The sequence below is a fragment of the Rhizobium sp. BK316 genome (assembly GCF_014193695.1).
In the GTDB taxonomy this organism is placed as follows: Bacteria; Pseudomonadota; Alphaproteobacteria; order Rhizobiales; family Rhizobiaceae; genus Rhizobium.
The window spans coordinates 1,240,450-1,296,433 of the sequence record NZ_JACHZR010000001.1; the positions used below are offsets into that span (position 1 = coordinate 1,240,450).

General features: G+C 61.5%; 53 protein-coding genes and 3 pseudogenes (2 of these 56 running past the window's edge). 43 read left to right on the top strand and 13 right to left on the bottom strand.

Annotated elements, in window-relative coordinates; translation table 11 throughout:
• The 4 genes in view from FHT87_RS05545 to FHT87_RS05560 are tightly spaced (at most 37 nt apart) and all read left to right on the top strand, a layout consistent with a single transcriptional unit that may run on beyond the window.
• Positions 1–250, top strand: the final stretch of a protein-coding gene (locus FHT87_RS05545) for an ABC transporter ATP-binding protein (protein WP_183800103.1). Its footprint begins 1,280 nt before the window's first position; the window shows 250 of its 1,530 coding nt (coding positions 1,281–1,530); its start codon lies off the left edge, out of view; it ends in the stop codon at positions 248–250.
• Positions 240–1,289, top strand: a complete 1,050-nt coding sequence (locus FHT87_RS05550) for an ABC transporter permease (protein WP_183800105.1) — start codon at positions 240–242, stop codon at positions 1,287–1,289. Before FHT87_RS05545 ends, FHT87_RS05550 begins: the two co-directional genes overlap by 11 nt.
• A complete protein-coding gene (locus FHT87_RS05555) occupies positions 1,286–2,230 on the top strand; it encodes an ABC transporter permease (RefSeq protein ID WP_183800107.1) in 945 nt (314 codons plus the stop codon). The genes FHT87_RS05550 and FHT87_RS05555 overlap by 4 nt, the downstream gene beginning before the upstream one ends.
• A 37-nt stretch (positions 2,231–2,267) precedes the next feature.
• Positions 2,268–3,563 (top strand): amidohydrolase family protein, encoded by a 1,296-nt coding sequence (locus tag FHT87_RS05560; RefSeq protein WP_183800109.1) that lies wholly within the window; start codon positions 2,268–2,270, stop codon positions 3,561–3,563.
• A gap of 22 nt (positions 3,564–3,585) precedes the next feature.
• Here FHT87_RS05560 and FHT87_RS05565 read toward each other — a convergent pair whose 3' ends face one another.
• Positions 3,586–4,602: a GntR family transcriptional regulator gene (locus FHT87_RS05565; protein WP_183800112.1), complete on the bottom strand. Its 1,017-nt coding sequence runs from the start codon at positions 4,600–4,602 to the stop codon at positions 3,586–3,588.
• Positions 4,574–5,563: an alpha/beta hydrolase gene (locus tag FHT87_RS05570; RefSeq protein WP_183800115.1), complete on the bottom strand. Its 990-nt coding sequence runs from the start codon at positions 5,561–5,563 to the stop codon at positions 4,574–4,576. Before FHT87_RS05570 ends, FHT87_RS05565 begins: the two co-directional genes overlap by 29 nt.
• A gap of 151 nt (positions 5,564–5,714) precedes the next feature.
• Between FHT87_RS05570 and FHT87_RS05575 the strand changes: the two genes are divergently transcribed.
• The 7 genes from FHT87_RS05575 (at position 5,715) to FHT87_RS05605 (ending at position 13,719) form a co-directional block, all read left to right on the top strand.
• On the top strand, positions 5,715–6,740 hold the full coding sequence (locus tag FHT87_RS05575) for a sugar ABC transporter substrate-binding protein (RefSeq protein WP_183726159.1): 1,026 nt from the start codon (positions 5,715–5,717) through the stop codon (positions 6,738–6,740).
• Between the two features lie 85 nt (positions 6,741–6,825).
• Positions 6,826–7,845 (top strand): ABC transporter permease, encoded by a 1,020-nt coding sequence (locus FHT87_RS05580; RefSeq protein WP_183800118.1) that lies wholly within the window; start codon positions 6,826–6,828, stop codon positions 7,843–7,845.
• Entirely contained in the window at positions 7,842–8,798 is a 957-nt protein-coding gene (locus tag FHT87_RS05585; RefSeq protein WP_183800121.1) for an ABC transporter permease, read from the top strand. The genes FHT87_RS05580 and FHT87_RS05585 overlap by 4 nt, the downstream gene beginning before the upstream one ends.
• 1 nt (position 8,799) lies before the next feature.
• Entirely contained in the window at positions 8,800–10,323 is a 1,524-nt protein-coding gene (locus FHT87_RS05590; RefSeq protein WP_183800124.1) for a sugar ABC transporter ATP-binding protein, read from the top strand.
• 8 nt (positions 10,324–10,331) lie between these two features.
• Positions 10,332–11,450, top strand: a complete 1,119-nt coding sequence (locus FHT87_RS05595) for a mandelate racemase/muconate lactonizing enzyme family protein (protein ID WP_183800127.1) — start codon at positions 10,332–10,334, stop codon at positions 11,448–11,450.
• A gap of 2 nt (positions 11,451–11,452) precedes the next feature.
• Positions 11,453–11,782: an L-rhamnose mutarotase gene (locus FHT87_RS05600; protein ID WP_183800130.1), complete on the top strand. Its 330-nt coding sequence runs from the start codon at positions 11,453–11,455 to the stop codon at positions 11,780–11,782.
• 164 nt (positions 11,783–11,946) lie between these two features.
• Positions 11,947–13,719: an SLC13 family permease gene (locus FHT87_RS05605; RefSeq protein WP_183800132.1), complete on the top strand. Its 1,773-nt coding sequence runs from the start codon at positions 11,947–11,949 to the stop codon at positions 13,717–13,719.
• Positions 13,720–14,015: 296 nt separating this feature from the next.
• On the opposite strand, the gene FHT87_RS05610 is transcribed toward FHT87_RS05605, so the two are convergent.
• Complete coding sequence (locus FHT87_RS05610) at positions 14,016–14,921, bottom strand: LysR family transcriptional regulator (RefSeq protein ID WP_183800134.1); 906 nt, start codon at positions 14,919–14,921, stop codon at positions 14,016–14,018.
• A 120-nt stretch (positions 14,922–15,041) separates the two neighbouring features.
• On the opposite strand from FHT87_RS05610, the gene FHT87_RS05615 reads away from it, so the two are divergent.
• Positions 15,042–15,587, top strand: a complete 546-nt coding sequence (locus tag FHT87_RS05615; RefSeq protein WP_183800135.1) for a peroxidase-related enzyme — start codon at positions 15,042–15,044, stop codon at positions 15,585–15,587.
• Between the two features lie 56 nt (positions 15,588–15,643).
• On the top strand, positions 15,644–16,276 hold the full coding sequence (locus FHT87_RS05620) for a pyridoxamine 5'-phosphate oxidase family protein (RefSeq protein ID WP_183726176.1): 633 nt from the start codon (positions 15,644–15,646) through the stop codon (positions 16,274–16,276).
• Positions 16,277–16,337: 61 nt separating this feature from the next.
• On the opposite strand, the gene FHT87_RS05625 is transcribed toward FHT87_RS05620, so the two are convergent.
• Entirely contained in the window at positions 16,338–16,559 is a 222-nt protein-coding gene (locus FHT87_RS05625; protein ID WP_183800137.1) for a hypothetical protein, read from the bottom strand.
• Between the two features lie 337 nt (positions 16,560–16,896).
• Between FHT87_RS05625 and FHT87_RS05630 the strand changes: the two genes are divergently transcribed.
• Positions 16,897–17,406, top strand: coding sequence for an Hsp20/alpha crystallin family protein (locus FHT87_RS05630; RefSeq protein WP_183800139.1), 510 nt, complete (start codon positions 16,897–16,899; stop codon positions 17,404–17,406).
• A 75-nt stretch (positions 17,407–17,481) separates the two neighbouring features.
• Here the strand turns inward: FHT87_RS05630 and FHT87_RS05635 are convergent.
• A pseudogene (locus tag FHT87_RS05635) lies at positions 17,482–17,891 on the bottom strand (hypothetical protein).
• A gap of 212 nt (positions 17,892–18,103) precedes the next feature.
• On the opposite strand from FHT87_RS05635, the gene FHT87_RS05640 reads away from it, so the two are divergent.
• Both FHT87_RS05640 and FHT87_RS05645 read left to right on the top strand, forming a co-directional pair.
• A complete protein-coding gene (locus FHT87_RS05640; protein ID WP_183800141.1) occupies positions 18,104–18,658 on the top strand; it encodes a hypothetical protein in 555 nt (184 codons plus the stop codon).
• 225 nt (positions 18,659–18,883) lie between these two features.
• The gene (locus tag FHT87_RS05645; protein ID WP_183726185.1) at positions 18,884–19,627 is read left to right on the top strand and encodes an SDR family NAD(P)-dependent oxidoreductase; all 744 of its coding nucleotides are present in this window, start codon (positions 18,884–18,886) and stop codon (positions 19,625–19,627) included.
• Between the two features lie 63 nt (positions 19,628–19,690).
• Here FHT87_RS05645 and FHT87_RS05650 read toward each other — a convergent pair whose 3' ends face one another.
• The gene (locus tag FHT87_RS05650; protein WP_183727249.1) at positions 19,691–20,395 is read right to left on the bottom strand and encodes a transcriptional regulator NanR; all 705 of its coding nucleotides are present in this window, start codon (positions 20,393–20,395) and stop codon (positions 19,691–19,693) included.
• Positions 20,396–20,576: 181 nt separating this feature from the next.
• Here FHT87_RS05650 and oiaX point away from each other — a divergent pair, with 181 nt between their 5' ends.
• The 9 genes from oiaX (at position 20,577) to FHT87_RS05695 (ending at position 31,438) form a co-directional block, all read left to right on the top strand.
• Positions 20,577–21,833, top strand: coding sequence for a 3-oxo-isoapionate-4-phosphate decarboxylase OiaX (gene oiaX, locus FHT87_RS05655; RefSeq protein ID WP_183800144.1), 1,257 nt, complete (start codon positions 20,577–20,579; stop codon positions 21,831–21,833).
• A gap of 5 nt (positions 21,834–21,838) precedes the next feature.
• Entirely contained in the window at positions 21,839–23,173 is a 1,335-nt protein-coding gene (locus FHT87_RS05660) for a four-carbon acid sugar kinase family protein (protein WP_183801043.1), read from the top strand.
• 151 nt (positions 23,174–23,324) lie between these two features.
• Complete coding sequence (locus FHT87_RS05665; RefSeq protein ID WP_183800147.1) at positions 23,325–24,152, top strand: phosphogluconate dehydrogenase C-terminal domain-containing protein; 828 nt, start codon at positions 23,325–23,327, stop codon at positions 24,150–24,152.
• 134 nt (positions 24,153–24,286) lie between these two features.
• Positions 24,287–25,228 carry a D-ribose ABC transporter substrate-binding protein gene (locus tag FHT87_RS05670; protein WP_183800150.1) on the top strand — a complete coding sequence of 314 codons (942 nt, stop codon included), beginning with the start codon at positions 24,287–24,289 and terminating at the stop codon, positions 25,226–25,228.
• Between the two features lie 77 nt (positions 25,229–25,305).
• Positions 25,306–25,950, top strand: a complete 645-nt coding sequence (locus FHT87_RS05675; protein ID WP_183726194.1) for a DUF2291 domain-containing protein — start codon at positions 25,306–25,308, stop codon at positions 25,948–25,950.
• Entirely contained in the window at positions 25,947–27,497 is a 1,551-nt protein-coding gene (locus FHT87_RS05680) for a sugar ABC transporter ATP-binding protein (RefSeq protein WP_183726196.1), read from the top strand. The genes FHT87_RS05675 and FHT87_RS05680 overlap by 4 nt, the downstream gene beginning before the upstream one ends.
• Positions 27,494–28,558, top strand: coding sequence for an ABC transporter permease (locus FHT87_RS05685; protein WP_183800153.1), 1,065 nt, complete (start codon positions 27,494–27,496; stop codon positions 28,556–28,558). Before FHT87_RS05680 ends, FHT87_RS05685 begins: the two co-directional genes overlap by 4 nt.
• A gap of 1 nt (position 28,559) precedes the next feature.
• Positions 28,560–29,594 (top strand): Gfo/Idh/MocA family oxidoreductase, encoded by a 1,035-nt coding sequence (locus tag FHT87_RS05690; RefSeq protein ID WP_183800156.1) that lies wholly within the window; start codon positions 28,560–28,562, stop codon positions 29,592–29,594.
• Positions 29,591–31,438, top strand: coding sequence for a hypothetical protein (locus FHT87_RS05695; protein ID WP_183800159.1), 1,848 nt, complete (start codon positions 29,591–29,593; stop codon positions 31,436–31,438). Before FHT87_RS05690 ends, FHT87_RS05695 begins: the two co-directional genes overlap by 4 nt.
• Positions 31,439–31,562: 124 nt before the next feature.
• On the opposite strand, the pseudogene FHT87_RS31125 reads toward FHT87_RS05695, so the two are convergent.
• Positions 31,563–31,756 (bottom strand): annotated as a pseudogene (locus tag FHT87_RS31125) (IS6 family transposase); the annotation flags it as partial.
• A 417-nt stretch (positions 31,757–32,173) separates the two neighbouring features.
• Between FHT87_RS31125 and FHT87_RS05700 the strand changes: the two are divergent.
• On the top strand, positions 32,174–34,243 hold the full coding sequence (locus FHT87_RS05700; protein ID WP_183800162.1) for a choice-of-anchor Q domain-containing protein: 2,070 nt from the start codon (positions 32,174–32,176) through the stop codon (positions 34,241–34,243).
• Positions 34,244–34,318: 75 nt separating this feature from the next.
• Here FHT87_RS05700 and FHT87_RS05705 read toward each other — a convergent pair.
• Positions 34,319–34,441 (bottom strand): annotated as a pseudogene (locus FHT87_RS05705) (ATP-binding cassette domain-containing protein); the annotation flags it as partial.
• 514 nt (positions 34,442–34,955) lie between these two features.
• Here FHT87_RS05705 and FHT87_RS05710 point away from each other — a divergent pair.
• The 14 genes from FHT87_RS05710 (at position 34,956) to nuoG (ending at position 49,334) form a co-directional block, all read left to right on the top strand.
• A complete protein-coding gene (locus FHT87_RS05710; protein ID WP_183800165.1) occupies positions 34,956–35,456 on the top strand; it encodes an NADH-quinone oxidoreductase subunit J in 501 nt (166 codons plus the stop codon).
• A complete protein-coding gene (nuoK, locus tag FHT87_RS05715) occupies positions 35,456–35,758 on the top strand; it encodes an NADH-quinone oxidoreductase subunit NuoK (protein WP_007819572.1) in 303 nt (100 codons plus the stop codon). The genes FHT87_RS05710 and nuoK overlap by 1 nt, the downstream gene beginning before the upstream one ends.
• A 5-nt stretch (positions 35,759–35,763) precedes the next feature.
• Positions 35,764–37,227: a monovalent cation/H+ antiporter subunit D family protein gene (locus FHT87_RS05720; RefSeq protein WP_183800167.1), complete on the top strand. Its 1,464-nt coding sequence runs from the start codon at positions 35,764–35,766 to the stop codon at positions 37,225–37,227.
• Entirely contained in the window at positions 37,224–37,478 is a 255-nt protein-coding gene (locus tag FHT87_RS05725; RefSeq protein WP_097615607.1) for a hypothetical protein, read from the top strand. The genes FHT87_RS05720 and FHT87_RS05725 overlap by 4 nt, the downstream gene beginning before the upstream one ends.
• Positions 37,471–39,246 carry a Na(+)/H(+) antiporter subunit D gene (locus FHT87_RS05730; RefSeq protein ID WP_183800170.1) on the top strand — a complete coding sequence of 592 codons (1,776 nt, stop codon included), beginning with the start codon at positions 37,471–37,473 and terminating at the stop codon, positions 39,244–39,246. The genes FHT87_RS05725 and FHT87_RS05730 overlap by 8 nt, the downstream gene beginning before the upstream one ends.
• A gap of 8 nt (positions 39,247–39,254) precedes the next feature.
• Entirely contained in the window at positions 39,255–40,730 is a 1,476-nt protein-coding gene (locus FHT87_RS05735) for an NADH-quinone oxidoreductase subunit M (protein WP_183800173.1), read from the top strand.
• Positions 40,727–42,166, top strand: coding sequence for an NADH-quinone oxidoreductase subunit N (locus tag FHT87_RS05740; RefSeq protein ID WP_183800176.1), 1,440 nt, complete (start codon positions 40,727–40,729; stop codon positions 42,164–42,166). Before FHT87_RS05735 ends, FHT87_RS05740 begins: the two co-directional genes overlap by 4 nt.
• Positions 42,167–42,294: 128 nt before the next feature.
• Positions 42,295–42,660, top strand: coding sequence for an NADH-quinone oxidoreductase subunit A (locus tag FHT87_RS05745; RefSeq protein ID WP_183800179.1), 366 nt, complete (start codon positions 42,295–42,297; stop codon positions 42,658–42,660).
• Positions 42,648–43,151, top strand: coding sequence for an NADH-quinone oxidoreductase subunit NuoB (gene nuoB, locus FHT87_RS05750; protein ID WP_183726218.1), 504 nt, complete (start codon positions 42,648–42,650; stop codon positions 43,149–43,151). Before FHT87_RS05745 ends, nuoB begins: the two co-directional genes overlap by 13 nt.
• The gene (locus tag FHT87_RS05755; protein WP_183726220.1) at positions 43,148–43,684 is read left to right on the top strand and encodes an NADH-quinone oxidoreductase subunit C; all 537 of its coding nucleotides are present in this window, start codon (positions 43,148–43,150) and stop codon (positions 43,682–43,684) included. The genes nuoB and FHT87_RS05755 overlap by 4 nt, the downstream gene beginning before the upstream one ends.
• Positions 43,685–43,712: 28 nt before the next feature.
• Positions 43,713–44,927, top strand: coding sequence for an NADH dehydrogenase (quinone) subunit D (gene nuoD, locus FHT87_RS05760; RefSeq protein WP_183800182.1), 1,215 nt, complete (start codon positions 43,713–43,715; stop codon positions 44,925–44,927).
• 16 nt (positions 44,928–44,943) lie between these two features.
• A complete protein-coding gene (gene nuoE, locus FHT87_RS05765; protein WP_183726224.1) occupies positions 44,944–45,453 on the top strand; it encodes an NADH-quinone oxidoreductase subunit NuoE in 510 nt (169 codons plus the stop codon).
• Between the two features lie 4 nt (positions 45,454–45,457).
• On the top strand, positions 45,458–46,762 hold the full coding sequence (nuoF, locus tag FHT87_RS05770) for an NADH-quinone oxidoreductase subunit NuoF (protein WP_183800185.1): 1,305 nt from the start codon (positions 45,458–45,460) through the stop codon (positions 46,760–46,762).
• Positions 46,755–49,334, top strand: coding sequence for an NADH-quinone oxidoreductase subunit NuoG (nuoG, locus tag FHT87_RS05775; RefSeq protein ID WP_183800188.1), 2,580 nt, complete (start codon positions 46,755–46,757; stop codon positions 49,332–49,334). Before nuoF ends, nuoG begins: the two co-directional genes overlap by 8 nt.
• Positions 49,335–49,409: 75 nt before the next feature.
• On the opposite strand, the gene FHT87_RS05780 is transcribed toward nuoG, so the two are convergent.
• The 4 genes from FHT87_RS05780 to FHT87_RS05795 form a co-directional block, all read right to left on the bottom strand.
• Positions 49,410–49,850 carry a CBS domain-containing protein gene (locus FHT87_RS05780; RefSeq protein WP_183726230.1) on the bottom strand — a complete coding sequence of 147 codons (441 nt, stop codon included), beginning with the start codon at positions 49,848–49,850 and terminating at the stop codon, positions 49,410–49,412.
• A 45-nt stretch (positions 49,851–49,895) separates the two neighbouring features.
• The gene (locus FHT87_RS05785) at positions 49,896–50,462 is read right to left on the bottom strand and encodes an NADH-quinone oxidoreductase subunit I (protein WP_183726232.1); all 567 of its coding nucleotides are present in this window, start codon (positions 50,460–50,462) and stop codon (positions 49,896–49,898) included.
• Positions 50,463–50,472: 10 nt separating this feature from the next.
• Positions 50,473–51,474 carry an NADH-quinone oxidoreductase subunit NuoH gene (gene nuoH, locus FHT87_RS05790; RefSeq protein ID WP_183726234.1) on the bottom strand — a complete coding sequence of 334 codons (1,002 nt, stop codon included), beginning with the start codon at positions 51,472–51,474 and terminating at the stop codon, positions 50,473–50,475.
• Positions 51,475–51,669: 195 nt separating this feature from the next.
• Positions 51,670–52,353 carry a helix-turn-helix domain-containing protein gene (locus FHT87_RS05795; RefSeq protein ID WP_348649358.1) on the bottom strand — a complete coding sequence of 228 codons (684 nt, stop codon included), beginning with the start codon at positions 52,351–52,353 and terminating at the stop codon, positions 51,670–51,672.
• Between the two features lie 166 nt (positions 52,354–52,519).
• Between FHT87_RS05795 and FHT87_RS05800 the strand changes: the two genes are divergently transcribed.
• From FHT87_RS05800 to FHT87_RS05810, 3 genes are read left to right on the top strand one after another with little or no spacing between them, the layout of a single operon-like run.
• Positions 52,520–53,494 (top strand): efflux RND transporter periplasmic adaptor subunit, encoded by a 975-nt coding sequence (locus FHT87_RS05800; protein ID WP_246699589.1) that lies wholly within the window; start codon positions 52,520–52,522, stop codon positions 53,492–53,494.
• Positions 53,495–53,500: 6 nt separating this feature from the next.
• Positions 53,501–54,742 (top strand): ABC transporter permease, encoded by a 1,242-nt coding sequence (locus FHT87_RS05805; protein WP_183800196.1) that lies wholly within the window; start codon positions 53,501–53,503, stop codon positions 54,740–54,742.
• Positions 54,739–55,440, top strand: coding sequence for an ABC transporter ATP-binding protein (locus FHT87_RS05810; RefSeq protein ID WP_183800199.1), 702 nt, complete (start codon positions 54,739–54,741; stop codon positions 55,438–55,440). Before FHT87_RS05805 ends, FHT87_RS05810 begins: the two co-directional genes overlap by 4 nt.
• A 181-nt stretch (positions 55,441–55,621) precedes the next feature.
• On the opposite strand, the gene FHT87_RS05815 is transcribed toward FHT87_RS05810, so the two are convergent.
• Positions 55,622–55,984 carry the final stretch of a slipin family protein gene (locus FHT87_RS05815; protein WP_183726244.1) on the bottom strand. Its footprint extends 411 nt past the window's final position, so the window shows 363 of its 774 coding nt (coding positions 412–774); its start codon lies off the right edge, out of view — the gene reads right to left on this strand; its stop codon occupies positions 55,622–55,624.

A 55,984-nucleotide genomic window follows, 5' to 3' on the forward strand; every position in this document is an offset into this window, starting at 1 on the left:
ACCGACACGCGGGCTCGATGAAGGCGCTGTTGCCGCCGTTCACGCCCGCATATTGCAGGCACGTAAGGAGGGCACGGCCGTGCTTCTGATATCGGAGGATCTGGACGAGGTGATCAGCCTTGCCGATCGCATCCAGGCAATCGTCAAGGGGCGCCTGTCGCTGCCGGTTAATGCGGAAACCGCCAATCCCAGAAAACTCGGCCTGATGATGTCAGGCGAATGGACGTCCGAGGCTCAGCATGCGTCTTGAACGCCGCGATCATCGCCCGCTCTATCTGGTCGTGGCAGCCCCTGTCGCTGCCGTCATAGCAGCGCTCGCCATTTCCGGTGTCCTCATCGCACTTGCCGGTGCACCCGTTTTCGAGGCCTATTGGCGTATCCTGACCGGCGCCTTCGGTACGCGGCTTTCGGCCACGGAGACGCTGACAAGGGCGACACCCCTGATGCTGACCGGCCTTGCCGCAGCCGTCGCCTTTCGGGCACGTCTCTGGAATATCGGCGCCGAGGGCCAGTTCTATCTCGGCGCCATCACTGTTGCCGCGCTCGGCTCCAAACTGCTGGCGGGGCTGCCGGCCGTGCTCCTGATTCCATCCCTGCTGATTGCGGGTGCCGTCGCCGGCATGGTGCTGATCCTTGTGCCGCTCTGGCTCCGGCTGCGCTTTTCCGTCGATGAGGTCGTGACCAGCCTGCTCTTGAATTTCGTCGCCCTGCTCTTCGTCTCCATGCTGATCGACGGCGTGCTGAAGGATCCGCTGGCCTTCGGCTGGCCACAATCCATGCCGGTCAGCGATCACGCGCTGCTGCCGAAGCTGGTGGCGCGCTCACGCCTGCATGTCGGCTTCATCATCGCCATCGCCATCGCATTTGCCGTCTATTTCCTCCAGTCACGCACGGTCTTCGGTCTGCGCTCGCGCGCTGCCGGTCTCAATCCTGCCGGCGCCGTGTTTGCCGGCGTGCCGCTCGGCATGACGCTGGTCAAGGTCGCCTGCCTTTCCGGCGGCCTGGCGGGCCTTGCCGGCGCGATCGAGGTAATGGGCGTGAAAGGCTACGTGACGACGGATCTGTCGCCGGGCTTCGGCTATTCCGGCATTATCGTCGCCATGCTCGCCAACCTGCACCCGATCGGCGTGATTGCCGCAGCACTTTTCACCGCCACCATGTTCGTCGGCGCCGACGGCATGAGCCGGGCGCTCGGCATACCCACCTATATCGCCGACGTAACGGTCGCTGTTTCGCTTTTGACCATGCTAATTGCCCTGTTCTTCACTCAATACAGGATCCGCAGATGATGGCTCTGATCGACATTGTCTCATCCGCGGGCCTCTGGGCTGCCGTGCTGCGCATTGCGACACCGCTGATCTTCGGCACGCTCGGCGCGCTTCTCTGCGAAAGGGCGGGCGTGCTCAATCTCAGTATCGAGGGTATCATGACCTTCGGGGCGATGATCGGCTGGCTTGCCGTCTTTCACGGCGCTGATCTCTGGACCGGGATTCTGGTCGCAGCACTCGCCGGCGCGATCTTCGGCCTGCTGCATGCGCTTCTGACCGTGACGCTCGGTCTGTCACAGCATGTCACAGGCCTTGGCATTACCCTTTTTGCCTCCAGCCTCAGCTATTTCATCTTCCGCCTGGTCGTGCCGCTTGCCGGTACACCGCCGACGATCGTACCGTTCCAACCGCTCGACATTCCTGTCCTCTCCGGCGTGCCTTTCCTCGGCCAAGCCCTTTTTGCCCAGACTGCGCCGACCTACCTTGCCATCCTGCTTGCCGTCATTCTGGGCTATCTGATCTTCCGCACGCCGCTTGGCCTGACGATCCGTATGACCGGCGAAAACCCGCATGCGGCGGAAGCACAAGGCATCGATCCGATCAGGATCCGTTATGGCGCCATCATTGCTGGAAGCGCAATCATGGCCGTCGGCGGCGCCTTCCTGACGCTTTCTGCCTTCAACAGCTTCTTTCCGACCATGGTTCAGGGACGCGGCTGGATTTCGATCGCGCTCGTCGTCTTCGCTTCTTGGCGGCCGGGTCGCGCCCTCCTAGGCGCCTTGCTCTTTGCCTTCTTCGATGCCTTCCAGCTCAGGCTGCAGACCGTACTCGGAGGCGTCGTTCCCTATCAGCTTTTCCTGATGACGCCCTATCTCCTGTCGATTGCCGCACTCGCCGTGATGGCGCGACGTGCCCGCGTTCCGCAGGCGCTCATGCAGCCCTATCGCCGCGGCGAGCGCTGATTGCCAATTCCCAGTTCCACAACAGACCGGTGCCGCCATGTTTGACCTGATCATCCGAAACGCAAATCTTCCCGATGGCCGCAGCGGCATCGATATCGCTATTCAGAAGGACAGGATCGCCGAGATCGCAGCCAAGATCGAGGCCGAGGCCGCCGAGGAGATCGATGCGACTGGGCGGCTCGTCAGCCCGCCTTTCGTCGACCCGCATTTTCACATGGATGCGACGCTGTCCCTCGGTCTGCCGCGCATGAACCGCTCCGGCACGCTTCTCGAAGGTATTGCGCTCTGGGGCGAGCTTCGACCGATCCTGACGCGCGAAGCTTTGGTGGAGCGGGCCTTGCGCTATTGCGATCTTGCCGTCTCCCAAGGCCTCCTGCATATCCGCAGCCATGTCGATACCAGCGATCCGCGGCTGGTGACCGCAGAGGCGCTGATCGAGGTGCGCGAGAAAGTCGCTCCCTATATCGACCTGCAGCTCGTCGCCTTTCCGCAGGATGGCTACTATCGTGCGCCAAATGGCGTCGAGGCGCTGAACCGTGCGCTGGACATGGGGCTCGATATCGTCGGCGGCATTCCGCATTTCGAGCGCACCATGGCCGATGGTGCGGCCTCGGTTGCCGCCCTTTGCCGTATCGCTGCCGATCGCGGCCTGCCCGTCGACATGCATTGCGACGAGACCGACGATCCGATGTCGCGCCATATCGAAACGCTTGCCGCCGAAACCGTCCGCTTCGGCCTGCAGGGCCGTGTCGCCGGGTCGCACCTGACATCGATGCATTCGATGGACAACTATTACGTCTCCAAGCTCATTCCGCTGATGGCGGAGGCAAAGATCAACGTCATCCCCAATCCGCTGATCAATATCATGCTGCAGGGCCGGCACGACACCTATCCGAAACGGCGCGGCATGACGCGGGTACGCGAGCTGATGGAGGCGGGCCTCAACGTTTCCTTCGGCCATGACTGCGTTATGGATCCCTGGTACTCGATGGGTTCCGGCGACATGCTGGAGGTCGGCCATATGGCGATCCATGTGGCGCAGATGGCTGGCATCGAGGACAAGAAGAAGATTTTCGATGCGCTGACCGTCAATTCGGCCAAGACCATGGGCCTCGACGGCTACGGACTGGAAAAGGGCAAGAATGCCGATCTCGTCATCCTGCAGGCGCGCGATCCGCTGGAAGCGCTGCGGCTGAAGCCAAACCGGCTTGCGGTCATCCGCCGCGGCAAGATCATCGCGCGGTCGGCGCCGCGTATCAGTGAATTGCATCTCGATGGACGTCCGGCAATGGTCGACGGCGCAGCCTATGCGCCGAGCGTCCCCAACGCATGAGGCTCCTTTTAAGTGGGCACGCTCAGCGCTCGCCCTTCACTTGGATCAGATAGGGTGGCGTCAGGCCCGCGGGCATCGCAGGCAGGTGCTGGAGGATCTTCAGGTTGGGGTCGAGCGCCCGGCGCAAGTGATCGGCGAGTGCGGCACAGGCCTCGTCGATACCGCCGGCCAGAAGCGCGTCATAGACACGCGTATGTTCTGATATCATCATCGAAATTTCCGCTTCAGTGCGAAGCTTGGCGAAGGTCGAGTGGGTGGCGATGAGGACGCGTTGGCTTCGGCGTACGGCTGCAAGAAGCACCGTGTTGGGGCAGGGTGCGAGTGAATCGAGATGCAGGTCGGCTTCAGCCTGCTCCAGCCTCTCCGGCGCCTGCGGATAGGGGCCGAGAGCTTTCAGCCTTTGCCGGCGCTCTTCAAGGCCTTCCATCTGCAGGAAGGGATAGGCCTGGCGCAGGGCCTCCGGCTCCAGCAGACGGCGCATGTCGTAGTGATGGCGGAAAACCTTGGCGCTGAGCGGCCCGGCATACCATCGGTTGTTGCTGTCCTGCTCGATGACACCGCTGCGTTCGAGCTGCGTCAGCACTTCATGGGCGATGGTGCGGCTGACATCGTAATGCTGGGCCAGCGCCGTTTCGTTCAATAGGAAACGGCCATAGGCAAGACAGACGGCAACGGCGTGCTCGACTTCCGGATAGATCTGCTCCCGGCGGTTGACGACCGGCACGGTGAGCGAATGCGGCAGGTCGAGGCCGGCCGCAAAAAGGTCACCGCGCTGCGGATCGCCGCCGGGCACGATGTAGCCGCGCCCTTCGAAGGTTTGAATAAGGTCTTCGGACAGGAGCCGGGCCAGTGCGATTCCTGCCGGAATACGACTGACATTGAAAGCGCGCGCCACGTTGGCCTGGCCGAGAACGAGGCCCGGCGTCAGCGCGCGCCGTTCCAGATGGTCGCGTAGAACCTGGTAGATCGTCAGATAGATCGGCTCCGACCGAACAGCCGCAGCGGCGGCTTCAGTCTCCACCTCGCTCGGCATCGTCATGTCTGTTCCAGAGGCTCTCTGCCCATTCCCCGATGCGCCCGATCAGCTTGCGGGCGGTCTTGCCTGCGCGATCCATGATGAAGAAACCATGGATGGTTCCCTGCCACTCCTCGTAACAGACGTCATTTCCGGCGGCAATCAAACGCTGTGCATAAGCACGGCCCTCATCCCGTAACGGATCGTGATCGGCGGTGATCAGCAAGGCCGGCGCGAGACCCGCGAGGTTGCTCGCCAGCAGCGGCGAGACCCGGGGATCAGCAGGCGGCGTTTCGCCGGAGAGATAATTTTCCGCAAACCAGATCATCGTCGATTGATGGAGCGAAAAACCGCTTGCGAACTCAATGCGGCTTGCGGTCGTGCCCGAAAGATCGGTCGCCGGATAGACCAGGACCTGCCCCGTAAGCCCGACGCCAAGATCGCGCGCGCGGATCGCAAGAGATGCGCAAAGGCTTGCGCCCGCGCTGTCGCCTGCGAGGATCAGCCTGCCTGCCTCGAGCCCCCGCGCCTCACCATTCTCCTGAAGCCAGAGAAGTGCCGCTTCAGCATCCTCGAAAGCGGCCGGAAACGGCGCTTCCGGCGCCTTGCGGTATTCGACCGACAGCACATTGGCGCGGGCGGCATTGGCGAGCGCCCGAACGGGACCGTCATGAGTTTCGATGCTGCCCACCATCCAGCCGCCGCCATGGAAGAACAGAATGGTCCGCTTCCTTCCAGCAATGCGATAGAGCCGCGCCTTCAACCTGGTATCGCCATTTGGAATTTCGAGATCGTCGATGCCGGAGACCTTGTCCTTTTCGCCCCAATGAAGGGCGAGCCGCATCTCGGAATCGGCGCGTGCCTGCTGTGGCGGGAGCGTCTCCATCACAGCTCCGCCAAGCGCGTCCTGCTCCTCCAGCATGATCCGATATTCCGGCAGAAGTCTCGATCGGTCGACATGTGCCTGTTTCTCTTGCGGCTCCATCAACGCCTCCCTGTCGATTGCCCGGTGCGATGGAAACGGAAGATGACAAGAAAGTCAATAATCGAATATTGCATGCGATATTCGATCGTGTTAGCGATTGGATATGGCAATGCTGGAAGAGGACCGGACTTGCCCAAAACGGGAGGATGTCATGACAATTCGCAGTTTCGTTGCTGCAGGCCTTGCATGCTCCGTGGCAGTTGCGCCGCTCAGCGCCTTCGCCTCGGATAACAAGATCGCCCTGGTTCCGGGTGGTCCGCACCCCTATTTCGCGCCCTGGGAACAGGCTGCAGCTGATGCCGTGAAGGATTTCGGCATCGCCGCGGTCGAGTACAAAGTGCCGAGCGAATGGAAGCTTGAGGCGCAGACCGAGCTTCTGGAGAGCCTCGCGGCACAGGGCACCAACGGCTTCGGCGTCTTTCCGGGCGATGCGGTCGGCGTCAATGCCACGGTCTCGGAAATGAAGAGCAACAGCATTCCATCCGTCGCGCTCGGCGGCTGCGCGCAGGATCCGACCGATGTCGGGCTTTGCCTGGCGACCGATGTTTCGCAGTCGGCCTATCTCGGTACCAAGGCGCTGATCGAAGCCATGGGCGGCAAGGGCACGATCGTTCATCTGGCCGGCCTGCTCGTCGATCCGAACACGACGCTGCGCGTCAAAGCCGTCGAAAAGGCAGTCGGTGAAACGAACGGCGCCGTCACGCTGCTGCAGACGGTCGGCGATACCGATAGCCAGGAACAGGGCGACCAGAAGATCAACGCGCTGCTCGCTGCGCAGAAGGACAAGATCAACGGGCTGATTGCCACCGGATACATTTCCTCGGTGGTGGCCGCGACTGCACTCAAGAACCTCGGTGACAAGAAGATCAAGCTCGTCGGCATCGATGACGACAAGATCATCCTGGACGGCATTCGTGACGGCTTCGTCGCCGGCACGATGGCGCAGAACCCCTATGGCCAGGCCTATATCGGCGCCTATGTGCTGGACCAGATGGCAGGAGGCTGCAGCGTGAAGGCCGACGCCCCGTGGATCGCAACGCCGCAGACGGCGCATTTCGTCGATTCCGGCACGCTGCTGATCTCCGCCAAGAACGTCGACAGCTATAAGGACGACCTGAAGGCGCTGACGAAGAAGCTGCAGGCTGGTTTCAAGGACACCTACCTCTCCTGCAAGTGAGGAAAATGGCGCGAGGCCGAACAGGCCTCGCCCCAGATTATCCACGTTACCCACTTCCATTTAACGATACCGGTCATCCCAGCACATGGCACCCATCGACAATGATAGTCCCGTCCCCGATACAGGCAGACACAGCCTGCTCGGATTGTTGACCAGAGGACCGGCGCAGCTTGGGCTTCTGATCGTTCTTCTGATCCTGTGGGCCGTTTTCACCAGCCTTGCGCCGGGCTTCCTGTCGCGCTTCAACCTGAATTCAATGGGGCGTTCGGTCGCGATCGATGTCGTGGTCGGCTTTGCGCAGATGGTGGTGCTGGCAACCGGCGGCATGAACCTCTCGGTCGGTGCCATCGGCGTCTGCTGCGTGATGGCCGCCGGCTATCTGATGCAGATGGCCGGCCTTCCCATTCCGGTTGCGATCCTCCTGACCCTTGCCTTTGGCGGCTTGCTCGGCGCGCTCAACGGGCTGGCCATCGTCAAGACCGGAGTCAACAGCTTCATCGTCACGCTTGCGAGCGCCAGCCTGTTTTCCGGCGGCATGCTGATCTTCACCAAGGGCGTGCCACTGAACGGATTGCCGGCAACATTCGGTGCCTTCGGCCGCAGCAGCATCGGCCCGGTACCGTCTCTGGCGATCGTCGCCCTTGTGATCGGCGCAACGCTCTACATCCTGTTGAAGCATACGGTGCTCGGCCGGCAGGTCCTGGCCGTCGGCGCCAACGCGCGCACGGCGGAAATGTCGGGCATCCCGGTCGGGCGGATCACCATTCTCGTTCATGTGCTCTCGGGTGTGCTCGCTGGTGCTGCCGCTTTGATGCTAACATCGCGGCTTTCGGCGGCCATGCCCGCGGTTGCCGGCGACGACTGGCTGCTTCCCTCCTTCCTCGCGCCCGTCATCGGCGGCACGGCGCTGGCCGGCGGCATGGTCTCCGTCATCGGCACAATCCTTGGCGCGCTGCTGGTCGCGACCATCCGCAGCGGCCTGCTCGTGCTGCAGGTTGGGAATTTCTGGCTGCAGCTCTTCCTCGGCGTCTTCCTGCTCTCGGCGATCCTCTTCGAGCGCTACCGGACGAAGCTCGCCATCCGCGAACAGACGAGGCGTGCATGAAGACGCTCATTTCTCTGGCCGCACGGACGCAGTGGTCCGGCATCCTTGTCGGTGTGATCGCCGGCGGCATCGCGCTCAGCCTCGCCTCTCCCGCCTTCATGACGGAATTCAACTGGTTCGTCATGCTGCGCAGCATCTGCGTGTCGCTGCTCGTTGCCTTCAGCCAAATGGTGATGCTCGGCGTCGGACAGATGAACCTTTCGGTCGGAGCGCTCGGTGGGCTCGTCGCTGTCGTCACCGGCGGCCTGATGGACGTCTGGGGCTTGCCGGCGATCGTCGCCATCATCATTGGCATCGCGTTCGGCGGCTTTGCCGGCTTCGTCAATGGCTGGCTGACGGTGCGCACCGGCATCAACGGTTTCATCGTGACGCTGGCAACCGGTTCGGCCTTTGCCGGCATCAATCTCGGCATCACCAGGGCCATTCCCTTCTACAATCTCTCACCGGCCTTCGTCGCTTTCGGCAATGGGCGGTTCGGGCCTTTCCCGATGCTGCTGATCGTGCCGCTGCTGGTCACCGTGCTGCTCGTCATCTTCTTTGCCCGCACGGTCGAGGGCCGCTATATGCTGGCGGTCGGCGGCAACGCCCACGCGGCCGAACTCTCGGGCATCTCCGTCGCCCGCGCCACCATCATGGCGCATGTACTGTCGGGCCTGCTTGCCGCGACTGCCGGCGTGCTCGCGGTGGCTCAGCTCGGCTCGGCGCAGCCGACAATCGGCGCGGATTGGGTGGTCATTTCCTTCGCAGCCCCGATCATCGGCGGCGCGAGTCTCGCCGGCGGCTCCATATCCATTATCGGCACTTTCATCGCCGTGCTGCTGATCGGGCTGATCCAGAATGCCATGGTGCTGCTGGCAGTCGATCCCTATTGGGTCACCTTCCTGCTCGGCGCGCTGATCCTTGCCGCCGTCTGGATCAACCGCTATCGCGCAATCCGGGTCGGGGAGGATTGAGATGGCGCTCGTTCTCGACAAGATCGGCAAGTCCTTCCCCGGCGTCAGGGCGCTCAACTACGCCTCGCTGACATTGAATGGCGGCGAGATCCACGCGCTGATAGGCGAAAACGGCGCCGGCAAATCGACGCTGATCAAGATCATCACCGGCGTTCACCGGCCCGACAGCGGGACAATGACGCTAGACGATGCGCCGCTGTCGCTTGCCTCGCCGCGGAATGCGATCGCGCTCGGCATTTCTGCCGTGCATCAGGAGCGCAACCTCATTCCACGCTTCTCGGTTGCCGAGAACATCCTTCTGGAGGGCCTGCCGGTTCGAAACGGCCTCGTCGATTTCCGCCGCGCCAACGATGAGGCGCGTGAGCATCTGCTCAAGGTCGGCCTCGATATCGATCCGGCAATGGAAGTCCGGCGTCTCGGCGTCGCGCAGATGCAGATGGTGGAGATCGCCAAGGCTCTCAGCCACAAGGCGAAGGTGCTGCTGCTCGACGAGCCGACCGCATCGATCACCGATGCCGAGACCGAAACCCTCTTCCGCCTCGTGCGCCAGCTGCGCGATCAGGGAACGGCAATCCTCTTCGTCAGCCACAAGCTCGAAGAGGTCTTGAGCCTTTGCGACCGCGTTACGGTGCTGCGCGACGGGGAAACGACACTGCGCGGCGCGCCGATGGCCGGCATGACAAGGCAGACGCTGATCGAGGCGATGATCGGCCGCGCCGAACGGCCGGTGATCGCCCGCGCAGGCAAATCACAGGAAGGCATGCCCAAGCTTGAGCTTTGCGACGTTGCCACCGCTGCCGGCCACAGCGATATTTCCTTCTCGCTGCGCCGTGGCGAAATCCTTGGCCTCTACGGCCTTGTCGGCGCCGGACGGACCGAACTGATCCGCGCCATTATCGGCAAGGACAAGGTAACGTCCGGCACAATTGAGATCGACGGCAAGCCTGTACGTATCCGCTCAGTGGAAGAAGCGATCAAGCGCTTCCGCATGGGCTATGTCAGCGAGGACCGGAAACATGAGGGCGTCATCCTCGCCCATTCGATCCGCTCCAACATTGCCATGACGGTCTGGGACAGGATCGCATCCTCCCTCGGCCTGATCGGCGCCAGCCAGGAGCGCAAGACCGCCGCCCCGCTTGCACGGCAACTGGAAATCCGCACGCCCAATCTGGAGCAGCTCGTCGGCAACCTTTCGGGCGGCAACCAGCAGAAGGTTTCGCTCGCCAAGTGGCTGGCAGCCGATGTCGATATCCTTTTCATCGACGAGCCGACCGTCGGCATCGACATCAAGGCCAAGGCCTATATCCACGAGCTGATCAATGGCCTTGCCGACAAGGGCATGGCGATCCTGCTGATCTCGAGCGACATGCCGGAAATGGTGGCGCTCGCCGACCGTATCCTCGTCATGCACGATTTCAGGATCGTCCACGAATATCAGAACGACCGCAAATATGAGACGGCAAGCCGCGCCATCATGTCGGCAATCCACGCGGCCGAACCCGGCCAGACCTGCACGGCAAGTTAGGAGGAAGCATGGCCCGCATTGAAAAGATCGAACTGCGCATGGTGGACCTGCCGCCCAAGGTGAAGCGCACCGATGCGATCCAGAGCTTCGTCAGCCAGGAAACGCCAATCGTCACCATCACCGATTCCGATGGCGCCTCCGGCACCGGCTATTCCTATACGATCGGCACCGGCGGTTCCTCCGTCATGCGGCTTCTGTCGGACCATCTGGCGCCGCTGCTGATCGGCGAGGATGCCGATTGCATCGAGGCGATCTGGCACAAGCTGGAATTTGCCACCCACGCCACGACGATCGGGGCGATCACGGCGCTGGCGCTCGCCGCCGTCGATACCGCACTGTGGGATCTGAGAGCCAAAAAGCAGAAGCTGCCGCTATGGAAACTCGCAGGCGGCGCCAAGGACAGCTGCCCGCTCTATACGACAGAAGGCGGCTGGCTGCATATCGAGAAGCAAGCGCTCGTCGAAGACGCTCAGCAAGCCAAGGCCAAGGGCTTTTCCGGCTCGAAGGTGAAGATCGGCAGGCCACATGGCGCCGAGGACTATGACCGGCTGTCTGCCATGCGCATAGCACTCGGTGACGGTTTCGAGATCATGACCGACTGCAATCAGGGCTTTACCGTCGATGAAGCCATCCGCCGGGCCGCACGGCTGAAGGAACTCGATCTTGCCTGGATCGAGGAACCGCTGCCGGCCGACGATCTCGACGGGCATATCCGGCTTTCGCGCTCGACGCCGACGCCGATCGCTGTCGGTGAATCCCTCTATTCGATCCGGCATTTCCGCGAATATATGCAGAAGGGCGCCTGCTCGATCGTCCAGGTCGATGTTGCCCGCATCGGCGGCATTACGCCCTGGCTCAAGGTCGCGCATGCGGCCGAAGCCTTCGACATTCCGGTCTGCCCGCATTTTCTGATGGAACTGCATGTCAGCCTGGTTTGCGCCATCCAAAATGGCAAATATGTCGAATATATCCCGCAGCTCGACGACCTGACGACCAAAGGCATGGAGATCCGCGATGGCCGCGCCATCGCCCCCTCCGAACCCGGCATCGGCATCGAATGGGACTGGGATGCCGTGAAGGCCCGCAGCATCGCCGAGTTCACCATGGAAATCACGCAAGGGCGGTAGACATGCAGCGCATGGGCATGGTGATCGGCCTGGAGCCGGACAAAGTCGCGGAATACAAGGCGCTGCATGCGGCTGTCTGGCCAGAGATCCTGGCACTGATCTCCGCCTGCAACATCACCAACTATTCGATCTTCCTGAAGGAGCCGGAAAACCTGCTCTTCGGCTATTGGGAATATGTGGGCGAGGACTTCGAAGCCGATATGGCGAAGATGGCCGCCGATCCGGCAAACCAGGCATGGTGGGCCGCTTGCATTCCCTGCCAGAAGCCGCTCGCGACCCGCAAGGATGGTGAGTGGTGGGCGATGATGCCGGAGGTGTTTCACCTCGATTGAGGCAGGATAGCGACGGACCGCCGCGCACCTATCCTGTATCGTGGATCACCGGTTCCGATTTAGCGGCAAGCCCGTGGAACTCATCAGTCCCGGAAGACGTTTTCCGTGCATCCTCGCCTGTCTCATTTCGAGCTCATCGATAATTCGCAGACCCATGGAGCCGGATGACAACGCAGCAGATCCTCGCATTCTCCGTCATCGCCATGATGATGGGGGTCTTTATCTGGGATCGGTTCAGATATGACGTCGTCGCGTGTTGCGCGCTTGTTCTCTCCGTCGCGGTCGGGATCGTCCCTCCGGACAAGGCATTCTCCGGTTTCTCCGATGATATCGTTGTTACAGTCGGCAGCGCATTGATCGTCTCAGCCGGGGTCGCACGTTCGGGCGTTGTCGACATGGCGATCAAGCGATTCTTTCCGAACCTCCATACGCTGCACAGCCAGCTTGCCCTGCTGATGATTGCCGTGGCATTGCTTTCCGCGTTCATCAAGAATATCGGCGCGCTGGCGATCATGATGCCGGTCGCCTTTCAGTTTGCCCGGAGGTCGGGCGTCTCACCGTCCAAATATCTGATGCCCATGTCATTCGCCGCCTTGCTTGGCGGCCTGATGACGCAGATCGGTACGTCGCCGAATATCGTCGTCTCGCGGCTGAGGGCGGAAATGACGGGCAGCTCCTTCACCATGTTCGATTTCACGCCGGTCGGCAGTGTCCTGACGATCGTCGGCATTACCTTTCTGATCTTCTTTCACTGGCTGGTGCCAAGTCGTACGAAGCAGGGCAGCTCGATCGAGGAAGCGGTCGACATTAAGAACTATACCTCGGAAGTGCTGGTTACGGCTGAATCGGCTGTCTCGGAAAAGCCGATAAGCGTTCTCGTCAAACCTGGCGACGGCGAGGCGATTGCCACTGCCGTCCTGCGCGGTGCGACGCGCATGTCCCCTTTCCCTGATCTGACACTCCGGGAAAACGATATCGTGCTGCTGGAAGGCCCGCCGGCCGCGCTCGACCGCATCGTGTCGGCCGGAAAACTGCAGCTCTCCGGCAAGCCAATCATGGAGAGTAGACAGTTGAAGGCCGAGGTCGTCTCGATCGAGGTGGTGATCGGCCAAGAATCGCCCTTGAAGGGCCGTTCCGTCAAGCAACTTGCGCTCGCCTATACGCGCGGCGTCAATCTGCTGGCCATCAGCCGGCATGGCGAACGGCTGAAGGAGCGCCTTGCCAATCTGACACTTGCAGCCGGCGACGTGCTGGTGCTGCAGGGAAGCCGTGAGAACCTGCCGGCCGTCATGCAGGATCTTACCCTTTTGCCACTTGCCCAGCGCGAAATATTACTCGGCACGCGCCGGCGGGCTTTCATTCCGCTGATCATCCTGGCGCTTGCCATGGCGACGACGGCGGTCGGCGTTGCGCCGGTACCTGTCGCCTTCTTTGCGGCGGCGCTTGGCATGGTCGTCTTCCGGGCGATTCCGCTTGCCGATATCTACAAGTCGGTCGACGGCCCGATTCTCATCATGCTTGCAGCCTTGATCCCCGTCTCCGATACCCTGCGCACCTCAGGCGGCAGCGACCTCATCGCCCATGGGCTTGGCGACATCGCCAAGGGCCTGCCGGCCTGGGGCGCGCTCGGCTTGATTCTTGTCGCAGCAATGGCCGTAACGCCCTTTCTCAACAATGCCGCAACCGTGCTTGTCATGGGGCCGATCGCCGTCGGTTTTGCCACCGATCTCGGCTTCCGGCCGGAGGCCTTCCTGATGGCGGTGGCGATCGGTGCCGGCTGCGATTTCCTGACCCCGGTCGGCCACCAATGCAACACACTGGTCTTCGGTCCGGGAGGATATAAATTCTCCGACTACCCGCGCCTCGGTCTTCCGCTGTCGTTACTGATTATTATCGCGAGCGTACCGGTGCTGTTGTACGTGTGGCCAGTAAACTGATTGCTGGTACGCGCGGGTCAACAGAACGCGCCAGACGCGCAGAGCAGAGCCAGTCTTGCTACGCGTTCTGCCTGTGAACCGCACAACAGTCGTAGCGCTCCACATGGAGCATGATCCCTTACTTTCGAAAATTCTTCCATCGCTTGTGGAATCGGCAATGCCACCCGAACCCGGCAGTCGTATCCAGATAGCGACGGTCCTTAACCGAAACTCTATTGCCGGCTAAACCTTCTTTGACATGCTTTCGATATCCTCACCGTGAGCGTAGAGCGGGTTCCTCGTGCAGGGAAGACGATTTACAGGACAGAGACACTCACCCGTAGCCGAGGTGCGGCAAAATCCAAAAAGTGGCGCATCTTGAGCGGCATCTGGCCACGGGCGAGATGAACCAGGTGGATGGGAGCGGGCTCCGGTTCGAAGTCCTCAAGCACAAGTTTGAGCGCGCCGGCCGCGACCGCTCCTGCGACCTGATAATACAGCAGCCTGGTGACGCCAGCGCCGCGGATGGCGGCCTCGGCGGCCGCCTCGGTAGTGGTGACTGAAAGCCGCGGGCTGATCAGCACGTCAATGGCCTTTGCAGCTCCTGGCTTCTGGAACCGCCAGCCGGCGGATGGCGTCAGGATCTCGACGCTGATGCAGGGCAGGCCCAGGAGATCGGCCGGCTCCTTCGGCACACCGTGGCCGGCAAAGAGGGCCGGACTGCCGCAGACCACCCTGCGCACCGAGCCGATGCGCGTGGCGACCATGGCGCTGTCGGGCAGATTGCCGATACGCACCGCCATATCGACATGTTCCTCGACGAGATCGATATTCCTGTCCGTCAGCATCAGCCGCACGTTGATAGCTGGAAAGGCGGCCAGGAAGTCGGTCACGACAGGCAGCACATGAAGACGGCCGAACTGCATCGGCGCCGTGATCACCAGCTCGCCCTTTGGCATGGCGAATTCGCCCGATGCCTGACGCTCGGCCTCTTCCACTTGCTCGAGGATGCGCCTTGCCGCCTCGACATAGGTGGCGCCAGCATCGGTCAGGGCGATCTTCCGGGTGGTGCGGGTCAACAGCTTCGTTCCCAGCAGCGTTTCCAGCTCGGTGATCCTGCGGCTCAGCGTCGGCAGCGGAATCTTCAGCGACCGGCCGGCCGCAGACAGGTTTCCCTTGTCCACCACCTCCAGCAGCATCGACATGGCTTCGAACCGGTCCAATTATTCTTCCAATTTCTGGTAAAATCACTTTCATTTAGAGCATATTCTCTTTGTGATTGGAAATCGACACATTGAGCTCACCGAGCCAATCGCAGCTCGGCTGTCCCAAAGGAGATTTCCATGTCCCGTATTTCCATCCCCACCCGCGACGACGTACCGGAAGCAGCCAAGCCGACGCTTGATGGCATCCAGAAGGCCCTCGGCTTCGTCCCGAACCTGTTTCGTCTGATTGCCAGCAGCCCGGCGGCTCTGACGGCTTTCACCGGCCTTCAGGGCGGGCTTTCCAAAACGCTCGATGTCAAGACGCGTGAGCGGATCGCGCTTGCCGTCGCAGAGGTGAACGGCTGTGACTATTGCCTGTCCGCCCATACCTATCTCGGCCTCAACCTGGCAAAGATCAGCCCGGAAGAAATTGCCCTCAACCGCAAGGGCGCATCAGCCGATGCCAAGGCGAATGCCGCCGTCGGCTTTGCGGCAAAGATCGCCGAGGCACGCGGCCACGTCTCCGACGCCGATATCGCTGCCGTGCGCGCCGCAGGCTTTTCGGATGCGCAGATCGTCGAAATCGTCGCTCTGGTCGCCGAAAACACCTTCACCAACTATCTGAACGAAGTCGCCAAGACAGATATCGACTTCCCGGCAGTCCCCGCTGCCAATGCGGCCTGACGGACGAGGAACGGGGCTGACGCTCCGCCCCTCCCAACCCTTTGAGGAGATGGATCATGTCCTATGGATTTCTCGACATAGCCTCGACCCCCAGCGTGCGCGCCGCGCAGGCGGAAATGGGTGTCCAGGACTTCTGGACGAACCTGCCGACCGACCGGAGCTTCGACCGCTTCACCGAAAACGAGAGCGCCTTCATTGCTTCCCGCGACAGCTTCTACATGGCCACCGTTTCCGAAACCGGCTGGCCCTATGTGCAGCACAGGGGCGGTCCGCAGGGTTTCCTGAAGGTACTCGACGATCGCACGCTTGCCTTTGCGGACTATCGCGGCAATCGCCAGTACATCAGCACCGGCAATCTCGCCGCCAATGATAAGGTGTGCCTGTTCTTGATGGATTATCCCCGCCGCGCACGGCTGAAGATCTATGCCCATGCCGAAAAGCTGGGGCTTGATACCGATCCCGCACTTACCGAGCTGCTTGCCTCTCCTTCCTATCGGGCAAAGCCGGAACGTCTCTTCCGCCTGCGCCTCGAAGCCTTCGACTGGAATTGCCCGCAGCATATCACGCCGCGCTATACCGAAGCGGAAATTGCCGTCGCCGTAGAGCCGCTTCGTCAGCGCCTGACGGAGCTGGAAGCAGAAAATGCCGCCTTGCGGGCACAGGTCGCGCGCGGTGGAGATGTCGGCTAAAACTCGGCTATTGCGCTGATACCGAGCCACTGTCTGGAAGGGGACGGCATATCTAACATTCCTATTGCGGCTCCTCTTCATCCGAAGTCAGCAGCTCAATGAGCGCAGCAACCCTGCCGCTCGCCAGGCGTCGCCCCTCGCCCATCAAGGCCTCGTCATTATTGACCCACGCAAATGCCTCTGCAAGTTCGGCCTGCGTTGCACCGGTCGCAATGACGTCGGCCACAAGTGTATTATCGACAGGCCCAAGGATGGCGATGACATCGTCTGAAGTCATTGTCATATCCATTCCTCCTCTCTTTACCTCCGCTTGAACCTAGTGACGCTGCTGGAAAGATCAATTTTTCTGTCGGGAAGTTCCTCCCCTTGAATCCGCAAGTCGCTGAATTACATCAATATTGTCGGCTGCCCGATAAGGCCTGACTCCGGTCAGGAGGCGCCGGTTTCTCCTGGCGTTTCTTGTATCGATGCTGCTGGCGAAGAGGATATGGCTGTGAGGGCAACCCTCGATTCATCTTTCCGGTTCCGGTCAAGCATCTTCCACCAGCCCGAAATGTCGGGGCTGCGCCCGGCACCCAGTTGGAGGCTTTACCAATGGAATCAACAGAAAGGAGAAAACCATGAGTGTTCGTGATCTGATCCCGTGGGGCCGTGACACTGGCAACCACGTTCCAAATCTCTTGCGCGATGACGACCGTGATCCCTTCCTGTCGCTGCATCGTGAGGTGAACCGGCTGTTCGACGACGTCTTCCGCGGTTTCGGCTCCGGCGTGCCCTCCTTCGGCAGCCGCGGCGCTTTTAGCGCCGGCTGGCCGAACATCGAGATCTCCGACACCGACAAAGAGATCAAGGTGACCGCCGAGGTGCCCGGCCTCGAAGAGAAAGACATCGAGGTCCTGCTGAATGACGGCGTGCTGACACTGAAGGGCGAGAAGCGATCCGAGACTGAGGACAAGGACCGCCAGTTCTCCGAGCGCTACTATGGACGCTTCGAACGGCGCATCCCGCTCGGCACCGAGGTTATGGAGGCCCAGGTCGAGGCTCGTTTCAAGAACGGAGTGCTGACGGTGACCTTGCCGAAAACCGAGAAGGCGCAGTCGCAGGTCAAGCGCATCGCCATCAAGAGCTGATCGAAACGAAGACGCGGCCGCCGTCTGGCGGCTGCGTCTTCGGCCAGATGGGAGCCCGCGCCTCTCGCCCTTGTCTCAGTCGGAAACCGTCACATCGATCCAGCGTCCGGTCCCCTGGCTGCCATAGATCTCGACATCAACCCATACATTGCCGTGAACGATCATTGCCGAAGCTTCCCGGTCATGGTGCCGTTGCGGAGCATGGCTTCGAGTGATTGACGATTGGCGGGATCGGCAAAGAAGGAGTCCGACTGGTCGTCATTGTCGCGAATACCGTACTGATGGAAATTCGTCCGATCCTGGCGGGTGATCTGCCAGGGCTGTGTGAGCTGCGTCCCCTTCGAATTGAAGAGATCGGCCTCGCCGATATGGGCGCGGTAGTGCTCGATGGGGCGGTTCGTATGCGTGGCGGTCACGTTCGACTGGGCAAAAGCGGGCGCGCCGACAAGCAGGACACTGACAGCGATCGAAATGAGTTTTTTCATGGTGACCCTCTCCGGCATGAATATTGCGCGTTGACGATCTTTGCCAGGGGCAAGGCCCTGGATGGTCAGCTGCGATCGGACCTTCTCGCCGCGGTCGACATGAACCCACGGCAAGCTTTGGGTGCTGCGGCCATGATTTCTCCCTTTTCATTGCAATGCTAAGGTGGATAGTGCCGGCATGAAACATGCCGGGGAGGCATTGAGGCTGACATATGGCAAGCAAGCGCAGGATCACAGACTGCCTCTCGACGGCGATCCTTCTCACCGGCCTTGCGGGCGCAGCGGCGGCCGACCAGCCGGATCCGTTTGGTCAATTCGGTGAACGCTGCCTCGGGCGGGGGCCGGATTTCCAGCGCACCGTCGCCGCTGCGAAGGACCGGAACTGGCCGGCTCTTGCAACGGATATGACCACCAGCCTCACGCCGGTAGAAAATCCGGTCGCGCTGGAGGGCTGGAATCTGACCGCGGAAGCAAACGGCTCATTTGAAGCCCTCGTCGTCGCGCGGGCGTCTGTGGGCGAGAGCAAGGTGGAAAGCTGCACCATGGCCTTCGCGGAAATCGACGCCGCAGCCTTTGAGCGTCGCCTCGTCGATGAGACACGCGCCAAGGCGTCCGGCGCGAAGAATGGTCAGGGGCGCATCAGGAAATTCTTCGAGGCGTCGTCTTCCGAGCGCAGGCAAGCGATCACGCTTGACCTGCCTCTCTATCCGAACGGAAACGACGAAGTCGTCGTCAGCGTCGTCTCGGAGCAGCAGATCGAAAACTGATCAGATGATCGGGTTTGCCCTCGTGTCGCCGGCCGGACTGTTGATTGCGCGACAATTCGGCTATCCGCCCCGGCCGTGGGAATCCCGGCAAGGCAGGGTCGCGAGAGGGCACCCCAGAAATCCCGCCAACCTTGTTACTCCTGCATATCGGCCGCCCAGGCTTAGGCTCCTCGCCGATCATCAGGGAACCCCTCCTGATGGCAAGATCAGTTATAGGAGCATGTCTTGAACATCGAAAACAAAACGGTCCTGATATCAGGCGCCAATCGCGGCATCGGCCGGGCTCTCATGGACGAAGCGCTGCATCGCGGTGCAAAGCGCGTCTATGCAGGATCGCGCAGCGAGCAGCGCCATGAGGATGAGCGCGTCACCTTCGTCAAACTCGATATTACCGACGAGTGGGATGTCCAGAAGGCGGCCGCCACTGTCGAGGGCCTCGATATCCTCATCAACAATGCCGGCATCTTCATGCCCGACGATCTCGCCGATAAAGATATCATCAATCGTCATCTGGCAGTCAATTTCTTCGGGCCGCTGCGGGTGACCCAGGCCTTTCTGCCGGCACTGGTGCGATCGAAAGGCGCCATCGTCAACAACCTCTCTCTATCGGCGCTGGTGCCGGTTGCTTCCACACCGGCCTATTCGATTTCGAAGGCGGCGGCACATAATCTGATGCAGGCCTTCCGAGCGCTGCTGTCAGCGCGCGGTGTCGCGGTGCACAACTGTTTCACCGGCCCTGTTGATACCGACATGACACGCGGCTTCGAGGTACCGAAGTCGCCGCCCGGCCTGGTGGCGTCAGGAATATTCGACGGCTTCGAAAGAGGCGAGGAGGATATCTTTCCCGATCCCTATTCCGACCGCATTGCCGATGGCTGGCGCACCAGCGTCATCAAGGCTCTCGAGCAGGAATTTGCCGCTTACGTTCCGCCGGCGGCTGAAGTGGCTGAGGACTGCTGTCACCACTGACGTTCTGTTTGCGGGCGAACGGCAGCCCCGTTCGCCGCAAGTGGCTGCCTACTTCATTATTGCCTACTTCATATAGAGCGAACGCGAGCGTTCCAGATGCTTGAGTACTGCCGCCTCGGCGCCATCGGCGTCGTTGGCAGCAAGGCGTTCCAGAATCTCTTCATGTTCGGCAAGAGTGTATTTTTCCTTGCCGGTCCAGATCAGCATTTCCGTGTGATATTCCTTCAGCCATGCCAGCATGGCTTCGCTGACGGCCACATAGATCGGGTTGCCGGAAATCTGGGCGATGCGGGTGTGGAACCGCATGTCGGCAGAAATGAATTCTTCGGCATGGCCGAGAGATGCACGCTGATGGTCGATGATCTCGCGAAGCGCCTCGACATCAGCCCGTTTGGCGCGTTGCGCCGCTTCGCGCGCCATGCCGCGCTCGAAGAAGATACGGGCGCTCTTCAGGTGTTCCAGCGAATCGGCCGATTGCGACAGCATGATCTTCGCCGTCAAATCGACCTGCCGGAAGATCGACTGGGCGGTCAGCTTCAGGACCTTCGCGCGCTCGCCGTGCGAGATGCTGACGAGGCCCTTGTTGGCGAGAGACTGCATCGCCTCGCGGATCGCCGGGCGGCCGACGCCGAAGCGTTCCATCAGAACGCGCTCGGAGGGCATCTCGTCGCCCGGTTGCAACTCTCCTGAGGTAATCAGCCGTTCCAGCCGGTCAAAAACCTCGTCAGACAGTTTTCGACGAACAATGGGCTCGATGGCTGAGGTCATGGCGTCTCGCTGGCTCAAATCTTCTCTCCCTTAGCATTTTCACCGACCGACGACAAAGCGCGCCACGCGAAATTCACACCTGTTGAAAATATCCGTTGCAGAAAATGGAATACTCATTATACCAGATTACAAGTTGACGCCATGGCTTCTTGACGTGGCGAGAGGAGCAACCGGCAATTTCATGATGATAACCCTGACCTACCGCATCGAAACGCCTGGCAGCGTCGAAGCGATGGCGAACAAGATAGCTTCCGATCAATCGACCGGCACCTTCGTTCCGGTTCCGGGCGAGACGGAAGAGCTGAAGTCGCGGGTGGCTGCACGCGTGCTCGCCATTCGGCCGCTGGAAGATGGGCGCCATCCCTCCTGGCCGGAAGCGCCCGAGGGCGTAGGGCTGCAGCGCGCCGATGTCGATATCGCCTTCCCCCTCGATGCAATCGGCACGGATCTTTCGGCGCTGATGACGATCGCGATAGGCGGAACCTTCTCGATAAAAGGCATGACGGGCCTACGCGTCGTCGATATGAAACTGCCGGAAGCCTTTAGGGATGCCCATCCCGGCCCGCAATTCGGCATTCCCGGCAGCCGACGCCTGACCGGTGTCGAAGGCCGGCCGATCATCGGCACGATCGTCAAGCCGGCGCTCGGCCTGCGGCCGCATGAAACTGCCGAGCTCGTCGGCGAACTGATCGCATCCGGCGTCGACTTCATCAAGGACGACGAGAAACTGATGAGCCCTGCCTATTCGCCGCTGAAGGAGCGTGTGGCGGCGATTATGCCCCGCATTCTCGATCACGAGCAGAAGACCGGCAAGAAGGTGATGTATGCCTTCGGTATCTCGCATGCCGATCCCGACGAGATGATGCGCAACCACGATCTCGTGCTGGAAGCGGGCGGCAACTGCGCCGTCGTCAACATCAATTCGGTCGGCTTCGGCGGCATGAGTTTCCTGCGCAAGCGCTCAGGCCTCGTGTTGCATGCGCATCGCAACGGCTGGGACGTGCTGACACGCCATCCCGGCATCGGCCTCGATTTCAAGGTCTATCAGCAGCTCTGGCGGCTGCTCGGCGTCGACCAGTTCCAGATCAACGGCATCCGCGTGAAATATTGGGAGCCGGACGAGAGTTTCGTCGCCTCGTTCAAGGCGGTCAGCACGCCGCTCTTTGCCCCCTCCGACTGCCCGTTGCCGGTTGCCGGTTCCGGCCAGTGGGGCGGCCAGGCGCCGGAGACCTATCAGCGCACCGGCCGCACGACCGATCTCCTCTATCTCTGCGGCGGCGGCATCGTCAGCCATCCGCAGGGACCGGCAGCTGGCGTGCGCGCCGTGCAACAGGCCTGGCAGGCGGCGGTCGCCGACATTCCGCTCGACGACTATGCCAGGGATCATCCGGAGCTTGCCGCTTCGATCGCCAAATTCAGCGACGGCAAGGCGGGGTGAGCGATATGCGCGACCTGCTCGTCAGCTATTACGGCGACGATTTTACCGGCTCCACCGATGTGATGGAGGCGCTCGCCATCAACGGCATTCCGACGGTGTTGTTCCTCGGCACTCCCGATCAAGCGATCCTCGACCGATTCCCGGATTGCCGTGCCGTCGGCATTGCGGGAACGAGCCGAAGCGAGACCCCTGCCTGGATGCAGGAGCATCTTGCCCCAGCGCTTGAATGGCTGAAGGCGCTTAAGGCCGGCATCTGCCACTACAAGGTCTGCTCGACCTTCGATTCAGCGCCCGAGGTCGGCAATATCGGCAAGGCAATCGAGATCGGCAGCGCGACGTTCGAACAGAAGCTCGTGCCCGTCATCGTCGGCGCGCCGCAACTGAAGCGATATACAGCCTTCGGCAATCTCTTTGCCGCCTATCAGGGACGCATCTTCCGCATCGACCGGCACCCCGTCATGAGCCGCCACCCGGTCACCCCAATGCATGAGGCGGACCTTGCGCTTCATCTCGGCAAGCAGACCGATCTTCCCGTCTCATTGGCCGATCTGGTGCTGCTTTCTTCGCCCGATGCCGATGCGGGGATCGATCAGCTGATTGCCGATCTATCCGGTATCCTGCTTCTCGATGTCGATTCCGCCGAGAGCCAGGCGGCAGCCGGCCGACAACTCAAGCGGATCACGGCCGCAAAAGGCAGCTTCGTCGCCGGTTCCTCCGGTATCGAGTACGCACTCATCAATGCCTGGCGCGAACAGGGGCTGATTGGTCCCGGCGTCGAGTTCCAGTCTCCGGGCAAGGTCGACCGGCTTGCCGCCGTCTCCGGCAGCGTGTCGCCGACGACCGAGCGGCAGATCCGCACGGCCATCGCCGATGGCTTCGAAGGTATCCCGCTTGATCCGCTGGCGCTCGTCGGCACGAATGCGGAGGCCGCACTGGATGCAGCGGTTGCCGCGGGGCTCGTCGCTCTGAAAACAGGCCACAGCGTCATCCTGCACACTGCGCTTGGCCCTTCGGCCGACCGTGGCGCCGATATCGATCAACTGCCCGGCGCTCGTCATCGGCTGGGTCGGGCGCTTGGCACCATCCTGCGCCGCCTTGTCGAAACCGAGGGGCTTTCGCGTGCGGTCATCGCCGGTGGAGATACGTCGAGCCACGCGCTGAAAGAATTGCGCGTCGATGCGCTGACGACCCTGCTGCCGCTGCCGCAGACCCCCGGTTCACCGCTTTGCACGGCCCATGGCGGTTACGCGCCCACGGATGGGCTGCAGATCGCGCTGAAGGGTGGGCAGGTCGGTGCAGACGGCTATTTTGCGCAGATCCGTGATGGAAGGAAGGCCTGATGACCTATTGGGTGGGCAACAGTGTCAAGACGAACAAGATGCTCGCCGAGACCGTCGGTTTTGCGGAGCGCCACAACCTGTTTACGATGGCATGGTGATTGACTCATCATACCAGTTACGATACCAATCCCGCATACAAAGGTGAGGAAACATGACAGCAATTGCCCTCTTTGGCGCCGGTGGAAAAATGGGATACCGGCTGGCCAAGAATCTCAAAGGTTCCCGTTTTCACGTTCGCCATGTGGAGGTCAGCGATGCCGGCAAGGCGCGCCTGAAGAACGATCTCGGCATCGATTGCACCCCGGCCGATGCCGCGCTCGACGGTGCAGACGTCGTGATCCTGGCCGTGCCGGACACCGCGATCGGCAAGGTTGCCGCCGGCATCGTCGACAAGCTGAAGCCGGGCACCATGGTCGTGGCTCTCGACGCCGCCGCGCCCTTTGCCGGCCACCTGCCAAAGCGTGACGACCTCACCTATTTCGTCACCCATCCCTGCCATCCGCCGATCTTCAACGACGAGACGGATATGCAGGCGAAGAAGGACCATTTCGGCGGTCTTTTCGCCAAGCAGCATATCGTCTCGGCTCTGATGCAGGGTCCGGAAAGCGCCTATGGCCTGGGTGAGGAGATCGCGAAGGTGATCTGGGCGCCGGTCATGCGTTCGCATCGCGTCACCGTCGAGCAGATGGCGATGCTGGAGCCCGGCCTTTCGGAAACCGTCTGCGCCTCGCTGCTCGTCATCATGCGCCAGGCCATGGATGAGTGCATCGCCCGCGGCGTCCCGGCGGAAGCCGCCCGTGACTTCCTGCTCGGCCACATGAACGTGCTCGGCGCCGTCATCTTCAAGGAAGTCGACGGCGTCTTCTCGGATGCCTGCAACAAGGCGATCGAGTTCGGTATCCCGGCCCTCATGCGCGACGATTGGAAGAAGGTCTTCGAACCTCAGGAGATCGCCGACAGCATCCGGCGCATCACCTGACAATATCAGCGGCAAGGCGCGCCTTGCTGCTCTGCCGGCCCGCGGGGACTTTGACGGACCGGTTTTCTTTTTCGCATGGATTTCAACCGAACCGGGGTTGGTTCGGCCATGCGTCAAACCTGGGAGGAGAAACCATGAAACTTACACGCAGACTGACCCTTGCTGCCTTCGCCAGCGCCCTATCGCTTGGCGTTGCCATGCCGGCCTTTTCGGCCGACCTGATCGCCATCATCACGCCGGCTCACGACAACCCGTTCTTCAAGGCGGAAGCTGTCGGCGCCGAAGCCAAGGCCAAGGAACTCGGCTATGAGGCGCTCGTCATGACCCATGACGACGATGCCAACAAGCAGTCGGAAATGATCGATACCGCCATCGGCCGCGGCGCCAAGGCGATCATCCTCGACAATGCCGGCGCCGATGCATCGGTTGCCGCCGTCAAGAAGGCCAAGGATGCCGGCATCCCGTCCTTCCTGATCGACCGCGAAATCAATGCGACCGGCATTGCCGTCGCCCAGATCGTTTCCAACAACTATCAGGGCGCCCAGCTCGGCGCGCAGGAATTCGTCAAGCTCATGGGCGAGAAGGGCAATTACGTCGAGCTCGTCGGCAAGGAGTCGGACACCAATGCCGGCATCCGTTCGCAGGGCTATCATGACGTCATCGACGACTATCCGGACCTGAAGTCGGTCGCCAAGCAGTCGGCCAACTGGAGCCAGACGGAAGCCTACGCCAAGATGGAAACCATCCTGCAGGCCAATCCCGACATCAAGGGCGTGATCTCCGGCAACGACACGATGGCCATGGGCGCGATCGCCGCTCTCCAGGCTGCCGGCCGCAAGGACGTGATCGTCGTCGGCTTCGACGGTTCGAACGATGTTCGCGACTCCATCAAGTCGGGCGGCATCAAGGCAACCGTGCTGCAGCCGGCCTATGCACAGGCCCAGATGGCTGTCGAACAGGCTGACGCCTACATCAAGAACAAGACGGCACCAAAGGAAGAAAAGCAGCTCATGGACTGCGTTCTCATCAATGCCGACAACGCGGGCAAGCTCGAGACCTTTGCTCTGGCAAAGTAAGGCGGACCGACCGCTGCAGGGAGCGCGGGAAACTGCGCTCCCTGCAGCCTATTTCCATTGATTTCGAGGTTTATCGCATGTTGAGGATCAGGGGCGCCCTGATCGCCGCTCTCGTGGCGGCGGCTTTGCCCGGCTGCAAGATCATCAAGACACCGACTGCGGAGGAAAAAGCCGCAGCGGCGGCAAAGAGCGCTTTCGATCCGAATGCCAAGGTCGAAGCGATGTGGCAGCCGCAGGTCGTTCCCTATTATGAAAAGCGCGCCGGCGAGTTGAAGGATGTCGCAGCCCTTGCCGCTTCGAGCCCCGACCAGGCGGGCGAAAAATACGGCAATCCGCACAAGCAGGCGAGTTCGCCCTGGACCTATGCGGTGAAATTCACGGGCAAGGTCGTCGCGGCCGACACGGCTTCGCGCGCCGCAACGCTCGATGTCGATGCCGATGGCGACGGCAAGGCGGATGCCAAGGTGCAGATCGGTCCGGCACTTCGCGGGACAGCACTGCGCGACACGCTAGACTTCGTCAATTTCAACGAATTCAAGAACCAGATCGAATGGGCGCAGTTCGGCAAGTCCTTCAACGAGAAGGCCAATAGTGCCTTTCTCTCGGCAATCCCGCGTGACGGGCTGGTCGGCAAGACAGTGACCGTCACCGGCGCCTTTCCTTTGCCGTCGGGCAGCGATCTGCCGCTCGTCACCCCTTCGGCCTTGACGGTGGCACCATGACCATCACCGAGGCACCCAAGGACGATATCATCCTGCGCCTCGACGACGTGTCGAAGGTCTATTCCGGCATCGTCGCCGTCAAGCGCGCCAATCTCGAGCTGCGCCGCGGCGCCGTCAACGTGCTCGTCGGCGAAAACGGTGCCGGCAAATCGACGCTGATGAAGATCATCGCCGGCGTCGAGCGGCCGACGCTCGGAAGCATCATCCTGGAAGGCGAAACCGTTTCCTTCGCCAACCCGGCCGATGCGCAGGCGCACGGCATCGGCATGATCTTCCAGGAGCTCAACCTTTTCGCCAACATGTCGGTCGCCGAAAACATTTTTGCCACGCGCGAACTGACCCGCGGCATCATCGGCATCGACCATAAGGAACAGGTCCGCAAAGCCAACGAATTCCTCGAGCGACTTGATGCCGGCATCGATGCCGAGGCGATGGTCGAGGACCTGCCGATCGGCCAGCAGCAGCTCGTCGAGATCGCCAAGGCAATGTCGCTGAACGCCCGCATCCTGATCATGGACGAGCCGACATCGGCACTGTCTGCGGCTGAGGTCGAGATCCTCTTCAAGGTGATCGGTGAGCTGAAGGCGCAGGGCGTGGCCATCGTCTATATTTCGCATCGCCTCGAAGAGCTGATGCGGATCGGCGACTACATCACAGTGCTGCGCGATGGGCAGGTCACCGGCCAGGCGATGGTCAAGGATATCGACACGCGGTGGATCGTGCGCTCGATGATCGGTTCGGATGCCAAGGATTTCGCCAAATCCGTGAACCATACGGTCGGCAAGGAAATGTTCCGCGCCGAAAACATCAGCCTGCCTCGCCCGACGGGCGGGCTTGCGGTCGACGATGTCTCGCTTTCCGTCAAGGCGGGCGAGATCCTCGGCATTTACGGGCTGATGGGCGCCGGACGCAGCGAATTCTTCGAATGCGTCATCGGCCGTCATGCGCACTCGACCGGCAAGATCTTCATCGACGGCGAGGAAGTGCGCGCTCGCGATACCACGCGGCGCATCCGCCGGGGCCTCGCGCTTATTCCCGAGGACCGGCAGCGCGAAGGGCTGGTGCAGGTGCTCTCGATCGCATCCAACCTGACGCTTGCAAGCCTCGCCCGCTTTACCCGCCTCTTCCACATCAATGCCAAGGCAGAGAAGAACGCCATCGGAGAGGCGATCCGCGATCTCGCGATCAAGGCGCCGAACCCGGACTTCGAGGTGACCTCGATGTCCGGCGGCAACCAGCAGAAAGTGGTCATCGGCAAGGCACTGATGACCAATCCGAAGGTTCTTTTGATGGACGAGCCGAGCCGCGGCATCGACGTCGGCGCCAAGGCGGATGTTTTCCGTACCATGCGACGGCTTGCCGCCGATGGTCTCGCCATTCTGTTTTCAACCTCCGACCTCGAAGAGGTCATGGCGCTTTCCGATCGTATCGCGGTGCTCAGCAACGGCCATCTCATCGCCGTCTTCGACCGTGACGACGCGACGGAAGATGCCATTATCGCTGCCTCGGCAAAGGGGCACGAACATCAAGGGAAACTCGCGTCATGACGGCGGCTACCGCATCCACCTCCGCGCCGAAGAGCGCGAACGGCTCCTTCCTGCTGACGCTGATGAAGCTTCGAACCTTCATCGCGCTCTTTGCCGTCATCATCTTCTTCTCGATCTTTGCGCCGAACTTCACCTCGACTGCGAACATGATCCTGATGTCGAAGCACGTGGCGCTGAACGCCTTCCTGGCGATGGGCATGACCTTCGTCATCATCACCGGCGGCATCGACCTCTCGGTCGGCTCGATCGTCGGCCTCTGCGGCATGGTTGCCGGTGGCCTGATCCTCTATGGCGTCGAACTGCCGATCGGCTATACGGTCTATTTCAATCTCGTGGAGATCGTGCTGATCACGCTGGCAATCGGCCTCATCATCGGCCTGATCAATGGGCTACTGATCACCAAGCTCAACGTTGCACCCTTCATCGCGACCCTCGGCACGCTCTATGTCGCCCGCGGCCTGGCGCTGCTTTCCTCCGACGGCCAGACCTTTCCGAACCTCGTCGGTAGGCCGGAATATGCGACGACCGGCTTCGATTTCTTCGGCGCCGGCCGCATTCTCGGCCTTCCGGTGTCGATCTGGATCCTGATTTTCCTCGCGTTCGTTGCTGCCTATGTGGCGCGCTCGACACCGATCGGCCGCCATATCTTCGCCGTCGGCGGCAATGAGCGCGCCGCGCGCATGTCGGGCATCCGCGTGGATCTGGTCAAGATCTTCGTCTACATGTTCTCCGGTCTGTGCGCGGCGATCGTCGGCATCGTCATCTCCTCGGAGTTGATGGCGGCGCATCCGGCAACGGGCGAAAGCTTCGAGCTCAATGCGATTGCTGCGGCCGTGCTCGGCGGCACCTCGATGTCGGGCGGGCGCGGCACGATCGGCGGCACGATCATCGGCGCCTTCGTGATCGGCATTCTCTCCGACGGTCTCGTGATGATGGGGGTTTCCTCCTTCTGGCAGATGGTCATCAAGGGTCTGGTCATCATCATCGCCGTCGTCGTCGACCAGGCCCAGCGTCGGCTGCAGCAGCGCGTGACCCTCATGCAGATGGCAAAGGCAGGTTGAAATGGCTGACTTGAAAGGTGCGTTGATCGGTTGCGGCTTCTTTGCGATCAATCAGATGCATGCATGGAAGGATGTCGATGGTGCCGCGATCGTGGCGATCTGCGACCGCGACCCGGAGCGGCTGAAGATTGTCGGTGAGCAGTTCGGCATCGAGCGGCGCTACATGGATGCCGCAGCCATGTTTGCCGATGGCGGCTTCGATTTCGTCGATATCGCCACCACGGTACAAAGCCACCGGGTGCTGGTGGAGATGGCAGCCAGCCACAAGATCCCCGCCATCTGCCAAAAACCCTTCGCCAAGACGCTTGTTGATGCCAAGGCGATGGTCGAAGCCTGCCGGAAGGCGGGAATTCCACTGATGGTGCATGAAAATTTCCGCTGGCAGACGCCGATCCAGGCTGTCCGCCGGCTTCTCGACAACAAGGCGATCGGCACGCCCTTCTGGGGCCGCTTCTCCTTTCGCTCCGGGTATGACGTCTTTTCGGGCCAGCCCTATCTTGCCGAAGGCGAACGTTTCATCATCGAGGATCTCGGCATCCACACGCTCGATATCGCCCGCTTCATCCTCGGCGACGTGAAAACGCTGACGGCCCGCACCAATCGCGTCAATCCAAAGATCAAGGGCGAGGACGTCGCGACGATCCTGCTCGACCACGAGAGCGGCGCGACGTCGGTCGTCGACGTCAGCTACGCGACGAAGCTTGGCACGGAGCCTTTCCCGGAAACGCTGATCGAGCTCGACGGCACCGACGGAACGATCCGCCTTTCTGTCGGCTACCGGCTCGAGGTCACCAACGCGGCCGGCACGGTCGTATCCGATGCATCGCCGCAGCTACTCTCCTGGGCATCGCGTCCCTGGCACAATATTCAGGAAAGCGTCTATGCAATCCAGGAGCACTGGGTCGACCGGCTGAAGAACGGCGGTGAGCCGGCAACCTCAGGCGCCGACAACCTCAAGACCTTCGCCCTCGTTGAAGCGGCCTATGACAGTGCGGCATCAGGCAAGACAATCGACGTGGAGGCGATGCTGAAATGACGATGGACGCCTTCGCTCTCTATGGCACGCATGAGGCCGAAGAGCATCCGGTCCGCCTAACTGCCGGACGCCTCTCAGCCGATCTCGCAAAGGGCAATCTGCGGACAATCCGCTATGGCGGCGTCGAGGTACTGCGTGCCGTTTCCTATCTGGTGCGTGACCGCGACTGGGGCACCTATAGTCCTGATATCGAGAACCTCTGGATCGAGCAGGGCAACGGTGCCTTTTCCGCCCGTTATGTCGCGCATTGCCGGGGACCCGAGGACAGCAGGCTTGCCATTTCGGTGCATATTGCGGCAACGGAGCATGAACTGATCTTCGAAGCCGGAGCGCTCTCGCCGACCGGTTTCGAAACCAATCGCTGCGGTTTCTGCATCCTGCATCCGATCGTCGGCCTTGCCGGACGCTCTGCCAAGGTCGAGCATGTCGATGGCAGCGTGAACGAAACGCGCTTTCCCGACCAGATCGAGCCCTGGCAGCCCTTCAAGGATATGCGGGCGATCACCCATCAGGTGCTGCCGGACGTTTCAGCCGAATGCCGCATGGAAGGCGATACGTTCGAGATGGAAGACCAGCGCAACTGGTCGGACGCTTCCTACAAGACCTATGTGCGGCCACTGGCCCTGCCCTGGCCCTACCAGATTGCCGCAAACGAACCGGTGCGCCAAAGGATCGTCCTTGCCATCCGCGATACGAGAAGCGGAAAGACGACGGCAGCCGACAGCGCTGAGCGCACCATCAAGCTCGAACCGGGCGATCGCAGCGGCACCATGCCTGACATAGGCGTGGTCGTTACGCCTGATGAAGCCAAAGCGGTGCTTGCTGCCCGTGACCTCCTGTCCGACATCGCGCCGCAGGAACTGCTTTTCCACTTCGACCCCAATGCCGGGCACGGCACTGAGGCCTTGAAGGATTTTGCCGCGGTTGCCGCGCTTCACCGCGGACGATCGACGCTGGAGATCGCCCTTCCCTGCAAGCAAACACCAGCCGCCGAAACCGCCGAGATTGCCAGGCAGATGCAGGCTGCGGGCTTCCACCCGGACGCAATCCTGATCTCGCCCTCCGTTGACCGGCAGTCGACGCCACCCGGCAGCAAATGGCCGGAATGCCCGCCGCTGGAAGAGGTCTATGCCGCAGCACACGCGGCCTTTGCCGGCATCCGCATCGGCGGCGGCATGCTCAGCTATTTCACCGAGCTCAATCGCAAGCGCGTACCCGCCGATCGCCTCGGCTTCATCAGCCATTGCACCAATCCGATCGTCCATGCCGCCGATGATCTGAGCGTCATGCAGACCCTGGAAGCGCTGCCCTTCATCACGCGCTCGGTGCGCGCCATCTACGGCGACAAGCCCTACCGGATCGGCCCTTCGACCATTCCCATGCGCCAGAACCCCTATGGCAGCCGCACGATGGACAACCCCGCCGGCTCCCGCATTCCCATGGCAAACCGCGACCCGCGCCACAACGGCCGCTTCGCGGAGGCGTTCGCGCTCGGTTACGCCATCCGTGTGCTCGATGCCAACATCGAATGCCTGACGCTTTCAGCGCTCACCGGCCCCTTCGGCCTTGTTGCCGGTAAGGCAGAGCCAACGGAAGAAGGCGGCAATCGCCCGCTTTTCAACACCGTGAAGCTGCTGTCCGGCCTTGCCGGATCAGCCTGGAATGGCTGCAGGTCTTCGCATCCATCGGAGGTATTGGCCTTCCAGTCAGGCTCGACTGTGCATATCCTCAATCTGACGGCCGAAGAGCAAAGCATCGATATCAGTGCCTTTGGGTCGGCCTCGCAAGGCAGGAGCATGGCACTCGCACCGTTTGGTACGGCCTCGATCAGCCTCGCCGTTTAGGGCTTTCGGTTTCCCCCCGCAGACCCTTGGGCAATAGCACCCGTGGTGCGTCAAGGAGGAGCGTCTTCGGTTTATCGCCCGGCTGCCTGAGGGCGAGGGTAGGAGCGATATGTGCCGGGGCGCGGCCGAATGTGGTCGCCCCTCGGACATGGTCTGGAACGAGACATCGATACCACGCTCGGCAAGCAGATTCTCGACATGACACAGGCGCAGCGGAAACCGAAAATATAGTCGCACCGCATGCCCGATGATCTCGGCGCAAAAGCAGTGGCGCTTGAAATGCCGCGCAATGGATTTGCTCGAATCGGCTACGATCATGCCCTCCCATTGCCCTCTCGATTAGTGCCAATTGGTAAGCCGACGCTGCCAAAAATCGTTAAATTCAGCAAAAAATGTCGATTCCGCCTCTGGCAAGAGGAATCCGGGCACGTCCATCATATTTTTCTAATGTTTTCAGTGCGCGCATATCGCTATAGTTGCGGAAAGAATTATTCGCGGCGTGCGAGACATAAATATTGTCTCAATTTTGGCATCCGAATTTCACCAAGTATTTCAAAACGTAACTTCGGATCGATTCGGATATTGTGGCAGCAATAAGGCTATGCTTCTCAAGCACTTACTGTCGCGTTGCTGTTGCGCCATCCAAAACGTCGCCCTATAACCTGCCGCCGTAACGGCTGATTAACTACAAATAGTAACCGGCAAACACAACGCTAACGGTTGAGGAACAAGACCATGACGACATACTACGTAGCGACGACAGGCAGCAGCGGCGGCAACGGAAGTGCCACCTCTCCTTTTCGCACTATTAGCGATGCGATGTCGTCGAACCTTAAGCCCGGCGACGAGGTTGTCGTGAAGCCGGGGACTTACAACGAGGCCATCAACATCGACAAGGACGGCTCGGCGGCAGGCGACATCACGCTGCGCTCTGAAGTGCCCGGCGCGGCACTGATCCGGCCGCCCGCGGGCTCGTACAACGCCATCAGCGTCAACGCCAACTACGTGACAATCGATGGCTTCGACATCAAGGGCGGCCCCGGCGACGGTATCGAAGCGAACAACGTCCATCACGTCTCGGTTCTCAACAACAAGGTTCACGACGCCGGGGAATCGGGCATTCAGTTCAACGGGGCGGACTTCGTCAGAGTCGAGGGGAACGAGACCTATCATAACGCGTCGTCGGGCTGGTTCTCGGGCATCTCGATCTACCAGAACCGGAACATCACCGGCGATACCTCGACGGACGGCTACCGGAACATCGTGCGCAATAACATCTCCCACGACAACATCACGAAGTCGGGTGAGCACACCGATGGCAACGGCATCATCATCGACGATTTCCAGAGCACGCAGGCGGACGGTCATCCGAACTACACATTCAAGACCCTGGTCGACAACAACCTCGTCTACGGGAACGGCGGCAAAGGCATCCAGGTTACCTGGAGCGACTCCGTCACTGTGTCGAACAACACCGCATACCACAACAATCAGGACCCGCTGAACACCGGCACCTGGCGCGGTGAGCTCAGCAACGCGCAGTCGAGCAACAACACCTGGGTCAACAACATCGCCGTAGCCGACCCATCGGTGAACAAGAACAACACCGCGATCGATAACACGTCGACCAACGGCTACGTCAACAGCAACGTCGTCTGGGCCAACAACACCACCTATAACGGCACCGCCGGCCAGGCCTCGGTCAAGACCGACGGCGGCAACGCGATGCCAAGCACGGCGAACGGCAACCAGCTCGGCGTCGACCCGAAATTCGTAGCCGCAGCGAACGGCGACTTCCACCTCGCCTCCGGCTCGGCGGCGATCGACCACGGAACCAGCAAGTACGGCGTCAGCGCGACCGATCTCGACGGCGACCATCGCGTCGTTGGAACCGTCGATATGGGTGCCTTTGAATCGGGCTCCAGCTCAGCACCGTCGACGCCAACCACGCCGCCGACATCGGGCGAGCCGACCACGCCGCCGACGTCGGGAACGCCAACCACGCCGCCGACTTCGGGTGAGCCAACCACGCCGACGCAACCGTCGACTCCAACCACGGGCACGAAGGTCTATACCGGCACCGCCGGCAACGACACCATGCCACTTAGCGGCCAGTCCAACGGCGGCAACGAAACCTACAAGGGTCTCGGCGGTAATGACGTGTTGAAGGGCGGCGCCGGCGCGGACGTGCTCGACGGCGGTACTGGCAGTGACACGGCCAGCTATGCGGGCTCCGGCGCGGTCAGCGTCAACCTGGCGACTGGGGCCGCATCGGGCGGGCATGCCGCCGGTGACAAGTTCGTCAGCATCGAAAACGTGACGGGCTCCAGCTACAACGACGTGCTGAGAGGCAATAGCGGCAGCAACGTTCTCAATGGCGGGGCTGGCGCGGACAAGCTGGACGGTGGCGCCGGAAAGGACCTCCTCATCGGTGGCGCCGGAAAGGACATGATGACCGGTGGTGCCGACGCGGATACGTTTATCTTCAAGACAGCGGCGGAAGCCGGGTCCGGCTCGACCCGCGACTTCATCACCGACTTCCAGCACGGCGTCGATAAGATCGACATCTCGGCGATCGATGCGAATGGCTCTGCGGCGGGCAATGGAACCTTCCATTTCCAGGCGCAGGAAAATGCCCTTTTCGACAAGAAGGCCGGCGCGCTCGCCTGGCACTATGATGACCGCGCTGGAACCGCGAGCGATACGACCGTTATCCAGGGCGACCTGAACGGCGACGGCGTTCATGACTTCGAGATTCAGCTGCAGGGCCTCGTCCACCTGGGGTCAGGCGATTTTCTCCTGTAACCATACTCGTTGCGGCGGTCGTCCGATCGCCGCAACAATCGTGCTGACAACACGGAAAGATGGCGGCGGCGGAGCGCCGCCGGCAGGCTCGGCCACCCCCGCGAGCAGCCTTGCCAGAGATGATTTTCCCGAACCGCTTGGACCAAGGATCGCGAGCGCCTCGCCCGGCTTCAAGTCGAAGTTTACGTCTTTGATGATCGCGGCCGACGCGTCGGCACGGGCCTGGAGCCACAGAGGCTTGTAACTTCGGGCGGAGCAAGCGGTGCTATTTGGAAGTAACTTCCCACTACGCCGTAACAAAACTCGGCACCGACAGGCCCGGCCATTTGCCTATAGGGCAGTAAAATCGGGTGAGCTATTCGCCACCTAATCAGATTTATGCTCCGTCGTCGCTTGGAAGCCCTTTCAGTCGGCGGACGCAAGAAGCTGCTGCCTCCCGCAAGGAAGTCCGACCGATACCCCTCCAGTCGGCCGGAACGTCTGACCCTAACAGCCACGCCAGATCCCCGCTTGCTATGGCGCTATCGAGCGCGTGGGTTCGCGAGCGGCCTTCGCCACATCCGGACTGGTCTGTTTTGCTGCGCCGATGACAATAATCTTGTGAAAAATCCGATACTAGGGCACAATTTGTGAACGCATCTGAAGTTGCGGCGCAATCTCAAATCCGGCCGTCTCGCGCCGGGTGACAGTTCGCGTCGGAGGATCGGCGTCGATGGATCAGGGGTTCTTTCTTCTGTTCGCTGCGGTATCCGTGATCACGGCGCTGACGGTGGTCCTGGCGCGTAATCCGGTTCACAGCGCATTGGCGCTGATGGCGTGTTTCCTGCAGATCTCGGCAATCTTCGTCCTGCTCGAGGCACCGTTGCTCGCGGTCATCCAGATCTTCGTCTATGTCGGCGCGATCATGGTCCTGTTCCTGTTCGTGATCATGATGATCGATGTGCGCGAGGCGGTGTTGCAGCGGTTCTTGCCGGGCGGCAACCTCCCGGCTCTGGTACTGCTCGTCCTGCTCGGGGTCGAGATGCTCGTACTGGTGCTCTGGAGCGACCGCTTTTCGGTCATGGAGCCCGCCGCCATGGGCGGCGGCGATGACGTCAGGCAACTCAGCACAGCACTTTTTGCCGACTACCTCCTGCCGTTTGAAACCGCCTCAGTAATCCTGCTCGCGGCCCTGGTCGGCGCCATCATGCTGGCACGGAAGGAGCAGGGGTGATGGTTCCGCTCTGGTGGTATATTGTGCTCGGAGTGGTCCTGTTCGTGATCGGAGCGGCCGGCGTGCTGCTCAGGCGCAATATTCTGGTCGTACTGATGTCGCTGGAGCTGCTGCTCAACTCGGTCAACATCAATTTCATCGCTTTCGGGCGTTACCATGCCGATTTCCGCGGGCAGATCTTCGCGATCTTCGTCATCGCAATTACCGCGGCGGAAGTTGCCGTCGCCCTCGGTATCCTGGTCGCCCTCGTAAGGAACAAATCCACCCTCAAGGTCGACGACGTGACGGTGATGAAAGGATAGCGGCTTTGGACCCGGTTGTATCGATCCGGCCGTTGCTTGCCATTACCGTCGCCGGTCTGGCGGCCCTTGCAGTTCTCCTTTTGAACAATCGCGAGAGACTTCGCGATCTGGTGTCGCCGTTGGCCGCGATCGCGATGTTCGTAATTGTCGTGTCGATGGCGCCCACGGTGCTGTCGGGCGGGACGGTCGAATTGCGCCTGTTCGAGATTCTGCCGGGGATCGACTTTGCTTTCCGGGTCGATGCGCTCGGCATGGTGTTTGCCACCGTCTCGTCGCTGTTGTGGATCGTCGCGGCGATCTATTCCATCGGCTACATGCGGCATTTGAACGAACACGCGCAGACCCGGTTCTTCGCCTGCTTCGCAAGCAGTCTTGCAGCGGCTGCCGGGGGCGCCTTCGCCGCCAATCTGTTTACACTGGTGATCTTCTACGAAGTGCTCAGCCTCGTTACCTATCCGCTCGTCTATCACCACGAAGACGAAGAGGGATGGACGGGCAGCCGCAAGTACCTCGTCTATCTGATGGGCGCCTCGAAAAGCGCGCTGCTCGCCGCACTGGCGCTGACCTACCATATTGCGGGTTCGCTCGACTTTGTCGCGGGGGGGCTGCTGGGGGGGAGTGATGCCTCGGCGGCGCTGCTGACGGTCGTCTATTTCTGTTATCTTTTCGGCTTCGCCAAGGCCGCCGTGATGCCGATGCACGCCTGGCTGCCCGCCGCGATGGTCGCGCCGACACCGGTCAGCGCGCTCTTGCATGCAGTGGCGGTGGTCAAGATGGGCGTGTTCTGCGTGCTGCGGGTGGTGTTCCATGTCTTCGGCACGGGGCTGGTGGGTGGGCTGGGCCTCGGCATCGCCACGGCCTACCTGGTTTCGTTCACAATCCTGATGGCGTCGGTTTACGCCCTGACGCGGGACGACCTGAAGGCCAGGCTCGCCTATTCGACGGTCAGCCAGCTCTCCTACATCGTGCTGGGCGCGGTTCTGTTATCGCCGGTCGCGATGGTCGGCGGGATCATCCACATCGCGGCGCACGCTTTCTCCAAGATCACGCTCTTTTTCTGCGCCGGGTCGATCTATTGCGCGTCCGGCAAGCGTAACATCAGCGACATGGCCGGTATCGGCCGCAGGCTGCCCTGGACGATGGGGGCATTCTTCATCGCGTCGCTCAGCATGATTGGCGTGCCGCCAACCGCGGGCTTCGTCAGCAAGTGGTATCTGGCGGAGGGCGCCGTGGCGGCGGGAGAGATCGCGTTCCTGGTCGTGCTCCTGGTGAGCTCGGTTCTGAACGCCGCCTATTTCCTGCCGGTCAGCTATGCCGCCTTCTTCCAGGCGGAGAGGCAGGAGAGCCGGACGACGGTCCGTGAAATTCCGTTGGTCACGATTCCGCTGGTCGCGACGGCGATCCTGTCGGTGCTGATGGGCATTTTCCCGGGCTATTTTCTCACCCTGGCAGACGGAGTGATCCGATGATCAAGCGTGTCGTAGACTTCTTTGGTGACGAACAATATGCGAGGCCGCGCCGCCGATTGTTCTACCTCGTGCTCGTCCTGATCGTCGTCGCCGACTTTCTGGTCTTGCGCGAACACGCCGAATATCTGTGGGACAGCCTGCCGGGCTGGTCCGCCGTCTACGGCTTCGTCTCTTGCGTCCTGCTTATCTTCGTTTCCAAGTTTCTCGGCCATCGGGTCGGGCTGATGCGGCGCGAGGACTACTATGACTGACTTCATCCATCCGGCTCTGCTCTTTATTCTTGGCGCCCTGCCGATCCCTTTCCTCGGCGGGTCGGTCCGCAAGGCCTATCTGCTTCTGATTCCTGCGCTGGCGATCCTTGCCGTGCTTGCGATGGAGCCGGGCAGCTATGGCGAGGCACGGTTTATCGGGCAGGAGATCCTGATTGCGAAGGTGGACAAGCTCAGCATCGTCTTCGCCGCCGTTTTCACCATCATGGCACTGATCGGCATGGTCTACGCGCTGCACCTGACGGATGCCGGCCAGCACGTGGCGGCATTCGTCTATGTCGGCAGCGCGCTTGGCGTGGTGTTTGCCGGCGACTACCTGACTCTCTACCTGTTCTGGGAGGGCATGGCATTCGCTTCCGCCTATCTGGTCTTCGCGCAGCGTGGTGGGCCGGCGATCCGGGCCGGATTCCGCTATCTCATGGTCCATATTACCGGCGGCGTCGTCCTGCTCGGCGGCATCATTTCCCACGGGCTCGCCACCGGTTCACTGCTTTTCGGCCCGATCGCGGGCGGCCTCACCAACGGGGGAATGGGGGTCGGCGACTACCTGATCCTTGCCGGCTTCATCCTCAACGCGGCCGTGCCGCCGCTCAATGCCTGGCTGACCGATGCCTATCCGGAGGCGACCGTCACCGGTGCGGTGTTCATGAGCGCTTTTACCACCAAGACCGCCGTCTATGTGCTGGCGCGGGCGTTTCCGGGGACCGAGCTCCTGGTCTGGCTCGGCACCATCATGGCGCTCTACGGCGTCATCTACGCGGTGCTGGAGAACGATTGCCGGCGGCTTCTCGCCTATCACATCGTCAGCCAGGTGGGCTATATGATCGCGGGTATCGGCATCGGGACCGAGATGGCAGTGAACGGAGCCGCCAGCCACGCCTTCGCGCATATCCTCTACAAGGCGCTGCTGTTCATGGGTGCCGGGGCAGTCATCTACGTCACCGGCCGACGCAAGCTCACCGAGCTCGGCGGGCTTTACAAGACCATGCCGCTGACCGTGGCGCTTTACATGGTCGGCGCCTTCGCGATCTCGGCGTTTCCGTTCTTCTCGGGTTTCGTCACCAAGTCGATGGTGATAGCGGCCGCCGGAGCGGATCACCGCGCGCTGGTGGTGCTGGCACTGACGATGGCATCGTCCGGGACGTTCCTGCACACTGGCCTCAAGCTTCCCTATTACATGTTCTTCGGGACGGACCGGAAACTGGAGGCGCGGGAGCCGCCGCGCAACATGCTGATTGCCATGGGCATGGCGGCGGTGCTCTGCATTGCGATCGGGGTGTTCCCCCAGCCGCTTTATGCGCTTCTGCCCTATCCGGTGGATTTCGAACCCTATACGGGCCAGCATGTCATGGAGAGCCTCGGGCTCTTGATGTTCACCGCCCTGGGGTTCGTGCTGTTCCTCTGGGCGCTCGATCCCGAGAACACGATCAGCCTCGACACCGACTGGTTTTATCGCAAGGGTGCGCGGGCCTTCATGTGGCTCGCCGAAAGGCCGCTGGCGCGCTATGAGCAGGCGGTGAGCAATGTCTCCGAGACCGCGGCGCTGCCCTTGCTGCACGGCGCGGCGCGGGCAGGCCTCCGGCTCGACCTTGCCGGCGTGGATGCCGTGGTGAATGGCATTGCCCACTCGATCCTGCACGGCGGCGGGCGGCTCAGGCGGCTCCAGACGGGTGTCGTGACCCATTACGTGCTGGCGATGGTCGCCGGTCTGATCGCAGCCACCGTCGTCTTCGTCGTGGCGTGGCGGTAGGGGGTGCCATGGGCTTCCCGCTGCTCAGCTTCATCATATTCACACCCGTCGTCGGGGCTGCGGTTCTGATGTTCCTGCGCGGTGACGATGCGGCGCGGTGGACTGCCCTCTCTTTTACCGTCCTCGACCTTGCTCTCTGCATCGCCATGCTGGTCGGCTTCGACACCACGACCCATGCCATGCAGTTCACCGAGACGCACCCGTGGGTGCCCGCGCTCGGGATCAATTATGCGCTTGGCATCGACGGAATCAGCGCGCTCTTCGTGTTCCTGACCGCACTGTTGGGATCGATCTGCGTGCTCGCCTCCTGGGTCGCGATCGACCGCAAGGTGAAGGAATTCATGATCAGTCTGCTCTCCATGCAGGCGCTGATGCTCGGGGTCTTCTGCGCGCTCGATCTGTTCCTCTTCTACGTTTTTTGGGAAGCAATGCTGATCCCGATGTACCTCATCATCGGTGTCTGGGGCGGCGAGGGTCGGGTCTATGCGGCGATCAAGTTTTTCCTCTACACGCTGGCGGGCAGCCTCCTGTTCCTGATCGGTGTCATCGTGCTCTATTTCTACGGTGGCAGGACCTTCGATATCCTCGCTTTGACAGAGCAGGATTTGCCGTTCCGGATCCAGTCCTGGCTGTTCTTCGCCTTCCTGATCGCTTTTGCAGTGAAGGTGCCGATGGTGCCGGTCCATACCTGGCTTCCGGACGCCCATGTGCAGGCGCCGACGGCGGGCAGCATTATCCTTGCCGGAGTACTCCTGAAGATGGGCGCCTACGGATTCCTGCGGTTCTCGCTGCCGATGCTGCCGGAGGCATCGATGTATTATTCGACGCTGATGCTGGCGCTTTCGGGGCTTGCGATCGTCTATGGCGGGTTGCTCGCGCTGGCGCAGGACGATCTGAAGAAGCTGGTGGCCTATTCCAGCATCAGCCACATGGGCTTCGTGACGCTGGGGATTTTTGCGCTGAACCTCCGCGGGCTCGAGGGCGGCATCCTGCAGATGTTCAATCACGGCGTGACGACAGGCGCCCTGTTCCTGTTCGTCGGGCTGATTTACGAGCGGACCCATACCCGCAGCATCGCCGACTATGGCGGGTTGATGAAGGTGGTGCCGGTCTACACCACGTTTCTGGCACTGTTTACCCTGTCCTCGATGGCGCTGCCGGGAACGAATTCGTTCGTGGGCGAGTTGCTGGTGCTGTCAGGCGGATTTGCGGCCAACCTGGTCGCCGGCTCGGCCGCCGTTTTGGGCGCATTGCTGGGGGCTGCCTATCTGCTCGGCATGTATGGGAAAGTCGCGCTTGGCCCGGCTAGCGTCGGCGCCCGTCTGAAGATACGCGACGTGAACGCCCGTGAGATGGCCGCGATCCTGCCGCTGGCCGTCTTCGTATTCTGGGTCGGGCTCTATCCGAGACCCTTTCTCAACATCATCGATGCCTCGGTGAAACATCTGCTGACGCACGTGCAGAGCAGAGGGACCGGCCAATGACCGCCACCACGCTTTTCCAGTCGGCCCTGGCGAGCCTGCCCGAGATCGTGGTGATCACCGGCGCCTGCATCCTGCTGATCCTGGGACAGTTTGTGCGAAGGAGACAGGAACATTTCCTTGTCTGGGCGTCGGTCGCGATCGTGTTGATTGCCGCCTTGGCGACACTCATGCTGGCGAGCGAAGTGCGGCCGGCCTACGCGGGCATGTTCATCGCCGACCGCTTCGCGGTCTTCTTCAAGTTCGCTTTCTACCTGGCCACCGTTCTGACATTCCTCCTTTCGCAAAAATATGCCGATATCGAAGGGATCGGGAGCAGCGAATACTATGTCCTGCTGCTCTTCGCGCTTTCGGGCATGATGATCATGGCCTCGGCGACCGATCTCCTGTCGATCTATGTGGGCCTCGAACTGATGGTGATTTGCACCTATGTGCTGACCGGCTTCCTGCGGCGTGAGCGGCGGTCGAACGAAGCAGCGCTGAAATACGTAATCCTTGGCGCGGTCTCGACCGGGATTTTCCTCTACGGCGTTTCGCTGGTCTACGGGCTCACCGGCACAACGCAACTGGACGGGATGGCTGCGGCCGTGACCGGCGATCCGCTCGATCCCGGATTGCTGCTGGCGGTGGTCTTCATCGTCGCGGGACTGGTCTTCAAGGTCGGCGCGGTTCCCTTCCATATGTGGGTGCCGGACGTCTACGAAGGCGCTCCGACGACGATCACCGCCTTCATGTCGGTAGGCCCCAAGGCGGCAGGGTTCGCGGTGATCCTGCGGGTGTTCCTCAACCCTCTGGTCGCAGCCTCAAACGTCTGGATCATCCTCGCCGTCATTGCGGTGGTGACGATGGCGCTCGGCAGCTTCGTGGCGCTGGTCCAGGATAATTTCAAGCGTCTCCTGGCCTATTCCAGCATCGCCCATGCCGGCTTCGCCATTTTCGGCGTGGCCGCCGGAGGCGCCGATGGGATCGCCAGCGTGATGCTCTATCTGCTGATCTACGCTTTCATGAATCTCGGCATTTTTGCCACCGTCATCATGATGCGGAACGGCGATTTCTCGGGCGAGGTCATCGAAGACTATGCGGGTTTCGCCAAGTCACATCCGGGACTGGCGCTTCTGATGCTGCTCTATCTCTTCTCGTTGGCCGGCATTCCGCCGACGGCCGGGTTTTTCGCCAAGTTTTACGTGCTGGTCGCTCTCGTCGAGCATGGTTTCGTCATGCTGGCGGTCATCGCAGTGCTGCTCAGCGCCATCGCCGCCTATTTCTACATCCGCATCGTCATGGTGATCTACATGCGCGAGCCGAAGAGGGCGTTCACCCCGGCGCTGACGCCTCTGGTGGGCGCGACGCTCGCCATCACCGCTGCCGGCACCATCGGCATCGGCCTGTTTCCGTCGTGGTTTCTGAAGCTTGCCCAAGGCTCGGTCTTTGGCGGGTGAGCGATTGGATTTGCAATGATCACACCGACGGAATAAACTTGCAGGCAGAGAAAGGATTGCCCAAGTCGCGCAGCGCGTGACCGATTTACCCCTTCGGAATGAGGTCGGTGGGCAACCGGTGCAGTGATATGACTGCAATGGAATTCTTGCCGGTTCTTTTCATGGTCGCCGGAGTCGTTCTGGTGGCGGGGGTGACATTGTTCGTTTCCTCGCTGCTGCGCCCATCCAATCCCTATCCTGCCAAGAACATGCCCTATGAATGCGGCATGGACGCAGCGGGCGAGGCGGCGGTGGGCCGCTTCAGGGTGCCGTTCTTTATCCTCGCGATCCTGCTGGTCGTTTTCGATGTCGAAGCGATGTTCCTCTTTCCCTGGGCCGTCGTCCTGAAAGAGATCGGGCTGGTCGGCTATATCGAGATGTTCATCTTCATATTGCTGCTTCTCGTGGGCTTCGCCTATGCTTGGCTGAAAGGAGCGCTGGAATGGGAGGCGTAAACAACGCGATCCGCGACAGCGTGCTGTTCACCACGGCCGACAGCATCATCAGTTGGAGCCGGAGATCGGCGCTGTGGCCGGAGACCTTCGGCATTGCCTGCTGCGCCATCGAGATGATCTCGGCCGGTTGCGCCCGCTACGATCTCGACCGGTTCGGCGTGGTCTTCCGCCCTTCGCCGAGACAATCCGACGTCATGATCATCGCCGGCACCGTGACACGGAAATTCGCGCCCGTCGTGCGGCGGCTCTATGACCAGATGCCGGAACCGCGCTGGGTGATCGCCATGGGTACCTGCGCTATTTCGGGCGGGGTCTACAACACCTATGCCGTGGTGCAGGGATCGGAGACCTTCGTGCCCGTCGATGTGCATGTGCCTGGCTGTCCGCCCCGGCCCGAGGCGCTGATGCACGGCTTCCTCCTGCTTCAAGAAAAGATCAAGAGGTCCCGGTCGCTCGCCGGCACACCTCTGGATCGGGTTATAGCGTCATGAGTGTGGAGCCGTCCCTCAATCGCGCTCCGATCCTGGAGCGCTTCGGAGAAACAATCGAGGACCTCGGCACTGCGCACGGTATCGATGCTTTTGCCATTCCGCCCGCAAGGATCGTCGAGTTCTGCCGGTTCCTGAAAGAGCATCCGGCGCTGCAATTCAATTTCCTCTCGGACATTTGCGGGGTCGATCACTATCCCGAAACGCCGCGGTTCGAGGCAGTTTACCATCTTTATTCGCTGCCCAACAGGTGGCGGATCCGCATCAAGTGCCGGCTTGGCGATCCTCCTGAAGTGCCTTCGGTCACGGGAGTCTGGCGCACCGCCAACTGGCATGAGCGTGAGGCCTGGGACATGTATGGCATCCGGTTTGCGGGACATCCCGATCTGCGCCGGATCTACATGTGGGAAGGCTTCGAGGGCTTTCCCCAGCGCAAGGATTTCCCCTTAAGGGGCTATAAGGACAAGTTGAACCCCTTCGGTGCCGAAGGTCCGCCGCCAACGCAGCCCGACCTTGCCACCAGGGACATTCCGTAAGGGAGGCCGTCTACGCCGGAACGTTGAAATGACCGAAGTCACCGAACTCAGCAGGCCTGAGGGTGAAGCGCTCAAGACCAGGGAAGTGCTTCTCAACCTCGGTCCGCAGCACCCCAGCACCCATGGGGTTCTTCGGCTCGTCCTCGAACTGGACGGCGAGTTCGTCGAGCGCGTCGATCCGCATATCGGCTACCTCCATCGCGGCACCGAAAAACTGGCGGAGAGCTTCACCTATACCCAGATTTTCCCGCTGACGGACCGGCTCGACTATCTCTGTCCGCCCTCTAACAACCTCGCCTTCGCGCTGGCGGTGGAGAAACTCCTCGGCATAGAAGCGCCGATCCGGGCGCAATATATCCGCGTGATGATGGCCGAGCTGGCACGGATCTCCGGTCACCTCCTGATCACGGGCGCGCTGCCGATGGATCTCGGCGCCATGACCGCATTGCTTTACGTCATGCGCGAGCGCGAAATGATCATGGACCTCCTGGAAATGATCACCGGTGCGCGCATGCACACGTCCTTCTGCCGGGTCGGCGGGGTGCGCGAGGACCTGCCTGACGGGTTCTTCCCCAAGATCCGGGAATTCTGCGACATCTTCCCGAACCGGATCCGCGACTATGAGCGACTGCTCGAAGATAACCGGGTGTTTCTCAATCGCACGAAGGGGATCGGCGTGATCTCCGCCGAGGATGCTGTCGATCTCGGCCTCAGCGGCCCGAACCTGCGTGCTTCCGGTGTCGACTGGGACATCCGCCGCGATGAGCCCTACGAGATCTACGACCGGCTCGATTTCAACGTCATTACCCGTAACGAAGGCGATTGCTACGCACGCTGGCGATGCCGCGTCGACGAAATGCGCGAAAGCATGGGGATCATCGAACAATGCATCGACCAGATGCCCGAGGGGCCGTTCCAGATCGACATGCCGACAATCGCCTTCCCGCTGGACAAGGATCGGGTGCATTGCTCGATGGAGGCGCTGATCCAGCATTTCGACCTGTCGGCCTACGGCTTCAAGGTGCCGAAGGGCGAGGTCTATTCGGCGATCGAGGCGCCAAAGGGCGAGCTTGGCTTCTACATCATCAGCGACGGGTCGCCAAAACCATTCCGCATGAAGGTGCGGGCACCCTCGTTCGTCAATCTTCAGGCCCTCTTCGGGGTCACCAACGCCCGCTATCTGGCGGACATGATCGCCGTGCTCGGCAGCCTCGACCCTGTGATGGCGGAGGTGGACAAGTAGCAAGGATTTGAATGCGATGACCATGCGCGAAAAGATCGAAGAGGCGGCGGCGCGCTATCCCGACCAGCGCTCTGCGATCATGCCCGCGCTCCTGATCGCGCAGGAAGAACATGGCCATCTGCCTGGGCCAGTGCTGGAAGAGGTCGCCGACATTCTCGGAGTCGAGCGGATCTGGGTCTACGAGTTGGCGACTTTCTACACCCTCTTCCACACCGAGCCGGTGGGGATGTTCCACCTGCAGCTCTGTGACAATGTTTCCTGCATGCTGTGCGGATCAGAGGAACTGCTAAACCATCTGGAAACGGTGCTGGGGATCAGGAAAGGCGGCACCACCCCGGACGGGCTGTTTACGCTTTCGACCGTCGAATGCCTCGGCGCCTGCGAGATGGCTCCGGTGATGCAAGTCGGCGACGATTACCACGGCGACCTTGATGTGGCGCGGATAAACGCACTGTTGGACAGCCTGCGGGCGACAGCGGGAGCGGCGAGCGCCGAGCACGCCTCTGCGCGGCTGCCGGGGGAGTAGCGCCATGTTCGAGCCGGTTCTTCTCAAAAATATCGATGTGGCGGACGGTCATTTGGTGTCGACCTACGAGGCCGGCGGCGGCTACAAGGCGTTGGCGAAGGCGCTGCGCGAGTACACGCCTGACGAGGTTATCGACCTCGTCAAACGGTCCAACCTGCGCGGTCGCGGCGGTGCCGGATTCCCAACGGGCATGAAATGGGGTTTCGTGCCGAAGCGCACCGGCAAGCCGACATATCTGTGCTGCAACGCCGATGAGGGCGAGCCGGGCACGTTCAAGGACCGGATCGTCATGGAGCGCGACCCGCATCAACTGATCGAGGGGCTGGCGGTCAGTGCCTATGCGATTGGGGCCGAAACCGCCTATGTCTACATTCGCGGAGAATATGTGACGGCGATCCGTCGTCTGCAGCAGGCGATCGCCGAGGCCCACGCAAAGGGCTATCTCGGAAAGCGCATTCTGGGCTCGGATTTCAATTTCGCGGTACACATCCACTGCGGCGCCGGCGCCTATATCTGCGGCGAGGAGACTGCAATGCTCGAGTCGCTCGAGGGCAAGCGGGCGCAGCCGCGATTGAAGCCGCCATTTCCGGCCGTGGCCGGGCTCTATGCCAGCCCAACAGTGATCAACAATGTCGAGACGCTCGCTTGCGTGCCGCATATCATTATGCGGGGGGCGGACTGGTTTCGGGGCATCGGCCCGGACAAGAGCCCCGGCCCGAAGCTCTACTGCCTCAGCGGGCAGGTGCGCAAACCCGGCCTCTACGAGTTGCCGATGGGCATAGCGCTGCGCGAACTGGTCGAGAACCACGCCGGCGGCCCGCTGCCGGGACGCAGAATCAAGGCGGTGATCCCGGGCGGGGTCTCAGCGCCGGTCATACCGGAGCACGGGCTGGAGGTGAGGATGGATTTCGACTCGCTAGCTGCCGCCGGCTCGATGCTCGGTTCGGCTGGCGTCATCGTGATCGACGACTCGACCTGCATGGTCAAGGTTGCGACCCGGATCATCGAATTCTTCCATCATGAGTCCTGCGGCAAGTGCACGCCATGCCGGGAAGGATTGAACTGGGTCGTAAAGGTCCTGCGCCGGATTGAGGCCGGGGAAGGTGCTGCCGGCGATCTGGAGCAGCTCGAGATGCTCTGCAAAGGCATTTTCGGCAATACGTTTTGTGCCTTGGGCGACGGCGCGGCGATGGGATTGCGGGCCGCACTCGCGCATTTCCGCGATGAATTCGTCGCCCATATCGAGGAGCAAAGGTGCCCGTTCACGGAGGGAGCGCGCTGGGACGGGGCTGCGAGGAACTATGGTTAGCATTACGATCGATGGACAAACGCTGGAAGTTGAGGCTGGCTCGACAGTGCTGCAGGCCGCCCGGCGTTTGGGCATCGATATCCCGACCTTCTGCTATCTGAAGCGTCTGCCGGCGCTGGCCTCCTGCCGCATGTGCCTGGTGGAGATCGAGGGGCAGCGGCGGCTGCAGCCGTCCTGCGCCACCGCCGTCACCGAGGGAATGGTGGTGCGGGCGAATACAGCTCTGATCGAGGAAACGCGCTCTTCCATGCTCGATATGCTGCTCGCCAACCACCCCCTCGACTGTCCGATCTGCGACAAGGGCGGTGAATGCGAGCTTCAGAACATGGTGATGGCCTATGGCCCCCGCGAGAGCCGATTCCGCGATGACAAGCGTGTGTTCCACTCCGAGGACATCCGTCTGAGTCCGGTCATCATCATGAACGTCAACCGCTGCATCCAGTGCCAGCGCTGCGTCCGGATGTGTGAGGAGGTCGTCGGCGCGGTCGCCCTGGGTACCATCGAAAAAGGCATGGATACCGCCGTTACCGGCTTCGAGGGCAGTCTCGCGAGTTGTGATCAGTGCGGCAATTGCGTCGAGGTCTGCCCGGTCGGCGCGCTGATGAGCTTCCCCTATCGCTACAAGGCACGGCCCTGGGATCTCACCGAGACCGACACGGTCTGCCCGCATTGTGGCACCGGTTGCCAGCTGACGGTGGGCACACGCAAGGGCGAGTTCATGCGGGTGCGCTCGAAGTGGGACGAGGGGCTCAACCGCGAAACGCTCTGCGTTCGGGGACGCTTCGGCCTCGATTTCGTCGCGAGCCGGGACCGGATCAAGCGGCCGATGATCCGTCGTGATGGCGCCCTGGTTCCGGTTTCCTGGGATGAGGCTGGGGACTATCTGCGCCGGCGGCTATCGGCGGTCGAGGGCAAGGCTGCCGGAGGGCTCGCCTCGCCTCGCCTCCCCAACGAGATGCTCTATCAGTTTCAGAAGCTGATGCGGACGGCATTCTATACCAACAACATTGATTGCTCGTCACGCTGGTCTACGCCCTTCGATACGCTCGGCCCGCTGCTGGCAGCCTTCAACAGCCGCGCACCGCTGGACGACGTGATCGGCAACGACTGCGTGCTTGTCGTCGGCGGCAACGTCACCGAGGAGAACCCGGTCACCGAATACCTGCTGCGGGATGGCGTGCGGCGGCGGGAGACCAGATTGCTCATGCTCTCGGCGCGGCCGTCCCGTCTGGATGCCGATGCCAGGATGGTGGTTCGCGTGCTGCCGGGCGGAGAAGCGGCGAGCCTTGCGGCGGTGGTGGCCGGTCTCGCAGCGGCAGTTGGTCCGGCTTTGCCTGCCGACGTTCTCGCGGGCATCGGCGCGACAATTGGCAAACCGGTGGCGGAAACCGGCATTGACGGGCCGGGTCGTCTGGCAGCCGTGCTCAAGGAAGGCCGCAGCGTCACCGTGCTTGTCAGCGTCGACCTCCTGAGATCACCCGAAGCGCGCGCGACGCTGCAGCAGATCAATAACCTGCTGCAGGTTCTGCGCCTGCTCGGCAAGGGCCTGGCGATGCAGTTCCTCTTCGACCGTGCCAACCAGATGGGCGCCTGGGACATGGGAGTTCTGCCGGCGGCTCTGCCGGGGCTGCGGGCGGTCACCGACGATGTGGCGCGCACAACTCTTGCGCGGAACTGGGGCGCCGAAATCCCGTCTGAACCCGGCGCGGATCTCGATGCCATTCTGGAGCTCTGCGTCGGCGGACGGATGGGCGCTCTCTACGTCGTCGGAGCCGACCCCCTGATCGCCTATCCCGACAGGGATTTCGTGAGGCGGGCGCTTGGCGCCGCCGATCTCCTGATCGTGCAGGACGCCTTCCTCACGGATACGGCGGGCCTTGCCGAGGTCGTCCTACCCACGGCAGGTTACGGCGAGGAAACCGGCACGTTCACCAACAACGAGGGCCGGACCCAGACGGTCCGCAAATTCCGCGAACCCGCCTTCGAGGCGCGGAGCAACCTGGCGATCTTCGATTTCGTCGCGGCGCTTCGCAACCAGGCACTGCGCCCGTCGACGCAAGGCGAAATTTTTGACGAGATCGCACGGCTGGTTCCAGCCTATCAGGGATTGACGCAGCACGCGCTTGGTGCCGACGGCGTATTCACCAAGGCAGTGCCCACGCCACCGGCGGCCAAGTTCTTTGCGCCGCCGCCCGTCCCGGCAGCAGCCGACCGGCTCATGCTGATCACCGGCGACTGCCTGTTCCACAACGGATATCTTTCCGAACGGTCGGACACCCTGAACACGGTCGCCAATGATCCCTATGTCGCGATGAGCGCGCAGGATACCGCAGAGCTTGGCCTTTCGGATGGCGATCAGGTCATTGTGCGTTCCGCCCAGGGAGAACTGACGGCGCAGCTCAAGGTCGATAGGCGGTTTCCCAAGGGTCTCGTCTTCGTTCCGGAAAACTATAGAGCCTTGCGTCTCAACGGCCTGATGCGGCGGGGCGAATACCCATGCCCGGTGGAGGTTCAGAAGGTGCATGCCACTCTTGAGGTCGACCGCCCGAGCAGGATCTGGCGTGGGGTTTGAAGATTGGGGCCGAAGCACCGCAAGGCCCCCGAGCAAGCTGCCCTGCCCCAGCGTCTTCGCATCAAGCTGGCGACGTCAGTGATACCTGGTCCCGCAGATGTAATCCTGCAGATCCTGCTCTGTGCGCTGCGCTTCCTCGAGCCTGTGTTTAACCACGTCGCCGATACTGACCACGCCGACAACGTCGCCACCATCCAGGACCAGCACATGACGCGTGCGCCGCTGGGTCATGATCCCCATCGCGACGGGTAGCAAATCCCGTGTCGAACAGGTCGCCACGTTGCGGTTCATGATATCCGCGACCCGCATCATCGCCGCCTCGGCCCCGTATTCCGCCACCGCATTGCAGCAATCCCGCTCCGATAGCGAACCGAGGTATTCGTCGTTCGATCGGCTGACGACGACGAAGCCGATATTGTTGTCGCGAAACAGCCTCAAGACTTCCACCATCGTCTGATCGGGTGCCACCGTGATGACACCGACACCCTTGTTTTTCATGATCTCGCCGACAAGCATCTGAGCCTCCTGTCTGCGCGCTCCGGCTCGACGGATGGCGCGCGTTCACGTTCGCCGGATATTCCGCCACCAGTTGTAGCCCTGCGTCTCTTTCGTCTCGACCAGCACGTCCTTCCTTGTATTCAGGCGCGCGGCAACCACGCCGCCGCCGGTTGCCGCCTTGCCCGGCTTGGCGAGCAGGTCGTCGCGCCCGATCACCAGGTCGGCTGAGGAAAAACTCGAAAATTCGTACTGCTGGCCAAGCTTAATTGCATCCGCTGGGCAGGCGTCCTCACACAGCCCGCAGAACAGGCAGCGAGCGGTGTCGATCTCGAATTTGGCCGGGTGCCGGTTGCCCTTCTCGTCCTCGTAGGGGACGACTTCGATGCAGTCGCAGGGACAGATCCGCGCGCAAAGTTCGCAGGCCACGCACTTGATCTCGCCCTCTTCATCACGCGTCAGGAAGTGATGCCCGCGATAGCGTGAGTAGGGTAGCCATTTTTCCTTGTCCGGATACTGCATGGTTACGGTTCTGGAGAACAGGTAGCCGAAGGTCAGAGCCAACGCATTCGCCAGATCGGCGAAGAACGCCCAGCCAATCCATGTTCCAACTCTGTCCTGCGCGTGCGACATCGCCGCCTCGCTACGGAGCCGCTATGGCTCCTAAAAGTACACCGGTTATAATTATGTTCGCCATCGACAGAGGAAGCAAGACTTTCCATCCGATCGCCATCAGTTGGTCGTAGCGGTAGCGGGGGAAAGTGAAGCGGAACCAGATAAATACATAGACGAAGAATGCGACCTTAAGCACAAACCAGAGAAGTGGTGGCAAGGGGATCAGGACACCGTTCCAGCCGCCGAAAAACAGGATCACCACCAGGACCGACACCAGCAAGACGATGGCATATTCGCTGACCATGAAAAACGCAAAGCGGATACCGCTGTATTCGGTATGGAAGCCGGCCCCCAGATCACCCTCCGCTTCCGAAAGGTCAAAGGGAATACGCTGCGCTTCAGCCAATCCGGCGACGAAGAATACGAAGAAGCCGACCGGTTGGTAGACGATGTTCCAGACATCGGTTTGCGCCCGCACGATGTCGAGCAGGCTCATGGACTGCGCCAACATGACCACCCCGATCACCGCGAACCCCATCGGAATCTCGTAGCTGATCATCTGCGCGCAGGTCCTGAGGCTGCCGAGGACCGCGTATTTGCTGTTAGCGGCCCAGCCACCGAAGATGACACCATAGACCTCGATCCCGATCACGGCAAAGACGAAGAGTAACGCCACATTCATGTTGGAGACGTAGAGCGTGATCTCGGCGCCAAGGACCGAGATGCTTTCGCCGAAGGGGATCGCGACGAACACCACAAAGGGCGGGGCGAGCGCCAGGACTGGCGCCAGTTTGAACAGGAAGCGATCGGCCTCGGCCGGAATGTGGTCCTCTTTGGTCAAGAGCTTTATTCCGTCCGCCACCGGCTGCAGCAGCCCGTGCCACCCGACACGCATCGGCCCCATCCGCTGCTGGATGTGCCCGGCGATCTTGCGTTCCAGCCATGTCAGCGGCAACGGCAGCAGCAGCAGGATCGCAATCAGAAACGCGACCTTGAAGACAATCAGGCCAAGGGCGACGATAAGTTCCATGATCCGCGGCCACTTATTCATCGGGTTGAAGCGCGCGACCGGACTTTGGCTCCTGTCGGGCTACATGGTACAATGGCCACGCACCTCATACAATGCCATCGCAGTTATGTCGTCGCGATCGTCTCTTTGTCTTTCCCAATCTCGAAGCGAGCCGAACACGCATCCAACAACACCCGCCTTTTTTGCACCGGCGACCTAAGGATCCGCCTCCAGAAAGGCTCGGGCAAAGCCCGGCTGCGCGGAATCAATTGTCCCGTCGGGCAGTTTTAGGAGTCGCTCGAAGGCAATGCCATAGAGCCGCAGCCGCTCCTCGAGCATCCATACGGCTTCGTCGACATTTCCTCGTTCGGCCGTGCGCGTGGCCTGATACATCACGTCCCGGAAGATCAGCCTGAGCTGTAGCAGCATTTCGGCGAAAGCCTCCGGATCAGGCACGTCGAGCACCCCTTCTTCACTCCCTTTCCTGAGAAGATCGGTGAAGATCGGCATGGCAAGTTCGCGGCCCGCCTGGTCGACACGATGGAAGAGCGCGATATTCTCCGGCCGGAAGAGCACCGAGAACGTCTTTCTGAGCCGCGGAGCAAGCTCGATGTTCAACTGTCGCGCCCCGGAGAAAAGCGCGTTGATCCTGCCGATTGCGTCGAGCGACGGGTCTTCGAGCAGGGGCCGCAGTTCGGCGATGCTGTCGCGGGCAAGACGTGCCGCCAAAGCCTCCAGCAAGGCCTCCTTCGATACGAAATAGTGATAGAACGCCCCTTTCGACAGACCGGCTTCGCGGATGATGTCGTTCACGGTCGTATTGTCGTAGCCGCGCTCGAAGAACAGACGCTGGGCGCAGTCGAGAAGCTCGGCAGATCGTATCTCCGGCTGTTTGATCACTCTGGGCAAGACAGTCCTCGCTTCATGCGTGTCGCGCAATGGAAGCATGATCCGCTTCTATATGCAATATTTATAGACCGACGGTCGGTCTAATGATAGGTTTTTGGCAATGAAGAACCGAATGGAGCGTTTCGTGAGGCCTTTGCGCTGGATTGCCGGCATTGCGATGGTTGTCGCAGTGGCTGGCGCCGTCGCCTGGTATATCTTGCGGCCGGCAGCGATTTCCATCGCGACGCCCATGCGCGGCGACGCAGCGGAGATCGTCTATGCGAGCGGTGTCGTTGAGCCGCGCATCTGGGCCAAGGTAGCGCCGGTGGTTCGCGAGAGGATCGTCGAACAATGCAATTGCGAAGGATCGAGGGTCGCGAAAGGCGACGTGCTGGCCCGACTCGATGACAGTGAAGCGAGGGCTACTCTCGGCGAGCTCGAGGCGCGGCAGGTTCTCGCGCAGCAGGAGTTTCAGCGCCAGACCGCGCTTGCGGAAAAATATGCGGCGAGCCAGCAGGAGGTCGACCGCGCCCGCAGCGAACTGTCTCAGGTCCAGGCGTTGCTTGTCGCCCAAAAGGCTCGACTCGAATCCCATATATTGCGCGCACCCAGCCCCGGCGTGGTCTTGAGGCAGGATGGTGAGGTCGGCGAGGTGGCCGAACTCGGCAGCGTGCTGTTCTGGGTTGGCGAGCCACGGCCGCTGCTCGTGGTCGCAGAGGTCAACGAGGAGGACATTCCGCGGGTGGCGGTGGGGCAGCGCGCGCTTCTCAGGGCCGATGCGTTCCCCGGACAAAATCTCGAGGCGGTGGTCGACAGCATCACGCCGAAGGGCGATCCCATGACGAAGACCTACCGCGTCCGTTTTCGCCTGCCGGACGACACGCCGCTTCACATCGGTATGTCGACGGACGTCAATATCGTCATTCGCGTGTCCAAAAATACGCTTCTGGTCCCGTCCGTGTCGATCGAGGGAAACAAGCTCTTCGTCGTTGAAGGGGGCATGGCGCGACTGCGCGAAATCCAGACGGGCATTCGTGGTATCAATGGCATCGAGGTACTTTCTGGTCTTGACGAGAAGGCCCGGATCATCTCGCCCTATCCGGCCAACCTGGCCGATGGCGCGCGGGTGACGATTGCCGCGCCACAGGAGTAAGCCCATATGCCGCTTATCCTCGACATCGCCGTTACGCATATCGTCGGCCGCGGCCGCCAGACGGTCGTTGCCGTGCTCGGGGTCGCGGTCGGCGTCGGATTCTCCATCGCGATGGCAGCGCTGATGCAGGGCGGACAAGACGACTTCATCAGGCAGCTTGTCGACACGATGCCGCATGTCGACATTACCGACGAACATCGCACGGCGCGCCGCCAGCCAGCGGAGGATGTCTTTACGAGCGTTGCCATTTCGGGGCTGAGACCACGCGACGACCGCCGTGGCATCATCAACCCGACCGCCGCGACCGCCAGGCTCGAGAGTTGGGTCCCCGGCCGCTTTGCGGAGAGCCTCAAGGCGCAGGGCGTGATCCGCTATTCCAGCCGCGAGGTGGGGGCGGCGATCATCGGCATCGACCCCGAACGCGAACCGGGCGTGTCACCGATCGTCGAGGACTTCGTGAAAGGCAGCTTTGCGGCATTGACCGCAGGCGGCAACAACGTTGTCATAGGCGAGACAATGGCGGGCCGGCTCGGCGCCGGGCTTGGCGACACGATCACGGCAGTCTCCTCCGAAGGCCTGACCCGCGACTTTAAGATCGTCGGCCTGTTCCACACCGGCACCACGGCGCGGGATGAAGGGGAAGCCTATCTCCTCCTGAAGAATGCCCAGATCCTGTCTGCCCGGCCGAACGCCATCAACGAGATCCGCATCAAGCTCGACGATCCGAACCACGCGCCCGACGTCGCGCGTCGTGCCGAGGCGGAGCTTGGCTACAAGGCCGTTGCCTGGCAGGAAGCAAACGAATCCATCCTCGAAGCGCTCGTGGTGCGCAACGTCATCATGTATACGGTGGTCGGCGCGATCATGCTGGTTGCGGGCTTCGGCATCTACAACATCATCTCCACCATCACGCATGAGAAGGCGCGCGACATCGCCATCATGAAATCGCTTGGCTTCCCTGAGTCGGATATGCGCCGGATGTTTCTGCTTGAGGGCATGGCGATCGGGGCGGCGGGTTCGGCAATCGGCTGTGCCTTCGGCCTTTCGATGACCTATGCGCTGTCCCTTATCCGGTTCGAAATCGCAGCAACCGGCCAGGAGATAACGCGGCTGCCGATTGCCTGGAGCACGCTCCACTATGTCATTGCCTCGGCTTTTGCGCTCGGCTCGGCGGCGGTGGCGGGATATCTGCCGGCGCGCCGTGCGGCACACTTGAACCCCGTCGAGATCATCAGAGGGGCGACATGAGCGCCCTCGTCGAGACGGAGAAACTGACGCGCATTTTGCCGGAGACGGTACCTGTCACGCTCGTCAAGGACGTGACGCTTTCCATAGGCGAGACGGAATTCGTCGCCGTCACCGGCCCGTCCGGATCCGGCAAGTCGTCGTTGCTTTACCTGCTCGGGCTGCTCGACAGGCCAACCGATGGAACGCTCACCATCGGCGGCCGCGACACCGGGCCGATGACGGAGCGGGAGCGGGCGGCGACCCGGCTTTCGATGATCGGCTTCGTGTTCCAGTTTCACTTTCTGCTGCCGGAATTCACCGCGCGGGAGAATGTCGAGATTCCGATGCGGAGGCTCGGCCGATTGGCGCGGCCCAAGATGCGCGAGCGGGCCGGTGAGTTGCTCACATCCCTGGGGCTGGGCGAGCATCTCGACAAGCGGCCCGACCAGCTCTCGGGCGGCCAGCGTCAGCGCGTCGCCGTGGCACGCGCACTCGCCAACGATCCACCGCTCATACTCGCCGACGAGCCGACTGGAAGTCTCGATAGTAGGAGTTCCGAACAGGTCTTCGCGACCCTCGAGAATCTGGTACGCGAACGCGGGAAGACGGTAGTGGCGGTAACTCACGATCTCGACATGGCGGCGCGCATGGATCGCCGCATCCATATCGTCGACGGAAAGATCGATCTGCTGCCGGAACTGCCGCATTTGCAGGCTTAACAGCCCGAGTTGCAGCGAGACGGGCTCGGCTCGTTATGGCGTCAGGTAAAAGGACCACCGGTCGCACTACGATCGAGATAAGCCCTGAACGGGCTGAGGCGGCGGTTTTGCGGCCACCGACCAGAACGGAGCTCCAGCGTTTGCATATGAATCACGGCATCAGATAGAACTTCTCGTAAGCTTATTCCCGTGGTCTTCCCGCCTGAAGCGGGATCAGGTTGCCGATTTCCATCGGGAACGGGAATATGATCGTCGAACTCTTTTCGCTCGCGAGAACGTTCAACGTGCTCAGATAGCGAAGCTGCATGGCCTGCGGCTTGCGGGCGAGGATCTCCGCCGCCTCGAGAAGCTTTGCTGCCGCCTGCTGCTCGCCCTCTGCATTGATAACCTTCGCCCGCCGCTCCCGCTCGGCCTCCGCCTGGCGGGCGATGGCGCGGATCATCGATTCGTTGATATCGACATGCTTGATCTCGACATTGGCGACCTTGATGCCCCACGCATCCGTCTGCGCGTCGAGGATTGCCTGGATATCGCTGTTGAGCTT

What these genes read in the sequence shown, in the direction of transcription:
- FHT87_RS05670 (WP_183800150.1), top strand. Translation starts at nt 24,287, where the DNA reads ATGAAACTTACACGCAGACTGACCCTTGCTGCCTTCGCCAGCGCCCTA.
- FHT87_RS05580 (WP_183800118.1), top strand. Translation starts at nt 6,826, where the DNA reads ATGGCACCCATCGACAATGATAGTCCCGTCCCCGATACAGGCAGACAC.
- FHT87_RS05600 (WP_183800130.1), top strand. Translation starts at nt 11,453, where the DNA reads ATGCAGCGCATGGGCATGGTGATCGGCCTGGAGCCGGACAAAGTCGCG.
- FHT87_RS05780 (WP_183726230.1), bottom strand. Translation starts at nt 49,850, where the DNA reads ATGCTTGTCGGCGAGATCATGAAAAACAAGGGTGTCGGTGTCATCACG.
- FHT87_RS05605 (WP_183800132.1), top strand. Translation starts at nt 11,947, where the DNA reads ATGACAACGCAGCAGATCCTCGCATTCTCCGTCATCGCCATGATGATG.
- FHT87_RS05800 (WP_246699589.1), top strand. Translation starts at nt 52,520, where the DNA reads ATGGTTGTCGCAGTGGCTGGCGCCGTCGCCTGGTATATCTTGCGGCCG.
- FHT87_RS05710 (WP_183800165.1), top strand. Translation starts at nt 34,956, where the DNA reads ATGGATCAGGGGTTCTTTCTTCTGTTCGCTGCGGTATCCGTGATCACG.
- FHT87_RS05745 (WP_183800179.1), top strand. Translation starts at nt 42,295, where the DNA reads ATGACTGCAATGGAATTCTTGCCGGTTCTTTTCATGGTCGCCGGAGTC.
- FHT87_RS05555 (WP_183800107.1), top strand. Translation starts at nt 1,286, where the DNA reads ATGATGGCTCTGATCGACATTGTCTCATCCGCGGGCCTCTGGGCTGCC.
- FHT87_RS05810 (WP_183800199.1), top strand. Translation starts at nt 54,739, where the DNA reads ATGAGCGCCCTCGTCGAGACGGAGAAACTGACGCGCATTTTGCCGGAG.
- nuoE (WP_183726224.1), top strand. Translation starts at nt 44,944, where the DNA reads ATGACCATGCGCGAAAAGATCGAAGAGGCGGCGGCGCGCTATCCCGAC.
- FHT87_RS05560 (WP_183800109.1), top strand. Translation starts at nt 2,268, where the DNA reads ATGTTTGACCTGATCATCCGAAACGCAAATCTTCCCGATGGCCGCAGC.
- FHT87_RS05625 (WP_183800137.1), bottom strand. Translation starts at nt 16,559, where the DNA reads ATGACAATGACTTCAGACGATGTCATCGCCATCCTTGGGCCTGTCGAT.
- nuoK (WP_007819572.1), top strand. Translation starts at nt 35,456, where the DNA reads ATGGTTCCGCTCTGGTGGTATATTGTGCTCGGAGTGGTCCTGTTCGTG.
- FHT87_RS05650 (WP_183727249.1), bottom strand. Translation starts at nt 20,395, where the DNA reads ATGACCTCAGCCATCGAGCCCATTGTTCGTCGAAAACTGTCTGACGAG.
- FHT87_RS05620 (WP_183726176.1), top strand. Translation starts at nt 15,644, where the DNA reads ATGTCCTATGGATTTCTCGACATAGCCTCGACCCCCAGCGTGCGCGCC.
- FHT87_RS05785 (WP_183726232.1), bottom strand. Translation starts at nt 50,462, where the DNA reads ATGTCGCACGCGCAGGACAGAGTTGGAACATGGATTGGCTGGGCGTTC.
- FHT87_RS05805 (WP_183800196.1), top strand. Translation starts at nt 53,501, where the DNA reads ATGCCGCTTATCCTCGACATCGCCGTTACGCATATCGTCGGCCGCGGC.
- FHT87_RS05700 (WP_183800162.1), top strand. Translation starts at nt 32,174, where the DNA reads ATGACGACATACTACGTAGCGACGACAGGCAGCAGCGGCGGCAACGGA.
- FHT87_RS05685 (WP_183800153.1), top strand. Translation starts at nt 27,494, where the DNA reads ATGACGGCGGCTACCGCATCCACCTCCGCGCCGAAGAGCGCGAACGGC.
- FHT87_RS05615 (WP_183800135.1), top strand. Translation starts at nt 15,042, where the DNA reads ATGTCCCGTATTTCCATCCCCACCCGCGACGACGTACCGGAAGCAGCC.
- oiaX (WP_183800144.1), top strand. Translation starts at nt 20,577, where the DNA reads ATGATGATAACCCTGACCTACCGCATCGAAACGCCTGGCAGCGTCGAA.
- FHT87_RS05595 (WP_183800127.1), top strand. Translation starts at nt 10,332, where the DNA reads ATGGCCCGCATTGAAAAGATCGAACTGCGCATGGTGGACCTGCCGCCC.
- FHT87_RS05585 (WP_183800121.1), top strand. Translation starts at nt 7,842, where the DNA reads ATGAAGACGCTCATTTCTCTGGCCGCACGGACGCAGTGGTCCGGCATC.
- FHT87_RS05695 (WP_183800159.1), top strand. Translation starts at nt 29,591, where the DNA reads ATGACGATGGACGCCTTCGCTCTCTATGGCACGCATGAGGCCGAAGAG.
- FHT87_RS05665 (WP_183800147.1), top strand. Translation starts at nt 23,325, where the DNA reads ATGACAGCAATTGCCCTCTTTGGCGCCGGTGGAAAAATGGGATACCGG.
- FHT87_RS05575 (WP_183726159.1), top strand. Translation starts at nt 5,715, where the DNA reads ATGACAATTCGCAGTTTCGTTGCTGCAGGCCTTGCATGCTCCGTGGCA.
- FHT87_RS05590 (WP_183800124.1), top strand. Translation starts at nt 8,800, where the DNA reads ATGGCGCTCGTTCTCGACAAGATCGGCAAGTCCTTCCCCGGCGTCAGG.
- FHT87_RS05740 (WP_183800176.1), top strand. Translation starts at nt 40,727, where the DNA reads ATGACCGCCACCACGCTTTTCCAGTCGGCCCTGGCGAGCCTGCCCGAG.
- FHT87_RS05675 (WP_183726194.1), top strand. Translation starts at nt 25,306, where the DNA reads ATGTTGAGGATCAGGGGCGCCCTGATCGCCGCTCTCGTGGCGGCGGCT.
- nuoH (WP_183726234.1), bottom strand. Translation starts at nt 51,474, where the DNA reads ATGGAACTTATCGTCGCCCTTGGCCTGATTGTCTTCAAGGTCGCGTTT.
- FHT87_RS05630 (WP_183800139.1), top strand. Translation starts at nt 16,897, where the DNA reads ATGAGTGTTCGTGATCTGATCCCGTGGGGCCGTGACACTGGCAACCAC.
- FHT87_RS05725 (WP_097615607.1), top strand. Translation starts at nt 37,224, where the DNA reads ATGATCAAGCGTGTCGTAGACTTCTTTGGTGACGAACAATATGCGAGG.
- FHT87_RS05680 (WP_183726196.1), top strand. Translation starts at nt 25,947, where the DNA reads ATGACCATCACCGAGGCACCCAAGGACGATATCATCCTGCGCCTCGAC.
- FHT87_RS05660 (WP_183801043.1), top strand. Translation starts at nt 21,839, where the DNA reads ATGCGCGACCTGCTCGTCAGCTATTACGGCGACGATTTTACCGGCTCC.
- FHT87_RS05550 (WP_183800105.1), top strand. Translation starts at nt 240, where the DNA reads ATGCGTCTTGAACGCCGCGATCATCGCCCGCTCTATCTGGTCGTGGCA.
- nuoF (WP_183800185.1), top strand. Translation starts at nt 45,458, where the DNA reads ATGTTCGAGCCGGTTCTTCTCAAAAATATCGATGTGGCGGACGGTCAT.
- nuoB (WP_183726218.1), top strand. Translation starts at nt 42,648, where the DNA reads ATGGGAGGCGTAAACAACGCGATCCGCGACAGCGTGCTGTTCACCACG.
- FHT87_RS05565 (WP_183800112.1), bottom strand. Translation starts at nt 4,602, where the DNA reads ATGACGATGCCGAGCGAGGTGGAGACTGAAGCCGCCGCTGCGGCTGTT.
- FHT87_RS05735 (WP_183800173.1), top strand. Translation starts at nt 39,255, where the DNA reads ATGGGCTTCCCGCTGCTCAGCTTCATCATATTCACACCCGTCGTCGGG.
- FHT87_RS05570 (WP_183800115.1), bottom strand. Translation starts at nt 5,563, where the DNA reads ATGGAGCCGCAAGAGAAACAGGCACATGTCGACCGATCGAGACTTCTG.
- FHT87_RS05730 (WP_183800170.1), top strand. Translation starts at nt 37,471, where the DNA reads ATGACTGACTTCATCCATCCGGCTCTGCTCTTTATTCTTGGCGCCCTG.
- nuoD (WP_183800182.1), top strand. Translation starts at nt 43,713, where the DNA reads ATGACCGAAGTCACCGAACTCAGCAGGCCTGAGGGTGAAGCGCTCAAG.
- FHT87_RS05690 (WP_183800156.1), top strand. Translation starts at nt 28,560, where the DNA reads ATGGCTGACTTGAAAGGTGCGTTGATCGGTTGCGGCTTCTTTGCGATC.
- nuoG (WP_183800188.1), top strand. Translation starts at nt 46,755, where the DNA reads ATGGTTAGCATTACGATCGATGGACAAACGCTGGAAGTTGAGGCTGGC.
- FHT87_RS05640 (WP_183800141.1), top strand. Translation starts at nt 18,104, where the DNA reads ATGGCAAGCAAGCGCAGGATCACAGACTGCCTCTCGACGGCGATCCTT.
- FHT87_RS05755 (WP_183726220.1), top strand. Translation starts at nt 43,148, where the DNA reads ATGAGTGTGGAGCCGTCCCTCAATCGCGCTCCGATCCTGGAGCGCTTC.